50 protein-coding genes (1 of these 50 only partly in view) are annotated in these 57,671 nt (G+C 61.6%); 1 reads left to right on the top strand and 49 read right to left on the bottom strand.

Annotated features, from left to right (window positions below):
* The 49 genes from cysE to P0111_05795 form a co-directional block, all read right to left on the bottom strand.
* Positions 1-524: the 5' portion of a serine O-acetyltransferase gene (gene cysE, locus P0111_06035; GenBank protein MDF0643570.1), read on the bottom strand. The gene continues 130 nt to the left of window position 1, outside the view; the window shows 524 of its 654 coding nt (coding positions 1-524); its start codon is at positions 522-524; its stop codon lies beyond the left edge, outside the window.
* Between the two features lie 19 nt (positions 525-543).
* Positions 544-1,035: a 2-C-methyl-D-erythritol 2,4-cyclodiphosphate synthase gene (gene ispF, locus P0111_06030; GenBank protein MDF0643569.1), complete on the bottom strand. Its 492-nt coding sequence runs from the start codon at positions 1,033-1,035 to the stop codon at positions 544-546.
* A gap of 9 nt (positions 1,036-1,044) precedes the next feature.
* Positions 1,045-1,755: a 2-C-methyl-D-erythritol 4-phosphate cytidylyltransferase gene (gene ispD, locus P0111_06025; protein MDF0643568.1), complete on the bottom strand. Its 711-nt coding sequence runs from the start codon at positions 1,753-1,755 to the stop codon at positions 1,045-1,047.
* Positions 1,748-2,773, bottom strand: a complete 1,026-nt coding sequence (locus P0111_06020) for a TRAM domain-containing protein (GenBank protein MDF0643567.1) — start codon at positions 2,771-2,773, stop codon at positions 1,748-1,750. The genes ispD and P0111_06020 overlap by 8 nt, the downstream gene beginning before the upstream one ends.
* A gap of 104 nt (positions 2,774-2,877) precedes the next feature.
* A complete protein-coding gene (locus P0111_06015; protein MDF0643566.1) occupies positions 2,878-4,401 on the bottom strand; it encodes a DegQ family serine endoprotease in 1,524 nt (507 codons plus the stop codon).
* Between the two features lie 137 nt (positions 4,402-4,538).
* Entirely contained in the window at positions 4,539-5,462 is a 924-nt protein-coding gene (locus P0111_06010; protein ID MDF0643565.1) for a class I fructose-bisphosphate aldolase, read from the bottom strand.
* Between the two features lie 146 nt (positions 5,463-5,608).
* The gene (gene fbp / locus P0111_06005) at positions 5,609-6,610 is read right to left on the bottom strand and encodes a class 1 fructose-bisphosphatase (GenBank protein MDF0643564.1); all 1,002 of its coding nucleotides are present in this window, start codon (positions 6,608-6,610) and stop codon (positions 5,609-5,611) included.
* A gap of 104 nt (positions 6,611-6,714) precedes the next feature.
* On the bottom strand, positions 6,715-7,470 hold the full coding sequence (locus tag P0111_06000) for a DUF3108 domain-containing protein (protein MDF0643563.1): 756 nt from the start codon (positions 7,468-7,470) through the stop codon (positions 6,715-6,717).
* A gap of 401 nt (positions 7,471-7,871) precedes the next feature.
* The gene (locus tag P0111_05995) at positions 7,872-9,272 is read right to left on the bottom strand and encodes a phosphomannomutase/phosphoglucomutase (protein MDF0643562.1); all 1,401 of its coding nucleotides are present in this window, start codon (positions 9,270-9,272) and stop codon (positions 7,872-7,874) included.
* Between the two features lie 18 nt (positions 9,273-9,290).
* Complete coding sequence (locus tag P0111_05990) at positions 9,291-10,742, bottom strand: mannose-1-phosphate guanylyltransferase/mannose-6-phosphate isomerase (protein MDF0643561.1); 1,452 nt, start codon at positions 10,740-10,742, stop codon at positions 9,291-9,293.
* A gap of 4 nt (positions 10,743-10,746) precedes the next feature.
* Complete coding sequence (locus tag P0111_05985) at positions 10,747-11,298, bottom strand: HAD family hydrolase (protein ID MDF0643560.1); 552 nt, start codon at positions 11,296-11,298, stop codon at positions 10,747-10,749.
* A 102-nt stretch (positions 11,299-11,400) separates the two neighbouring features.
* Positions 11,401-12,255: a dTDP-4-dehydrorhamnose reductase gene (gene rfbD, locus P0111_05980; protein ID MDF0643559.1), complete on the bottom strand. Its 855-nt coding sequence runs from the start codon at positions 12,253-12,255 to the stop codon at positions 11,401-11,403.
* 67 nt (positions 12,256-12,322) lie between these two features.
* Positions 12,323-13,333, bottom strand: coding sequence for a dTDP-glucose 4,6-dehydratase (gene rfbB, locus P0111_05975; protein ID MDF0643558.1), 1,011 nt, complete (start codon positions 13,331-13,333; stop codon positions 12,323-12,325).
* The gene (locus P0111_05970) at positions 13,330-14,082 is read right to left on the bottom strand and encodes a sugar phosphate nucleotidyltransferase (GenBank protein ID MDF0643557.1); all 753 of its coding nucleotides are present in this window, start codon (positions 14,080-14,082) and stop codon (positions 13,330-13,332) included. Before P0111_05970 ends, rfbB begins: the two co-directional genes overlap by 4 nt.
* A gap of 141 nt (positions 14,083-14,223) precedes the next feature.
* Positions 14,224-16,131: a nucleoside-diphosphate sugar epimerase/dehydratase gene (locus P0111_05965; protein MDF0643556.1), complete on the bottom strand. Its 1,908-nt coding sequence runs from the start codon at positions 16,129-16,131 to the stop codon at positions 14,224-14,226.
* Between the two features lie 5 nt (positions 16,132-16,136).
* Positions 16,137-17,396 (bottom strand): O-antigen ligase family protein, encoded by a 1,260-nt coding sequence (locus P0111_05960; GenBank protein MDF0643555.1) that lies wholly within the window; start codon positions 17,394-17,396, stop codon positions 16,137-16,139.
* Positions 17,397-17,415: 19 nt separating this feature from the next.
* Positions 17,416-18,483, bottom strand: coding sequence for a glycosyltransferase family 4 protein (locus P0111_05955; GenBank protein ID MDF0643554.1), 1,068 nt, complete (start codon positions 18,481-18,483; stop codon positions 17,416-17,418).
* Positions 18,480-19,466, bottom strand: coding sequence for an NAD-dependent epimerase/dehydratase family protein (locus P0111_05950; protein MDF0643553.1), 987 nt, complete (start codon positions 19,464-19,466; stop codon positions 18,480-18,482). Before P0111_05950 ends, P0111_05955 begins: the two co-directional genes overlap by 4 nt.
* On the bottom strand, positions 19,463-20,626 hold the full coding sequence (locus tag P0111_05945; GenBank protein ID MDF0643552.1) for a glycosyltransferase family 4 protein: 1,164 nt from the start codon (positions 20,624-20,626) through the stop codon (positions 19,463-19,465). The genes P0111_05950 and P0111_05945 overlap by 4 nt, the downstream gene beginning before the upstream one ends.
* Positions 20,589-22,604 carry an asparagine synthase (glutamine-hydrolyzing) gene (gene asnB / locus P0111_05940; protein MDF0643551.1) on the bottom strand — a complete coding sequence of 672 codons (2,016 nt, stop codon included), beginning with the start codon at positions 22,602-22,604 and terminating at the stop codon, positions 20,589-20,591. The genes P0111_05945 and asnB (P0111_05940) overlap by 38 nt, the downstream gene beginning before the upstream one ends.
* Positions 22,605-22,638: 34 nt before the next feature.
* Positions 22,639-23,889 carry an SGNH/GDSL hydrolase family protein gene (locus tag P0111_05935; GenBank protein MDF0643550.1) on the bottom strand — a complete coding sequence of 417 codons (1,251 nt, stop codon included), beginning with the start codon at positions 23,887-23,889 and terminating at the stop codon, positions 22,639-22,641.
* Positions 23,890-23,956: 67 nt separating this feature from the next.
* A complete protein-coding gene (locus tag P0111_05930) occupies positions 23,957-25,099 on the bottom strand; it encodes a glycosyltransferase family 4 protein (GenBank protein ID MDF0643549.1) in 1,143 nt (380 codons plus the stop codon).
* 68 nt (positions 25,100-25,167) lie between these two features.
* The gene (gene asnB, locus P0111_05925) at positions 25,168-27,165 is read right to left on the bottom strand and encodes an asparagine synthase (glutamine-hydrolyzing) (GenBank protein ID MDF0643548.1); all 1,998 of its coding nucleotides are present in this window, start codon (positions 27,163-27,165) and stop codon (positions 25,168-25,170) included.
* Between the two features lie 14 nt (positions 27,166-27,179).
* A complete protein-coding gene (locus P0111_05920) occupies positions 27,180-28,358 on the bottom strand; it encodes a glycosyltransferase (protein ID MDF0643547.1) in 1,179 nt (392 codons plus the stop codon).
* 12 nt (positions 28,359-28,370) lie between these two features.
* Complete coding sequence (locus P0111_05915; protein ID MDF0643546.1) at positions 28,371-29,249, bottom strand: class I SAM-dependent methyltransferase; 879 nt, start codon at positions 29,247-29,249, stop codon at positions 28,371-28,373.
* A complete protein-coding gene (locus tag P0111_05910) occupies positions 29,250-30,146 on the bottom strand; it encodes an NAD(P)-dependent oxidoreductase (GenBank protein MDF0643545.1) in 897 nt (298 codons plus the stop codon).
* 11 nt (positions 30,147-30,157) lie between these two features.
* Positions 30,158-31,612 (bottom strand): flippase, encoded by a 1,455-nt coding sequence (locus tag P0111_05905; protein ID MDF0643544.1) that lies wholly within the window; start codon positions 31,610-31,612, stop codon positions 30,158-30,160.
* Entirely contained in the window at positions 31,593-32,921 is a 1,329-nt protein-coding gene (locus tag P0111_05900; protein MDF0643543.1) for a hypothetical protein, read from the bottom strand. The genes P0111_05905 and P0111_05900 overlap by 20 nt, the downstream gene beginning before the upstream one ends.
* Complete coding sequence (locus tag P0111_05895; protein MDF0643542.1) at positions 32,918-33,817, bottom strand: hypothetical protein; 900 nt, start codon at positions 33,815-33,817, stop codon at positions 32,918-32,920. The genes P0111_05900 and P0111_05895 overlap by 4 nt, the downstream gene beginning before the upstream one ends.
* Before the next feature lie 184 nt (positions 33,818-34,001).
* Positions 34,002-34,616, bottom strand: coding sequence for a class I SAM-dependent methyltransferase (locus tag P0111_05890; GenBank protein MDF0643541.1), 615 nt, complete (start codon positions 34,614-34,616; stop codon positions 34,002-34,004).
* Positions 34,613-35,275, bottom strand: coding sequence for an acetyltransferase (locus P0111_05885; GenBank protein ID MDF0643540.1), 663 nt, complete (start codon positions 35,273-35,275; stop codon positions 34,613-34,615). Before P0111_05885 ends, P0111_05890 begins: the two co-directional genes overlap by 4 nt.
* A 3-nt stretch (positions 35,276-35,278) precedes the next feature.
* Positions 35,279-36,310: a GNAT family N-acetyltransferase gene (locus P0111_05880; GenBank protein ID MDF0643539.1), complete on the bottom strand. Its 1,032-nt coding sequence runs from the start codon at positions 36,308-36,310 to the stop codon at positions 35,279-35,281.
* Positions 36,307-38,211, bottom strand: coding sequence for an asparagine synthase (glutamine-hydrolyzing) (gene asnB, locus P0111_05875; GenBank protein MDF0643538.1), 1,905 nt, complete (start codon positions 38,209-38,211; stop codon positions 36,307-36,309). Before asnB (P0111_05875) ends, P0111_05880 begins: the two co-directional genes overlap by 4 nt.
* 47 nt (positions 38,212-38,258) lie before the next feature.
* The gene (locus P0111_05870) at positions 38,259-39,404 is read right to left on the bottom strand and encodes a DegT/DnrJ/EryC1/StrS family aminotransferase (protein MDF0643537.1); all 1,146 of its coding nucleotides are present in this window, start codon (positions 39,402-39,404) and stop codon (positions 38,259-38,261) included.
* 9 nt (positions 39,405-39,413) lie between these two features.
* The gene (locus P0111_05865) at positions 39,414-40,409 is read right to left on the bottom strand and encodes an NAD-dependent epimerase/dehydratase family protein (GenBank protein MDF0643536.1); all 996 of its coding nucleotides are present in this window, start codon (positions 40,407-40,409) and stop codon (positions 39,414-39,416) included.
* A 321-nt stretch (positions 40,410-40,730) separates the two neighbouring features.
* Positions 40,731-41,126: a type II toxin-antitoxin system VapC family toxin gene (locus tag P0111_05860; GenBank protein MDF0643535.1), complete on the bottom strand. Its 396-nt coding sequence runs from the start codon at positions 41,124-41,126 to the stop codon at positions 40,731-40,733.
* Positions 41,123-41,362: a type II toxin-antitoxin system PrlF family antitoxin gene (locus tag P0111_05855; protein ID MDF0643534.1), complete on the bottom strand. Its 240-nt coding sequence runs from the start codon at positions 41,360-41,362 to the stop codon at positions 41,123-41,125. The genes P0111_05860 and P0111_05855 overlap by 4 nt, the downstream gene beginning before the upstream one ends.
* A gap of 194 nt (positions 41,363-41,556) precedes the next feature.
* The gene (locus tag P0111_05850) at positions 41,557-42,690 is read right to left on the bottom strand and encodes a glycosyltransferase (GenBank protein ID MDF0643533.1); all 1,134 of its coding nucleotides are present in this window, start codon (positions 42,688-42,690) and stop codon (positions 41,557-41,559) included.
* 158 nt (positions 42,691-42,848) lie between these two features.
* The gene (locus P0111_05845) at positions 42,849-44,006 is read right to left on the bottom strand and encodes a glycosyltransferase (protein ID MDF0643532.1); all 1,158 of its coding nucleotides are present in this window, start codon (positions 44,004-44,006) and stop codon (positions 42,849-42,851) included.
* A gap of 32 nt (positions 44,007-44,038) precedes the next feature.
* Positions 44,039-45,895 (bottom strand): asparagine synthase (glutamine-hydrolyzing), encoded by a 1,857-nt coding sequence (gene asnB / locus P0111_05840; GenBank protein MDF0643531.1) that lies wholly within the window; start codon positions 45,893-45,895, stop codon positions 44,039-44,041.
* 40 nt (positions 45,896-45,935) lie between these two features.
* Positions 45,936-47,765: a class I SAM-dependent methyltransferase gene (locus P0111_05835; GenBank protein ID MDF0643530.1), complete on the bottom strand. Its 1,830-nt coding sequence runs from the start codon at positions 47,763-47,765 to the stop codon at positions 45,936-45,938.
* Positions 47,756-48,751, bottom strand: a complete 996-nt coding sequence (locus tag P0111_05830; GenBank protein ID MDF0643529.1) for a methyltransferase domain-containing protein — start codon at positions 48,749-48,751, stop codon at positions 47,756-47,758. Before P0111_05830 ends, P0111_05835 begins: the two co-directional genes overlap by 10 nt.
* Before the next feature lie 52 nt (positions 48,752-48,803).
* On the bottom strand, positions 48,804-49,091 hold the full coding sequence (locus P0111_05825) for a hypothetical protein (protein MDF0643528.1): 288 nt from the start codon (positions 49,089-49,091) through the stop codon (positions 48,804-48,806).
* Complete coding sequence (locus tag P0111_05820) at positions 49,088-50,035, bottom strand: class I SAM-dependent methyltransferase (protein ID MDF0643527.1); 948 nt, start codon at positions 50,033-50,035, stop codon at positions 49,088-49,090. Before P0111_05820 ends, P0111_05825 begins: the two co-directional genes overlap by 4 nt.
* A 47-nt stretch (positions 50,036-50,082) precedes the next feature.
* Positions 50,083-50,598, bottom strand: a complete 516-nt coding sequence (locus P0111_05815; GenBank protein MDF0643526.1) for a hypothetical protein — start codon at positions 50,596-50,598, stop codon at positions 50,083-50,085.
* A gap of 210 nt (positions 50,599-50,808) precedes the next feature.
* A complete protein-coding gene (locus tag P0111_05810; protein ID MDF0643525.1) occupies positions 50,809-52,152 on the bottom strand; it encodes an ABC transporter ATP-binding protein in 1,344 nt (447 codons plus the stop codon).
* Positions 52,149-53,009: an ABC transporter permease gene (locus P0111_05805; protein ID MDF0643524.1), complete on the bottom strand. Its 861-nt coding sequence runs from the start codon at positions 53,007-53,009 to the stop codon at positions 52,149-52,151. Before P0111_05805 ends, P0111_05810 begins: the two co-directional genes overlap by 4 nt.
* A gap of 16 nt (positions 53,010-53,025) precedes the next feature.
* Positions 53,026-54,918 (bottom strand): radical SAM protein, encoded by a 1,893-nt coding sequence (locus tag P0111_05800; GenBank protein MDF0643523.1) that lies wholly within the window; start codon positions 54,916-54,918, stop codon positions 53,026-53,028.
* The gene (locus tag P0111_05795; protein ID MDF0643522.1) at positions 54,915-56,051 is read right to left on the bottom strand and encodes a class I SAM-dependent methyltransferase; all 1,137 of its coding nucleotides are present in this window, start codon (positions 56,049-56,051) and stop codon (positions 54,915-54,917) included. The genes P0111_05800 and P0111_05795 overlap by 4 nt, the downstream gene beginning before the upstream one ends.
* 170 nt (positions 56,052-56,221) lie before the next feature.
* Here P0111_05795 and P0111_05790 point away from each other — a divergent pair, with 170 nt between their 5' ends.
* Complete coding sequence (locus P0111_05790; GenBank protein MDF0643521.1) at positions 56,222-57,646, top strand: glycosyltransferase; 1,425 nt, start codon at positions 56,222-56,224, stop codon at positions 57,644-57,646.
* The last annotated feature ends 25 nt before the right edge of the window (positions 57,647-57,671 follow it).

The following is a 57,671-nucleotide window of genomic DNA, read 5'->3' as shown; positions in this document are numbered from 1 at the left end:
AACCGGTCTCCCTGGGTCTTGATCACGCGCGCCGGCACCCCCACGACCGTCGAATTCGGGGACACGCTCTTGAGGACGACGGAATTGGCGCCGATCTTCACGTTGTCTCCGATCGTAATCCCGCCGAGAATCTTGGCGCCGGCTCCCACCAAAACGTGATTGCCCAAGGTCGGATGACGTTTGCCGCGCTCTTTCCCGGTGCCGCCAAGCGTCACTCCCTGGAACAAGGTCACATGGTCGCCGATCTCCGCCGTCTCACCGATGACCACTCCCATACCGTGATCGATGAAGAAGCCGGTTCCGATCCTGGCTGACGGATGGATCTCGATACCGGTGGCCCAGCGAGCGACTTGAGAAATCAACCGGGGAATGAAGGGCACATTGTAGACCTTCAGCCAATGCGCGAGGCGATAGGCCACCAGAGCATGAAAACCGGCGTACGTGACGATGACCTCCATGCGGCTGGTGGCCGCCGGGTCTCGATCGAAGACCGCCTGCAGGTCCTGTCGGATGGCCTTGAACATGACGCTCAGTGTACGCCGGTCACGCGGGCTCAATCAAACAAACGGCGTGCGCCGTCATGCCCTCTTCTCTCCCGACCGCGTCGAGCCCTTCTCCGCTTTTCACCTTCACGTTGACCAGATCCGGATCAATCCCGGAGACCTCGGCCAACCTCTTCTGCATGGCCGACAAATGAGGCCCCAGGCGGGGCGCCTGCGCGACGATCACCGTGTCGATGTTGCCGATTCGATACCCCTTGCTCTTGAGCTTGGAGATGACGTCCTCCAGCAACTTGAGACTGGAAATACCCTTGTACTTCGGATCGGAACTCGGAAAGTGCCGCCCCAGATCTCCTTCTCCCATCGCACCCAGCAAGGCATCACAGACAGCGTGTACGAGCACGTCGGAATCCGAATGCCCCAACAGGCCTTTGTCGTGAGGAATCTCCACGCCCCCCAGGATGAGCTTGCGTCCGACCCCCAGCGGATGCACGTCGTAACCGTATCCCACTCGCCATCCTGATCGCTTCGACATACCGCTCCTTTACATAGTGGATGAACGCCGAGACGAGAGGATCGCCTCGCCGATGAACAAGTCTTCGGGTCTCGTCACCTTGATGTTTTCTCCGTGGCCCTCCACGACCGACACCGGCCGGCCGAACCATTCGATGAGGTAGGCGTCGTCGGTCGCTTGGACCCCTTCGAGCTGCGCCTTACGATGGGCTTCAGCGAGCCATTCCCGTCTGAACGCTTGAGGGGTTTGCGCCAACCAGAGAGGGGTCCGGTCCACGGTCCGCTCAATGACCCGGTCCGGTCCCACTTGCTTCACCGTGTCCCGCATGGGGAGTGCGACGATGGCGGCACCGCCGGCTCGTGCCGCCGTCACCACCTCATCGATCATCCGAATCGTGACGAACGGACGGACGGCATCATGGACGACCACGATTTCGGTATCGGGGCCCACCCGGTTCAGAGCCAGACGAACCGAGTCTTGGCGCTCTTTGCCACCGGCCACGACCTCGGCGACCTTCGTGAAGCCGTGCGCGCGAACGATATCCGATCGGCAGTAGTTGACGTCGGCTTCCGGCACGGCGAGCACGATGGCGTCGATCGCGGCGGCGGACTGGAAGGCGCGCAGGGAGTGAACGACCAGAGGAAATCCGCCTAGAGCCAGAAACTGTTTGGGCACCGGCCCGCCCATCCGGAGCCCACGGCCCGCGGCGGGAATCAGGGCAACGACGCGGCGACTATCCACGAGCGACCTGCAACTCCTCTCGTTCCGTCTCCTCTCTGAGCCTGGTGAAGATCATGCGGCCGGCCGTGGTCTGGAGCACGCTGGTGACGACGACGTCGACGTTCTTGCCGATGTACCGACGAGCATTGTCCACGACGATCATCGTGCCGTCGTCGAGATAGGCGACCCCTTGTCCCGCCTCCTTGCCTTCCTTCAACACAAAGACGCGGATGGTCTCCCCCGGCAGCACGACCGGGCGCAGCGCATTGCAGAGTTCGTTGATGTTGAGAACTCGAACCCCTTGCAGCTCGGCGACCTTGTTGAGGTTCAGGTCGTTGGTGATGATCTTGGCGTTCATCTTCTTGGCCAACACGACCAGCTTGGCGTCGACTTCCTTGACCTGTGGAAAGTCCTCGTCGATGATGCGCACGTCCACTTCGGGCATCTTCTGCACCTTGTTCAGGATGTCCAATCCACGCCGGCCCCTGGCCCGTTTGAGGGAGTCGGACGAGTCGGCGATATGCTGCAGCTCGTCCAGGATGAAGTGCGGCACCAGAAACGTGCCTTCGAGAAATCCGGTTTCGCAGAGATCGGCCACGCGCCCATCGATGATCACGCTGGTGTCGAGCACCTTGGGGCACACCGTGTTTCCGGACAGCTCGAAAAACTTCTGCTCGGGGCTCGGCAGCTTCTCTTTGCCGAACCGGGCGCCGATGACCAGCCCCAAATAGGGCAGCCCCAACAGAAAGACCAAGCCGCCGATGTGGAAGAGAAAGGTCTGGACGTCGAAAATCTCGCCGCCCACCCACTCCACCAACCCGGTCAACAACAACCCGACCGCCAGCCCGGCCGTCCCGCCGATGATGATGCCGAATGACAGGTTCCGCAGCGCATATTCCCCCGCGACGATCAGGCCTCCGGTGACGGTCCCGATCACGAACCCATACAGCCAATATGATGCATCAGCCCCATCAGCCTTTATGAACAGGGCCATCCCGGCCAACGCGCTGAGAAGGACAAATATGGCTCTTGGTACCATACCCTCACCTCCCCCCTTGCAGGCCGTTGAAGAAGTCCGCTGCGACCCGGTCGGACGGCCTTGTTGAACAGCCGGCTTTCATGCTCCTTCGAACGAACACTCCGCTACGGCTTGAGCGTGAGATAGATCGCCTGCCCCTTCCGCTTGAGCAGCAGCAACACCGATTGATCCTTGGCCAAACCGGACGCCGCACGCTCGTAGGACTTGATGGAGTTCACCGCCTTGCGATTGACTTCCAGGATGATGTCCCCTTCCCGCACGCCGGCTTGCTCCGCCGAGGAGTCCGGTTTCACACGGATCACCACGAGCCCCCGCTCTGAGGCCTTGAGGCCGTACCGCCCGGCCAGGTCTTCATTCAACTCCCGGACATCTATATCCGAGAGTACCCCGGACGGGGAAGAGGATTCTCCGCCGTCATCGGCCCCCGACTGGCTCATCGATTTCGGCTGTTCGACGATCGTCAGCTCGAGCAGCTTGGGCTTCTTGTCGCGGATCAACTTGACGGTGACTTTCCGCCCGATGGGGGTCTGGGCCACGGCATTCCTTAGATGTGTCGGAGAATCCATCGGCTTGCCGTCGTATTCCACAATGACGTCGGCGCGCTCGAATCCTGCTTTCTTCGCCGGACTGTCCTCCATAACGTCGCTGACCAACACGCCTTTCGTGTCGCCGATGCCGAACTGTGAAGCCAGTTCCGGCGTGAGTTCTTGGATCGCGACGCCCAGCCACCCTCGGACGACCTTCCCACTCCTCAGCAGTTGATCCATGATCGATCGAGACAGATTGCTGGGCACGGCGAACCCGATGCCCATGTTGCCGCCGCTCTGGCTGAAGATCGCCGTGTTGATGCCCACAAGCTCGCCCCGCACGTTGACCAACGCCCCGCCTGAGTTCCCGGGATTGATCGCGGCATCTGTTTGAATGAAATCTTCGTATTCGGCGATGCCCATGCTGGCCCGTCCCACCGCGCTCACGATGCCCATGGTCACGCTTTGCGTCAGTCCGAACGGGCTTCCGACCGCCAACACGAATTCGCCCACTTCAAGCTGGTCTGAATCGGCGAAAGAGACTGCGGGCAATCCGGTCGCTTCAATCTTGACCACTGCGATGTCCGTCTTGGCGTCGGTCCCGATCAGCTTGGCTTTGAACTCGCGCTTGTCCGAGAGGAACACCCGAATCTCGTCGGCCTTACTGACCACATGATTGTTCGTAATGATGACGCCGTTCGGATCCACGATGACCCCCGACCCCTGACCCCGCTCCTTACGGTCCCGCGGGGGTGTCTCCCGCTTGAAAAACTCATCGCCGAAGAACCGGCGGAAAAAGGGATCATCGAACGGCGAGCCGTGAGGTCCCTCACCGGACTTTCCGTTTCGGGTGGCCGCAATGTTGACGACCGCCGGCTTCACCATTTTGGCGATCTCGACGAAGTTCTTGGCACCGGCGCCCGGCATGACCGGTTGTGGCGCCGTGGCGATGGGACGGACGATCGGATCAGGCGCGGGTACCGGGTCCGGTCCCGCGCTTCCGCTCGGAAGCCATCCCAAATCGGACGCGACCCCGACGCCGATGACGACGCCGACCACCACCAACACGAACGACACCACCCAAGACCGACTCAATTTCATCCGTGATCCTCGGCGAAATGCGGTGACCTTTGGATTGCCGTCACGACCTCGCTCCCGAACGAGACTTCAGCTGCCGCGACCCGCGTCCGTCCCTCGGCCCGGAGCACCGCGCCGCGGTCGGTTCACTCGATCGGTTGCTATCGGATTTCGCCGGCGTAGATACCCATGATCGTGTGCAGAAACTTGACTGCGTCCGCCTTCGGCCGCTGGAACGAGTTCCGCCCGATGATGGAACCGAACCCGCCGCCTTCACGGATGGCGCGGGCCTCCTCGAAGACGTTCTGATCCTCGGCCTTCGCCCCGCCGGAGAAAATCACGATTCGGCGCCCGTCGAACGAGCTCTGGATGACGTGCTTCACCCGCTCCGCCAGCGTCTTGATGGGAATCTGCGTCGACTCATACACCTTCTTGGCCGCGGCCTGTTCGAGATGGGCGCTGGGGAGTTTCACCTTGATGACATGCGCGCCCAACTGCGCCGCGATCTGCGCCGCATAGGCCACCACGTCGATCGCCGTCTCGCCTTCCTTGCTGAGGGCGGAGCCGCGGGGATACGACCACACCACCAACGCAAGCCCGTTGTCCTTCGCTTCCTCCCCGATGGCGCGCAATTGCTCGTACATGGCGTTGCAGTGGGCCGATCCTGGATAGATCGTGAAGCCGACGGCCGCGCATCCCAGCCGAAGCGCATCACGGACGCTGCCGGTGACGGAAGGAAGCGGATCCTTGTCGTCGTGCAACACGTCGTGATTGTTCAGTTTCAAGATCAGCGGGATCTGGCCGGCGAAATGGCTCGCTCCCGCTTCCAAGAACCCCAACGGGGCCGCGTAGGCATTGCACCCGGCGTCGATGGCCAATTGGAAATGATACAGCGGATCGTACCCCGCCGCATTCGGCGCAAAGCTTCTGGCTGGGCCGTGCTCGAATCCCTGATCCACGGGAAGAATGACGAGCTTGCCTGTGCCCCCGAGCTTTCCGCTCCGCAGGAGGCGCGCGATGTTGGTCTTGGTCCCTGCGTTGTCGCTGCCGTACCAACTTAAAATCTCTTGAATCCTGTCAGCCATGTGTCCCTCCCAATCGAGCTGTTGAAACAGCCCTTCAACTCATTTCTCGTTTCGCAACGCCTCGGCCTAAGACCGCAGAATTCACGCCACGCTCTCGGCAGGTCGCGGGGGGCACGGACTCCCGCTCCAGGACCGCATGAGGCCCCTTACGACTTGGCAAAAAAGGCTTCCGCCTCCCGCACGTCGTCCCGGCTCCCGATCAGAAGCGGAACCCGCTGATGCAACCGCTCCGGTTCGACGTCGAGAATCCGCTTTGTTCCCGTGCTCGCCAGTCCGCCTGCCTGCTCGACGATCAGCGCCAGAGGGTTCGCCTCATAGAGCAGCCGGAGTTTCCCTTCCGGCTTCTTGGCCTCCGCCGGATACAGATAGATGCCTCCGTTGAGTAGAATACGATGCACGTCGGCGACCAGGCAGCCTGAATAGCGCCCGGTATAGGGCCGCCCGGTCGCCTTATCGTCCGTCTTCAACTGATCGAAATACCGCTTCGTCCCGTCGGGCCACTTCCGATAATTTCCCTCATTCACCGCGTAGATCTTGCCGCGAGTCGGGATCGTCATGTGCTCGTGCGACAGCAGATACTCGCCGAGTCCCGGATCGAGCGTAAACCCGTGCACGCCTTTTCCCGTGGCCACGACGAAGATCGTGCTGGGGCCGAAGAGGAGATAGCCGGCCGCCAGCTGATCCGTACCCTTCCGCAACAGGTCCCGCTCTCCCGGCGCCCGGTCGGCCGGCTGGTGGGTGACGATCGAAAATATGGACCCGAGCGGCATGTTGACATCGGTATTCGAGGAGCCGTCGAGGGGATCGAACAGGACCATATACGGCGCCTGCGGCCCCGGCTTCGAAACGATCACCGGCTTTTCCATTTCCTCCGAGGCGAGGGCGCACACGACGTCGCTCCGCTGGAAGACCTGCACGCAGGTTTCGTTGGCGATTTGATCCAGTTTCTTGACCGCTTCGCCCTGCACGTTCGTATCCCCGCTCGTGCCGAGCACATTGAGGAGACCGGCCAGGCGAAGGTCGCGGGACAGGAGCTTGCCCACCAATCCCACGTGCGACAGGAGGGTCGTGAAGAGGGCGCCCCCTCCCGGGACGTCCATGTGGCTTCGATTGAAGTACTGCTCAAGCGTCAGCGAATGAAGTGCCATGAATGAGCGGCGTCTGAAGGGCCCGCGAACCCTGTCCGAATGGGATGATCGCAGGCAATTATAGCCTGTCTGCGACGGGACGAGCAATGAAACATGTCACCCTTTCAAGGGTGAGACGCGCCGCCCGGCAGACCGCTCACGAGGTCGGCCACGATCGAGCCGATGATCACTCGAGCCTTCATTCTCAGCGGAATGCGCCGGGCGTCGTTGGTCAGCCACACGCGGATATTGCCCTGGTTCAAAAAGATCCCTTGAAACGGCATGATCACCAACAAGCGGATCGCCTCCGCCTTTCCCCACGAGCCGTTGATCGCTTCCATGCCCTCCACACGTACTTCGAGCTTGTAGTTCTTCTTGTCATGGTGAACATTGAGCGATTCCGTGGTGCCCGGCGTGAGCCGAGGGAGGCTGCGGACATAGTACAGACAGGAAATCGCGTCGAACGTGTCGGGAGGAATGGGCAGGGTCTCCGACGCGCCGTCCTTGACCGCGGTCACCGTCTCTTGATCGTGGTGGAAGGTGTAGTCGAAATCATTCTTGCGCTTGCCCTCCCGCCGATGGAAGGTCATGTGTTCCGAGAGAAACGTGTCGCGGCTCACCAATGATTCCACCCGATTGTCCACCGGATAGAACCGGGTGACCTTCGGGCTGGACTGCGCCGTCATCATGAGTTTGAGCGAAGCATGCGCGTTGCCGGCCTCCGCAACCTCGAGCACGGCGGTTCCGGCCAGGATGCTGAGCCAAGACAGCTCATAGGTCAGCCGTTCGCCGGCCTGCACGGCCGGCAAGAGCGGGCGGGTCTCCGCCCGGGTCCGAACCGGATCTCCGAGGAGCGAGGCGAGGAGCGAGGCGGCGAGCAACCACCGCGCCGTAGAATGGGAAACGGTTTGCAGGGAGAAGGAGGGAACCAACGAGCTAACAGTGTGTTGACAAACTACGTGATGACCTCGGACCTGGAGTCGTGTCTGAGGTCACGGACGCCATCAGCATGCCCTGCAGGCTGTTCAGAAAGGCCTCGGTTCTCACCCGCCCAACCCCGGCGCGCCAACACGCGCCATTCCACAGGCAAGGCCGCAGCTCGGGGATTGTCGCCCTTCCGATCGGCGACTGTCCCCGTTGCTGGAAACTGGGACAGGCACCCGCCTTCGCCAGGCTACGGCGGGAGCCAGTCCCCTCTGAGCCTCTGAGCGACACGACCGGCCTGCGCGAAGCGCTTCGGCGAAGGCAGGGAACGCCGCTGGCGGACTTTCTCAACAGCCTGCTACTGTCCCAATGAGTGCTTCGCATCGGCCAACTCATGCTCGACCGTGGTGCGGATCGCCTTGAGGCGGGCGGGCGAGGTCGCCTCGAAGCGCAAGACCAGCGCCGGCTGCGTATTGGAGGCGCGGATCAAGCCCCATCCGTCGTCGAAAATGGCACGTACCCCGTCGATCGTGACCAGGTCGCGAAGCGGCAGGCGGTACTGTCCGATTTCATGCCCTGTCTTGAGGTAGCCGGCGAAGCGCTCGTGGACCCGTTTGACCACGTCGAACTTGACCGTATCCGGCATGTCGACGCGGATCTCAGGCGTCACCGAAGTCTGTGGAAGGTCCGCCACGAGAGAGGAGAGAGGTCGGGATCTCTTGGACAGGATCTCGATCAGGCGGCAGGACGCGTAAATTGCGTCATCATAACCGAAATAGCGGTCGGCGAAAAACATGTGTCCCGACATCTCGCCGGCCAATACGGCATTTTCGCTTTTCATTTTGGACTTGATCAGCGAATGGCCTGTTTTCCACATGACCGGCCGACCGCCCTGTTTGGCGATATCGTCATACAGGCTCTGGGAGGCTTTCACCTCCGAGATGATCGTGCTCCCCGGCTTGGAGGCCAGGATGTCGCGCGCATAGACCACGAGCAGTCGGTCTCCCCACAACACATGCCCTTGTTCGTCGATGGCCCCGATCCGGTCGGCGTCGCCGTCGTAGCCGATGCCTACGTCCGCCTGATGCCGCTTGACGGCCTCCATCAGATCGTGGAGATTTTCCAGCACGGTCGGATCGGGATGATGATTCGGAAACCGACCGTCCAGGTCGCAGTAGAGCCCGGTCACGCGGCAACCCAACAATTCGAGCGCCTGTTTGGCCACCAGGGCCGCCGCCCCGTTGCCGCAATCGATGACGACGTGCAGCCGTTTGCCGTTGACATCAGGGAAACTGCGCTTGATGTAGGCGAGATAGTCGGGAATGATCGGGTGCTCGGACAACCGACCCTGTCCGGAGACGAACCGGCCGGCCTCCAAGATGCGGCGAAGGTCCTGAATCGCCTCTCCGTGAATGGCCTCCTTGCCGACGCAGATCTTGAACCCGTTGTATTCGGCCGCGTTGTGGCTGCCGGTGATCATGATCCCACCCTCGACCGGCAAGGTGAACAGCGAGAAATAGACCAACGGGGAGGGACAAACGCCGACGTCCACGATATTCAACCCGCCGCCGAGCAGTCCCCGCACCAGCGCCTGAAAAAGCCCGGGAGAGCTCAGCCGGCCGTCACGGCCGACGGAGATCGTCTTCACATCCCGATCCTTGACATAGGTGGCATAGGCGCGTCCTACCTGTTCGGCGATCGGGTCGGTCAGCTCCTTGCCGACGATGCCCCGCAGATCATACTCTCGAAAAAGCCCCATGCCGGCTCCTGCTCCGACTCAACCCTGCGCGGTCCGTCCGTACTCGTCCTTGAACCGGACGATATCATCCTCGCCGAGATACGGCCCGTTCTGCACTTCGATGATGTGCAGCGTGTTGCGGCCGAAATTCTCCAGGCGGTGACGCGTCTCGACCGGAATGGCCGTGCTCTGCCCGACTTGGAGATCGAAGACGTCGTCGCCCCTGGTCACCTTTGCCGTGCCGGCGATGACCACCCAATGCTCGCTCCTCCGGTGATGCAATTGCAGCGACAATCTCCCGCCCGGTTTCACCGTCACTCGCTTCACCTTGTACCCGTCCCCTTCCTCCAGCACGGTATAGGATCCCCACGGCCGATGGACGGTGACGTGTTCGAGATGCTCGGGAGCGCCCTGCTGCTTGAGGATGTCCACGACCTTCTTCACATCCTGGGCCCGGTTCTTCGGACAGACCAGCGTGGCATCGGGAGTATCGACCACCACCATGTCGGTCAACCCGATCGTCGCCACGACGCGTCGGTCTCCGTAGACGACGGACCGTCGGCTGCCGAGATCAACGACCCGGCCTCCGACGATGTTGCCGGCCTTGTCCTTGGGAGCCACCTCGTCGAGGCTGCCCCAACTCCCGACATCCGACCATTCAAAGGCGACCGGCACGACGGCCGACTTGGTGGACCGCTCCATGACCCCGGTATCGACGGACACCGGAGCCAGTTTCTTGTATTCTTTGTCGATCGCCCCTCTCATCCCTCCCGCCCGCATCAACTCGCGGATGCGTGCCATCCCCTTGAACAGCGCCGGTTGATGGCGCCGGACTTCCTCGAGGATCGTCGCGGCCCGCCAGACGAACATGCCGCTGTTCCAGTAGTATTCCTTCGCCTTCATGTACTGCACCGCCTTGGCGGCGTTGGGCTTTTCCACGAAACGGCTCACCGGATGGCCCTTGAGCTTCCCCTGTGTGCCGACGGTGACCCGTTTGTTGGGCTTGATATAGCCGTAGCCGGTTTCGGGTCTGGTCGGCTTGATGCCGAACGTCACGAGATATCCCTGCGCGGCCAGCTCCGCCGCAAGCCCGACTGCGGCGTCGAACTCCTTCTGCCCCTTGACGATATGATCCGCAGGCACGACCAGCATCACCGCGTCCGGATCGCGGCGGACCAGTTCCAGCGCGGCCAGGGCGATGGCGGGAGCCGTGTTCCTGCCTTCCGGCTCGAGCACGAAGTTGTCCTTGATCGCATCCTTCCATTCCCCGAGTTGAATCCGGATCGACTCCGCCTGAGCTGGATTGGTCGAGATCAATACCCGTTCGGCCGGCGCCGCATGAATCACCCGTCTCATCGTCTGCTGGATCAAGGTCTCATCGCCGATGATGCGAAGCAGCTGTTTGGGAAACAGATGCCGGCTCAACGGCCAGAATCTGGTGCCGCTGCCGCCCGCCATGATGACGGGATATACCGCCGTTCGATCCTTCATTCGACTAGCCCTCCCCGAAACCGCTGCGCGCATCAAGAATCATGTCGATGACTTCCCGAACGGCTCCTTCGCCGCCCTTCTTGCGACACACGTAATCGACCGCCGTGACCACCTGCCGCACCCCGTCGAACGGAGCCGCCGAAAAGCCGGCCGCCTTGAGGGTGGCGAGATCGTTGATGTCGTCGCCGATGTACGCCACCTGCTCCATCGTCAACCCGTGTCTGGCCGCCATCTCCCGGATCAGGGCCAGCTTGTCCATCACGCCCTGATGCACCTCCGGGATCGCCAGCTTTTCAGCGCGCCTGGCGACCAGCTTGGTGCGTTCCTGGGTCACGATCGCGGTCAGTAGTCCCGCGCGCTGGAGCAGTTTGATTCCCATCCCGTCGCGGGTGTTGAATTTTTTCCACTCGTCTCCGGATTCGGCATAGTACATGCCGCCGTCGGTCAGCACCCCGTCGACGTCGGTCGCAAACAACCGAATCCCCTTGAGCTTGCCAGCGAGCCCCTTGCCGGCCGCCTTCTGACCGCGACGCGTGGCGGCTCGAGATTTGGTCATTGTGATGGACGTCCCTCGGGGTCGCTCACGCCGTCATCATACCGACTCGACGCGACGGTGCAAACAAAAAACCTTCGGCGGCCCGCGCACCGAGGCGCCGCCTTACGAGCGCACCGCCGGACCGGACGAACGGCTCTGTCTCATGAACCGATGCAGCGCATCGCGCCAATCCGGCAGGGGAGGCCGCACCAGTCCCAGACGTCCATACGCCAAGACGCTGTACGGAGGACGCTTCGCCGGACGCGAGGATTCAGCGGTGGTGATCGGACGGACCACGGCTGCGCCACCGGCCAGCCGCACAATCGTGTCGGCGAATTCGTACCACGTGCTGCTTCCGCTGTTCGTCGCGTGACAGACTCCCGTGAGCCTGCTTGGGATCAGGTCGCACAGCGCGTGAACCAGATCGTCGGCGAACGTCGGACATCCCCGCTGGTCCGCCACGACCTCCAGCGTCGGCCGTTCGCCGGCGAGCCGCATGATCGTCTTGACGAAATTCTGTCCACCCTGTCCGTAAAGCCAGGCCGTGCGGACGACGAGGCAATTCTCGCACTGTTCGGCGGCCGCCGCTTCCCCTTCCTGCTTCGACCGGCCGTACACGTTGAGGGGGTTGGTAAGATCTTCTTCCGTATACGGCGCGGCCTTGACGCCGTCGAACACGTAGTCCGTCGAAATGTAGATCAACCTGCTGCCGATCCGCCCCGCCGCGCGCGCCACGGCGGTCGTCCCCGCGACGTTGACCGCCCTGGCCTGGTCCGGTTCCCGCTCCGCTCCATCAACATTGGTATAGGCGGCGGCGTGCACCACGACGTCGGGCCGGGCTTGAACGATCTGCTCCTCACACGACGGGGCCGTCACATCGAACTCGGGCAAGTCCTTCAGGATCAGGGTCTCGCTTCTAAGCGCCTGCCGCAATGCGAAACCAAGTTGGCCTTGTGCGCCGGTAATTAAGATGCGCATATTAAGAAAGGTTCAGGTTGTGGTTCAGGTCAAGTGCGCTTCAGGAGGAGTCAGCCTCAACCTCAGCCTAATCTGTGAGTCGCTTCCCGTATTGCTCCTCATAATAGCGACGGAACTCGCCCGACTTGAGGGGACGCCACCAGGATTCATGCGTCCGGTACCATTCGACGGTGGCCTTCAGCCCATCGTCGAACGAGACGGACGGCTGCCATCCAAGCCGCTGCAGCTTGGCGCAATCGACCGCATAACGCCGATCGTGTCCCGGACGGTCACGGACGAATTGGATGAGCCGGGTCGGCTTGCCGAGGCAGGCCAGCAGCCGCTCCGCAACGGTGATATTGTCCCGTTCGTTGCCGCCGCCGATATTGTAGATCTGCCCCGGCTCGCCCCGGAGCAATACATGGTCGATCGCCGCGCAATGATCCTCGACCGCCAGCCAATCACGGCGCTGACGCCCATCTCCATATAACGGAAGCGCCTGGTCGTCGATCGCGTTGGTGATGAATAAGGGAATGAACTTCTCCGGATACTGGTTGGGGCCGTAGGTGTTGCTGCCGCGCGTCACCATCACCGGAAAGCCGAACGTCGTCCAGTAACTCAACACGAGCAGTTCCCCGCCGGCCTTGCTTGCGGAATAGGGGCTGCGCGGAGCGAGCGGCGCCTCCTCCGTCGAACTTCCGGTTTCGACGCTGCCGTAGACTTCGTCGGTGCTGACCTGCAGGAACCGGGAGATGCCGGCGCGCCTGGCTTCCTCCAGCAACACGCCGGTTCCGACGACGTCCGTGTGCGCAAAGGTCCCCGGATCCATAATCGACCGATCGACATGCGTCTCCGCGGCCGCATTGACGACGGCGTCGATCCGGTGCTCGCGCAAGACCCGCTCCACCAACGGCTGATCGGCAATATCGCCGTGCACAAATCGATACCGCCGGTCTCCCTCGAGATCCTGCAGGTTGGCGAGGTTGCCGGAATATGTCAGCGCATCCAAGTTGACGACCTCGTGGCCGCCTCCCACGATCAGGCGACGGACCAGATGCGATCCGATGAATCCGGCTCCTCCGGTGACCAGAATTCTCATAAGGCTACTCCTGAACCTATCTCCTTCTTATTCGCTCCCGTCCGGCTGACCAGTTGATGCGCATGATGGAGCGATTCGATCGTGCCGGCATCCGTCCACCAGCCTTCGAGCAGGTTCCAGGTCAGCGTGCCGGCCCGAATATACGCGTTGTTCACATCCGTGATCTCCAATTCGCCACGCCCCGACGGCTTCAGCGTCTTGATGATCTCGAACACCTCGGCATCGTAGAAGTAGATGCCCGTGACGGCATAGGGCGACGGGGGATTGGCCGGCTTCTCCTCGATCCGAATGACGCGCGTGCCTTGCAACACCGGCACGCCGAATCGTTGCGGATCGTTCACTTCCTTCAACAGGATTTTGGCGCCGTTCCGCTGCTCGCGAAACGCACGCGCGGCCGCGGCGATGTTACCCTCGATAATGTTGTCCCCGAGGATCACACACACCGGCTCTCCGTCGGCGAAGTGCTCCGCCAGCCGGAGGGCATCGGCGATGCCGCCTTCGCCTTCCTGATACGTGTAGTTCAACCGTTTAAGGCCGAACTCTTTGCCGTTGCCCAGGAGTTTCAAGAAATCGCCCGCGCTGTTGCCTCCGGTCACGAGCATGATCTCGTCGATGCCGGCGTTGGCGAGCGTGTGAATGGGATAATAAATCATCGGGCAATTGAACACCGGCAGCAGATGCTTGTTCGTGACCTTGGTCAACGGCAACAATCTCGTCCCCAATCCTCCCGCCAGCACCACGCCTCTCATACGTCCTCCCCGTTAGCCATCGCATCGGCATCCCGTCCGACCGCACCGCGAGCCGATCGGTTCCCATCGCGCGGTTCCCATCGCGGAGGGCGACCGTGATCGGGTTCTTTCGGCTCTCTTGAACGACGCGCGCACACGCGCTTACAGAATGGGCTGGGGTTTCGGGGGAGCGAGGGGCCTGTAGGTCGGAACGGCCTCCTGCAGCGCCCGGATCACGGCCTCGTCGTCGCCGTGGCCGACCGCCGCTTCCAACCCCGCGACGATCCGATCGACTTCGCCTTCCCCGCGCACACGATCCTTCACGGCACGGCGGATCTTGGCGTGTGCGGTCGGTTCGACCTGCTCTCCCTCTTCGAACAACTCTTCGAACAGTTTCTCGCCGGGACGAAGCCCGACGTAGGTGATGCGGACATCTTCCTCCGGAACGAGCCCAGACAACACGATCATGTTTCTCGCGAGATCGACCACCTTGATCTGCTCGCCCATGTCGAGCACGAACACATCCCCGCCCTGGCCGAGGACGCTGGCCTGCAGGACCAACTGCACCGCTTCGGGAATCGTCATGAAGAAACGGGTAATGTCCGGATGCGTCACCGTAACCGGCCCCCCCGCGCGAATCTGTTCAGCGAACAAGGGGACCACGCTGCCGTTGCTCCCGAGGACGTTTCCGAATCGCACGACGGTGAATTTCGCCGTCGCCCTGAGATTCAACCGCTGGATCAGATCTTCCGCCACCCGTTTGGACGCTCCCATCACGCTCGTCGGGTTCACGGCCTTGTCCGTCGAAATCAGCACAAACCGTTCCACACCGGCTTGCAACGACGCTTCCGCCATGGTCCTGGTCCCCAGCACGTTGTTGCGGACGGCCTCCTTGGGATTCATTTCCATGAGAGGGACATGCTTGTGCGCCGCCGCATGAAACACCAGCTCAGGCCGGGTCTGACCCATGACGTCCGCCACCCGTTCCGGCAGAGTGACGTCGCCCACGGCGGAAACGATATTGACCCGTGGAAACCGCCTCCGGAGTTCGAGATCCAACGCGTGCAGGCTGTTCTCGTACCGTTCGAAGAGCACCAGCAACGCCGGCTGATAATGGGCGATCTGCCGGCACAGCTCCGATCCGATCGATCCACCGGCGCCGGTCACGAGCACCCGTCTCCCTTCCAGGAGGGGATGCAATTCCTCGCGCTCGGTTTGCACCGGCTCGCGCTGGAGCAGATCCTCCAGGCTCATCGGTCGAACCTGTCTGAAGGCGGCCGGGTCCGCCAACAGCTGCTTGACGCTCGGCAGGATCTTGATGGGAACTTTGCAGCCTTCGGCCGCGGCCAGAATTTTTTGCTTCAGGACGTTCGACGCCGAGGGGATCGCCACGATGATTTCATGGACCACCAGCCGCCTGGAGACCTCCGGAATGTCCGCGATCCTCCCGGCTACCGAAATCCCGTGAATCTTCATCCGTTGTTTCACCGGATCGTCGTCGATCAGTCCGACAGGACGATAGTGGTAGCGGCCGTCGCTCAACATGTCCCGCACGAGCAGCTCGCTCGCATTGCCCGCGCCGACGATGAGGACTCGTCTGGTCATCGGGCTCCAGACCTGAATCCATTCGCGGAACCACCGCACCGCCAACCGGATCCCCGCCAGATAGAGGCCGCTCAGCAACCCCGTGAGGATGAGCACCGAGCGCGGATACTCCACCCATCCGAAGAGCCCGTGCAGCACCGCATACGAACCCACGGCCCCGGCGACCGACGCCCAGAGGATGCGTCCCAGATCGTGCAACCCCACATATCGCCACAGACCATGTTGAATACCGAAGACGAACAGACCCAGCCAATACACCGCCACGATGACGGGCAAGCCGCGGAGCAACAGCGCGCCGTAGAAGGGGGAAATTTCTCCGTCGAAGCGGAGCGCGAAGGCCGTGACGTTCGCCGCGACGACGAGGCCCGCCTGGCTCAGCACGACGATCACCGATCGATAGTGGACCAGCGCGTCCCCGTAGCGACCGAGAAGACGCTGAAAGATTTTGACGACGGTCAGACGCATAGGAATCAGCTCGAAACGGCTTCGTCTTCGCGATCGTCCCGCGAAGGCAGAGCGAGGATGCTCATGCCCACCAACATCCAGAAGAAGACCGCCAGAGCCCCGACCAACATTTGATCAAATTGCAGGCGAACGAACAACCCAATCATACTCCCGACCGTGCCCGCCAGCACCAATCTCGAAAATCTGTCCGTGGCCGTTCGATAGCCGTTCATGGTCGTGCGTACCATGGACACATAGAATCCGAGAAACAGCGCCATTCCTGCCACGCCCACGTGAAGGGCCAGGTACAACAAGATGTTGTGGGCGCCTTGCGCCTTCACGGCCGCATGTCCGGGAACGACCGTTTCTGCATCGTCTCCATACAGCATCGAATACGTTTGCCCTCCGTACCCCACGCCGACGAGCCAGTGCTCGCCGATCTCCGACAAGGTGAATTTCCAGATGTCGAACCGGTGGACGATGGTCGCTAGGCCGGTCCTGACCGGAATCGAACTCTGCACTGCCTGTTGCTCCCCCACCGGCACCGGCGGCTTGAGCCAGACCGCGAGCAGCACGACGAGCACCAAGCCGAGCGTCACCACCCCCGCCGTCCATTTGGCTAAGGCCGTACGCATGACCCAGGCCATCGCCACGAACTCGGTCACCAGGGCGATCAGGCCGGCCCTGGATTGTGTGCTCAGCAGACAGGCCGCCGCCGTCACCGACAGGACCGCCCCGATCCATCGCGCATCGGAGGAATGATCGCCGTACGCAGCGGCCAGCGCATACGGAAGGGTCATGACCAGAAACGTCGTCAGCCAGACCTCGGCCGGAAACGTCGAAACGACCGCCTGTGGATTGGCGATGTTGAACTGGGTCAGGCCGTATGAGGATACGATCAACAGCGACGTGCCCGGCACGAGGAGCAGAATTTTCCGGCTCCGCGCATCCGCCAGAAACCAGACCACCGCGTAGAGCACGGTCATGCCCTGGAGCAGCTTGCCGTACTCCTTGAAACTGTACGAGGGATACGCCGCGAACGGGATCGTGAGGCCGACCCACAGCACGAACGCCAGGAGCCACAGGTCGTACGGCGTCTTCCGATAGAAGAACCGCCGCCGCGACGCACACCAAATGACCAGCAAAGCGAGCAGCACGAGAAACCCGTGTCGCTCCACGACCAGCAGCTTCTTAAAGGGCAACGTCGCCACATAAACCAACAGAACGAGCCGGATCGTCGCGTCGAAATACCACGACAACGTGACGGGCTGCGGTGACGACGACACGCAAGTCTCCCTCATCACATCATCCTCTCCCGGCGTCCGCCCGCGATTCTCGTCGGTGGACCGCCCAGGCCAGACCGGCAAACGTCGCCATCCAGACGAGCAAGATCGCCACCCGCCATCGATCGGTCGCGCTCCGATAGGCGATGGCCAACCCTCCGCACCAGACCATGAGCCCATACTCTACGAGAACCGACCGTCGATGGCTCCACCCGGAGAGAACCAGGCGTTGATAATAATGTTCCCGATGCCCCTCCCAGATGCGCGCGCCGCGCCAAGCGCGCCGCAACAGGGTGACCGTCGCGTCGAGGATGAACGGGGAAAAGATCAACAGAGGCACCCAGATGTCGAACAGCCGGTCTCGCACACCAAGCAACATGAGGGCGCCTGCGGCAAACCCTAGTGTAATACTTCCAATATCACCCATAAATATGTGAGCCGGCGGGAAATTATGAATCAGAAATCCGGTTGCGCTCGCCGCGACGACCAACGTTGCCAGCAGCATGAACGGATGCCCGGCCCTCCAGCCGAAGAAGGCGAGGAACCCGAACCCAATGACGGTCATGCCGCCGGCAAATCCATCCATGCCGTCCATGAAGTTGTAAAGGTTGGTCATCCAAAGGAGAAACAAGATGCTTATTGGTACGGCAACCCAACCCAGCGCCACGGTCCCGACGCCTGGGATCGGTACGGAGGACAGTCTGAGCCCGACACCCCACACCACGATCATCGCCGCGAGCGCCTGCGCCCCGAAGCGGACCCAGACCGGCAGACCGCCGCGATCGTCCAAAAAAGAGACGACGGTCACGAGGGCGATCGATCCGACGATCCATACACTGGCAGAGGCAAATCCCTTCGGGAGAAATCCCTTCGACTGCGGCATCAAGGCATAGCCGGCAGCGGCCAAGGCCATCCCGATCAGAATGCTGGCTAAAATGGCGATGCCTCCGGAGCGGGGAGTCGGTTCGCTGTGCAAGGACCGTTCGTTGGGATGATCCAGCGAGCGGAGAAATGAAGCTTCATGCGCCAGACGGCCGGTGATCCACCACGCCAAGGTGCCGACGACCGCGAAGACCAAGAACCCCATCATGAGCGTGACTGCCGATAATGCCGAATGAGGTCAGGCACCGCGGCCTCGAACCTGTCGGACGGCCGGTACCCCATCTCCCGCATGAGCGCGTCAGGACTATACCAGGCCTGACCGATGAGTTTCACAAGCGTCGCGGAGGTCAGCGGCAGAGGCCGCCTCGCGCACAGCTGGAGGAGATCGCCGCAGGCGCCCGCGAACGTCAGGACCGAGAGCGGGACCCGCCAGCTCGGAGGGCGCAGACCCAATCCACGCCGCAGCAGATCGTAGATCTCGGTCACGGAGTAGGGCGCTTCGTCCGTGGCCACGTAACAGGGCCGTGACGTCTCTTTCGCCTGCAGCAGTGCGCGCACCGCGAGCACGAAGTTTTTCACGCTGAGCAGGCTGCGGACGGCCTGTACCCGAGGGAGCGGAGGAAACCGGCCGCGGTCGATCGCGTCGATCATGCGATAGAGATTGCCCTTGGCAGTCTGACCATAGACGAGAGGCAGGCGCAGCGACACCGTGACCATGCGCCCCGGCACCGCGGCGGCCGCCACCACCTGCTCCGCCGCCCACTTGGAGCGCGCGTACGAAGTGTGCGGATCGGGAGGCGCCCGCTCGTCAACGCAGCCGCCCGTCGTTTCGCCGAACACCTTCACCGAGCTCGCGAAGAGAAACCGGGGGACGTCGGCGGCAACGGCCGCGTCCAACAGATACTTGGTGCCGTCCACATTGACCGATCGGTAGTCCGCTTCCGTCACGGACATGTCATCCGCCGCATGGACCAGGCCGGCCAGATGCACGATCGCGTCGCATCCGCGCGCCGCCTGTCCGGCGCAACGCGGGTCGCGAACATCGCCGACGACGGTTTCGACGTCAGGAAGCTCCCGCGCAAGCGTCGGCCGCCGCACCAGGGCCCGAACGCGCTGGCCGGATCGGAGGAGGTCCTCAGCGAGAGCGCGGCCGAGAAATCCCCCCGCCCCCGTCACAAGCACCCTGGTCACGGAACCCCCGCCGGCGCTCCCACCCCCTGCGAGGCCAACAGTTCCCGGTACAGCCGGATCATCTGCCCCGTCACTTTTTCGACTGAGAACGACCGAACGACCAGTTCGCGCGCCGCCGCACCCATCGCCGTTCGTAGCGAGGGATCATCGAGCAGCGCCTGAATCGCCGCGGCCAGCGCCGCGGAATCTTGCGGTGGAACCAGCAGACCCGTCACTCCGTGGATGAGAATGTCGCGGCAGCCCGGCACATCCGTCGCCACCAGAGGCTTCCCGCAAGCCGCGGCCTCCAGGAGACTCTTCGGAAGGCCTTCCCGATACGACGGCAACACGGCGATCGTCGCGAGGGCCAGGGTGGCAGGCATGTCTTCCTGATGTCCCCACCATTCGACCAGGCCGCCATCGACCCATCGTCGAATCATGTCAACCGGAATGGCGGCCGGATTGTGTTCATCGCAGCGCCCGACCAGCACGAAACGCGCCGAGACACCTTCCCGCTTGAGCCGGCGGGCTGCTTCGACGAATTCTGCGATTCCCTTATCCCACAGCATACGGGACGCCAGCATGACGATCGCCTCCTCGCCGGACGGCGGGCGCAGATTGAACGCCGTCACGTCCACCCCCGATCCCGGAATGATCCGGCTTTGCTTCCGCGTGACCACCCGTTTCATGACGAGCAGATCGCGATCGTCGTGATTCTGGAAGATCACGGTCGAAGCGACGGATTTCAGCGCCGCGCGCAACGCGAGACCCAACGTCTTATTCAGTAGCCCGCCCTGACGAGCCTCATCCGTGAAGAGGTAGCCGAGTCCGGCGAAGGCATTCACCACGGTCGGGACGGCGGCGACCCGGGCGGCGAGCGACCCGTACAGAATCGGCTTCAGCCCCACGTGATGGACGATGGCGGGCCGCTCGCGCCGGTAGAGCGCCAGCAACTCCACGAGGGACAGAAGCTCGGCCAGGGGATTCTTGCTGCGGCGGAACAATCGGATCGGAAACAGACGAAACCCTTCCCGCAGGATCCGCGCTTCGTGATCGGTCACGCGGGTGGCCAGGGCAACGTCGAACCCGGCCGTGACCGCCGCGCGGGCAAGGTCCAGACGGTGAGACCAGAAATACCAATCCTCAGTGATGAGGTACAACAGCCGCGGACGAGCGTTCATGCGCGCTAAGCCACGATTGAAACATCAGCACGTTCCAGAGCTGATATTGCCAGTTTCGCCGTCCCGAAAGATGCTCTCTCCAACGCTCGCGGATCGGCGCCGGATGGAGGAAGCCTTCGCGCTGGAGCCGCGCCTCGCTCAACAGCTCATCGGCCCAAGCCCGCAACGGGCCCCGCAGCCACTGATCGACCGGAATACCGAACCCCGTCTTCGGCCGGTCGATCAGCGCCTGGGGCACATACCGATAGAGCAGGTGGCGGAGCAGCCATTTTCCCTCCCCTTCCCGCTTGATCTTCATGGAGAGCGGCAGCCGCCAGGCGAATTCAATCACGCGATGATCAAGCAACGGCACCCGGGCCTCGAGGCCGTTGCCCATGCTGGCCCGGTCGACCTTCGTGAGGATGTCGTCCGGCAGGTAGGTCACCAGATCGAGATACATCATCTGTCTGGTGAAATCCGGCAGCTCCGCCCGCCGCCTGCCGTCCGACAGCAGCGTGAGGGGCTCCCGTCCCCCGACCACGAGTTCCTCGGGGCGCTTCCATTGCGATACCATGTTGCGGTACATACCGTCCGGCGAGTCGAAGCGCAGCATGTCCGCCAGCTTGTGCATCTTGTCGCCCGGCGTGTGGGGCCAGCCTTTCCACGGAATCACGGTCATGGCGATCTGTACCGTTCGATCCCACCCTTCCGCCGGCAGGGAGGTCATGAGCCGTGCGACGAGATGCCGCAGGGACTCGGGCATCCACCGGAAACGATTCCAGATCCGCCGCCACCAGAAATAGCGGTTGTAGCCGGCGAATAATTCATCGCCGCCGTCGCCGGAGAGGCTCACGGTCACGTGGCGGCGGGCCAGTTCCGATACCAGGAACGTAGGGATCTGTGACGGATCGCCGAACGGCTCGTCGTAGAGATGCGGCAGCCGGGGGATCACCGCCATCGCCTCCTCGGACGAGATGTAGAGTTCCGTATGGTCCGTCCCGAGCGTCTGGGCGACCCGCTTCGCGTATGGGGCTTCGTCGTATCGCGCGTCGTGGAATCCGATCGTGAAGGTGCGGATCGGTTTTCCGCTTTGCTTCTGCATCAGTGCGGAGACGAGCGACGAGTCGACACCGCCCGAAAGAAAGGCCCCGAGCGGGACGTCCGAGATCATCCGCAACCCGACCGCGTTCGTCAGGAGCTCGTCGAATTGAGCGAGCGCTTCCTCCTCGGTTCCCTCGAACGGCCTCATGACTCCCGCTTCCGCGACCGCCCGCGCCGACCAGTACCGAATCGGACGCCAGGACGACGTCTCATCGTCCGGGTCCGGGCTGAAATTTTGCTGAGACGACGCACGCTCTGCTGAAACGGTCAGCAGGCAGCCGGGAGAAAGCTTGTAGACGGAACGGTAGATGGATAACGGCGTCGGCACGTAGCTCAGCCGCATGAACGCGACGAGGGCGTCGCGGCTGACGGTTCCGCTGAATCCCGGCACCTGCTCGAACACCTTCAGTTCGGAGCCGAACGCGAACAGCGATCCCACCCAGCCATAGTACAGCGGTTTGATACCGACCCGATCCCGCCCCAGATGCAGTTCACGCCGCTCGCGGTCCCACAGGGCGAAGGCGAACATCCCGACGAACCGCCGGACGGCGGCCTCCAGTCCCCAGGCTTCTATCGCCGCCAACATCACTTCCGTGTCCGAGTGTCCACGGAAGGCGGCCCCGGCCCGTTCCAGCTCGGCTCTCAACTCAACGAAATTGTAGATCTCGCCGTTGTAGGACAACCGATAGCGTCCAGCGGCCGACTTCATCGGCTGATGTCCTTCCGATGACAGATCCAGAATGGAGAGCCGCGCATGGCCCAACGCGACGCCTGCGCCGGGATCCACCCAGTCTCCGGCGTCGTCCGGCCCGCGATACCGAATGGATCGGACCATCGACGCGATCACCGGTCGGAGATCCAGATTATGACCGCCCAACAGCCCCGCTATCCCACACATGGATCGGTTCTCGAACCGGCCGGATGCGACCGCGTCAGCACGTCAATTGCCGAGCCACCGGCGGCCGGCAGATCAGTCGCTCGAGCGCGGTGGCCATCTCCGCATGTCCCGCTGCGTTCGTATGGGGATCCTTGGGCCAGAGGTAGAATCGCTCGGGATCGTCCGTCTGTTCGAATATCGGCGTCATGTCGAGGAATGGAATCCCCAGTCGCCGGCAGGTATCGAACAAGATATGATTGACCTGTTGCACCTCCGAATGGCGCAACTGGGAAATGTCGGGAATCAACAGGACTACCAGCGTCGCCTGCGCGGCGTCCACGCGCTCCTTCAATCTGGCGAGATGGCGGTCCAGCAACTCAATCTGGCGCCGCTGCTCGCCCGGGTCTCCCGACCCCATCAAATAGTTGGGGCGTTTGGACCACTCCTCCCGGCGAAGATCCAAGTCGTGCAGATAGCCGACTCTCACCGACCGGTTCTTCTCCCGGACGAGATGGCTGAGCGACTTCATGAAATTGAACAGGCGGGAGCGATGGAAGATCCCGCCTTTGTATTGAAGGCCCTGCTGATACTGGAGATCCGGCGCGAGTCGTTCCGCGAGCGGTCCGTTCAGGTCGTCGACGAAATAGGCTAGCACGACCAGGTCCGGATCCAGTTGCCGTCCCATCAGGGTGAGATAGATGTAGTATTGATTGAGCCCCCATCCGGGGACGCCGGCATTGATCGTCTCGATCCTCCGGCCTGTGCGGCGAGCAAGTTGCTGCTCAAGCCGTCGAAGAAACGTCTGGTCTTCCGGCACGCCCCATCCGAAGAGGAAAGAATCACCGAGCCCCAAGATCCGAACGACGTCTGCCGGCTTTTCCGACGCATGCTCCCCGTCTCGAAAACCGAGATCGTTGATCCTGATCGGCACATTGAGCGGGCCGAATCCCTCGAAGCCCGGTACCAGTTCGTGGCCGAATCGATCGGAAGGCCGGTACCAGGCGGCATAGTCCACGTGCGGTTTCGAGAGCGGATGATCCGAAACCCTCAGGATCACCTCCGCCGCCAAGCCGGCTCCCGCAAGCGAACCAGTGACGAGGACCGCTTCGCGCCACTTCCCTGCCGACACCAATGCCGCCAGGCCGGTCAGTACCAACCCGATGGCCGGAAACTCCATGGTGGTCGAACGAAGCCGCCACCCTACGATGTCGAGCGACACCCCGGAACCGACCACCACCACGAGCAGATCGACGGCGCACAGGAGGAAGGCCGCAGTGAACGCGGTCCGGAGCAGGGTCACTCGCATCTGCGTGCCTCTCGGTCCCGACTCCACACTTCCGTTCCGATCGCCGATTTGATCTCCCTGCGTGAACCTAACGACGGGACGCTCGAACACCGAGGCAATCGGGCTTTCTGATTCCCGAGGACGCGACGACCTGACTCAGGAACGTTTCCGTTTGGGCCACACGCGCTTCCCAGGAATGTTCTCTTCGAACCAGCTCGAGACCACGGCGGCCCATCTCTTTCGCTTGAGCGGAATTCTGTGCGAGCGCTGATACGGCTTGCGCGAGCGCCCTCCCATCCTCGGCCGGAAATACCAGACCGCACCGATTCGATCGCACCAGCTCCGTCTGATACGGAAAGTCGCTGACGATCGCCGGGATGCCGCAAGCCAGCGTTTCGAACAGCTTCAGCGGAGCCAGGCCCGTTATGGATCTGCCGCCTGGATTTGTTATCGGGACAAGTCCGGCCAGCGCCCCGGCGACGATGGCGCCGACTTCCGCATAGGGTCGCCGTCCCAACAACACCAGTTTCGCGTTCTCCCGCGCCGCCTGCTCTAAGGTGCTCGTCCCACTCCCCTCGCCGACGACCACGAGAGACAGGTCGCGGGGCCAGCAGCTCTCTTGTAGAGCCGCTACCAACGTCGAAATGCCGTGCCACTGGGCCAGCCCGCCGAAAAACACGACATACCGATCGGGCAAGCCCGGGTATCGTTCCCGATCCGGGTTGAAGAGCTTCGTATTCGCGCCGTTCGGAATGACGCACGCCGGCTGGTGACCGCCTGATTCCTGTTTCAGCCATCCGGCAAGCTGCGGCGTTACCGTGATCAGGCCGGCGGCGTGACGATATTGCGTTCGCCACAGCCGCGTCACGAGATTCCGGCATCTCGCCGCCATGGGGTAGCCGACGAAAATGTCCTCGTAGGGACCGTTGACTTCATGAATCACCGGGACATCAAAGATCCGGGCGACCAGAGCGACCAGGGCGGCCATCGGATGAGACCGAATATAGATGAGCTGAAATTGTCGCACGTGACGGGCCAACCGAAGCTGGACAAGGAGATGTTCCCCTAGCCGGTTGGCCAGAGATGGTCGAACCCACCGGTCGCTGTAGGAGGGAGCGAACAACTCCACGGTGTGGCCCCTCTTCCGCAGGCCCTCGATGATCTCGATCACGTGCACATAGGAAGCTTGTCCTTCCCGGGGAGCCTCCAGCGCCAGGTAGGCGATCCTCATCGTTCGGCACCGTCTCTCATCATCATATTGAATCCCGAGATCTCTCGACCCTCTGTCCCCGTCTTCGATCATGCGCGAACGGCAAACGTTCTCATCCAGACTCCGAAGCTGATGAGGCGCCAGACGAGGAACGAGAAGGACCGTCTTCCCTCGACGATTTTCTCGAACAGGCTGCCGGCATCCGATCCGATGATGCCGGATGAAAGTTTCACCGCGTCGTGCAGGGCGCGGCGGAACAGATCGGGATTGTCTTCTCTCATCCACACTTCCTCCGGCGTCGCAAATCCGAGCTTGTCCCGCCGGTTGCGCACGCGCTCGGGAAGCGTCGTGCGCAACCCCTCCCGCAAGACACGCTTCGTCACGCCCTCGGCAATCTTGTACTCATCGGGTAATCCAAGCACGAACTCGACCAGACGGTAGTCGAGAAACGGCACACGAGCCTCGATAGAATGGGCCATGGAATTGCGATCCTCCCAATGCAGGAGCATCGGCAGGGATGTCGCGCCGATTTGTGCGCGGGACATCAGCTGAACCGTACGGGCTTTGGCGGCTCCCGCCATAGCGAACGGATCCTGAGGAGCGGCTCCGAGCCGGTTCATATCCAGCCACGATGCGGCGCTTCCCGCCTTGCCTGCCAGCAGACGCACCCGCTGACGGATAGATTCCGGCAGCACATTGTCCAGCAGCTGTTTGACACCCCAGGACATGGGGTATCCGTGGACCGTCTTCAACCCGCGGAGTTCTCTCCACAGAGTCGTCCACCGCCCTTCGCGCAAGAACCGGCCCAGGTAAGGCGCGAAATACGCATGGTAGCCTGCAAGCTGTTCATCGGCCCCCTGCCCATCCAGCATCACTGTCACGCCGTGTTCCGCGGCCAGCCGAAACACGTGCCATTGCGCATAGATACTGGTCGATCCGAACGGCTCATCCTGCATCCAGGTCACACGATCCACTGTTTCGAACAGTTCGGTCAGACTCGGATACACGTAATGCGCGTCCGCTCCCGTCTGCCGGACCACCTCATCGATGTATGGCCGCTCGTCGAATCGATCGACCTTCGAACAGGAGGAGAAGGTCTTTTGCCGAGTGGCCCCGGTGTTGCGGCGAAGCAGCTCGTTCATCACGCAGACGATCGACGAGGAATCGAGGCCGCCGGACAGACAGGAGCCGACCGGGACATCCGATCGGAGGCGAAGCCGGACGGCGTCGGTGAAGAGCGAGAGGAATTGCTCGGCCGCGGCCTTCATGTCGCCGTCGAACGGCTGCGGAGCCAGATGGTACCACTGGGTGATGGGCGGGCCGGCCAGCAACTCCTTTACGGAACAATGGAACGATTGGCCGCCCCGCAGTTGGCGGACGCCCTCGAAGATCGTTTCGTCCGTATGATCGATCAGCCCCCAGTTGAGGAAGTCGTACGCGCGCTGCCCATTGACGGTCGGCGACCAGCCCGGCAACAGGGTGAACTGCTTGATCTCCGAGGCCAGCGCCACCAGCCCCTGAGCGGAGCGCCATAGATACAGCGGCTTGACGCCGAACCGGTCGCGGGCGGCGAAGACCCGCCGGGCCTCTCGATCCACGAGCACGAACGCAAACATGCCGTTAAAACGTTGCAGACATTCCTCTCCCCACGCCCGATACGCAGCAAGGATGACTTCGGTGTCGGTCTGCGAGACGAAGGCATGTCCCAGAGATTCCAGCTCGGCACGAAGCTCGAGGTAGTTGTAGATCTCTCCGTTGTGAATGACCCAGAAGCGGCCGTCGGCCGTACACATCGGTTGATGGCCGGCCGCGCTGACGTCGAGAATCGACAGCCGCCGGTGGCCCAGAGCCGCCACGACGTCCGGATTGGACCCACTTTGCCGAACCGGCGCATAAGAGACAGCCATCTGGTATACCGCCTGCGGAGTATCGATCCCTCCGGATGCAGTTGCTGTCATCATTCCAGCCGAGAACACTACGACACCTTCATCGTCCGGACCGCGATGACGGACGGTGTCGGTCATGGCACGAACCAGCGGTTCCAGCGGAGCGGGATTTGAGGCGAAGAGCGCTGCGATGCCGCACATGTTGGTGGAACGTCCTAACGACCCGTTGAGACTTCGGCCGGCCGGCCGTTGCGGAATCGGCTGACAAGACTTTCGTAGGTGGACTTTAGATGTGAGGCGATACGAGCGGGATCGTGCCAGGCTTCGACGTACCGTCTGGAGCGCATGCCGATCTCGCCCAGCTCGTGGCGCCGGACCGTCAGCAAGTCGCGCAACACGCGGGTGATGGAATCGGGCGTGGCATTCACCACCGGCAGCTCCGCCTGCATGGCCGGCGGGATGAAACGGAGATCTTGGTCGCGGATATAGGCGACCACCGGCTTCCCGAGCGCCATCAGTTCCACCGCCAGTCCTCCGTACCAGCCGACCAACAGCTGATCGACCAGGAGATCGGCGTCCGCATACAGTTTCATCGCTTCGGCGTGTGACAGCCCCTCAACCAAGACGAATTCAAACGGCACGCCTTCGGACTTGAGCCGGTGGACGGCATCGAGTATGAACCGGGTTCCCTTGACCCCTCGGTGGCTGGGCGCATGCAGGACCTTCGGCAACGCATGAGCCGCCCCGCCGGACGGCGTGATCGACGCTACATCCAGATGCGCATAGGGCATGAACCGGGCGCCGGAGGGCAGGACGTGAAGCAGATCAGGATTCACCGCGAACACGGCATCCACGTACCGCCCAACGGTCTGGATGCGCGCTCTCTTGAGGCGATCCGACTCGGGCGTGTAATACCCCGCTTCGTCCGCCGAATGGATCGCATAGTGCGCGCGGAGGAAGTCGCCCTGGCGGGCGTCGTCCCCTTGATAGGTCATGACGATGGACTTCCCCCTCCGCTTCAGCAGCCGCAGATCCATCAACTCCAGCGGGGCGGCGTACCAGTTGAACAGGCGTCTGGCCCATGACGGAAGATCCCGCTTCGACGCGGCATCCAAGGGAAGCCGCTGCGGCATCGCAGATTGGCCGAAGTTGAAATGAACGACGTCGTAGTCCCGCAAGGCCAGGGCCAGCAGTCGCCAGCGGGCCAGCTGCAGGGCCATCTCGCCGCTCGACGAGAGAAACCGATCGGCGGGATAGCCGAAGGGATGCGGCTGCAAAGCCACGCACCGGCTGTCCAGGCCGATCGCTCGTTCGGCCTTGGCGAGTTGAAACGGTTGCCCTCCGACGAGATCCGGGCAGTGCAGCACTCGTATGGGAACCGGCGCGCTCTCCATGTGAACAGGCGACTAACCGGGCCTGCCACGCATGGTGATACCGTAGAAATCGACGTGCTCCTGGCTCACATGCAAACCAGCCCGTTGAAACCACTCCCGGATTTCTTCCACCCTGTGCCGTGAGCAGAGTTGCGGATGATACCATTCGTAATTGATGACGGCGTTGTCCCGAAAATTCAGCTCCGGGTTCCAGAAGCACTTCATGAAGAAATGATAGAGAAACCGCTGCAGGTCGTAGCGCCCGGCCGGGATCCCGAGCACATCGACGGCCGGGATGTCGACGTCCACGCGAAGCTCGGCCAGCACCTTGCCCAGCGCGGTGATCTGCTCCGCCGCCTTCATCGCGTCCTCGTAGGCCAGCCCGGAGATCCGCGTCCGCACGAAGTCATCCACGAACTCCCGTACCGGAGCCTTTTGCTTGTACACATAAATGGCGATCTCCCCTGCCGGCTCCAATAGTGTGCACAGGTTCCGGAAGGCTTCTTCAGGGTCGGAAGTATGATGCAGCACCTCCTGGCAGTAGATGAAATCGAACCGGCCCAGTCCGGAGAGATCTCCCAGCAGATCCGCGTCTCTGACCTCGATTCGCTCGTATCCGGCCAGATTGCCTCTTGCGACGTCGGCCGCGACGAGATCGAACGCCACGATCTCCGTGTGCTCGACCGATGAACAGGTCCGCAGCAGCGCCGTCACCCTCCCGTTGCCGCAACCGGCGTCCAGGATGCGGTGCTTGGTCGCCAGATACGCCGTGAACTCCGCCTTGTCCGCAAATCCATTGCGGGTCAAGATCCATCGATTGATGTCGCTGCCTTCTTCGAGCGTTTGATCAAGCGCCAGATGGGGATTCTTCTCCCACTTGTCTTTGAAGCTATGTCGCGTGTTGTCCGCCATTCAGCCCTTCGACGCCGATGAGGAATCGCCGCGGGATCCCTGCAGCATGCGCGCCAATCCGTCTGAGAAATGTACGGCCGGAGCGGCCAGCAGCCGGCACATCTTGGTGATGTCGCCGCTCAGGTGACGAGGAGAGGCGCCGTGATCGACGTGAAAGACCGGATCCCGTCCGACCGCCTTCCCGATCTTGCTCGCGATGTCCCGCATGTGCATCACCTCAGGTCCCGCCACGTTGATGATGTGGCTGCCCGTTAATTCGAGCGCCCGAGACACGGCCAGAGCGGCATCGTCGACGAAGATCGGATTGAGCCTAATCCCTTCCTGTCCCTGAAGGGAAACCGGCTTCCCCTGCGCCACGGAATCGATCAGCCTTGGAATGAGCATCGACTTCTTCTGTCCGGGACCGAAGACAAAAAAGAACCGAAGGATCACCACCGCAAAGCATTCGGAATAGCCGGCCGCCACCAGTTCCGAACATTGCTTCGAGGCCAAGTAAAAGCCGAGCGGTCCCCCCGGCCCCATGATATCGTCCTCCCGAAACGAGTTCTCTCCGTGGCCGTAGACTCCGCCCGAAGAGGCGAGGATGAAGCGTGTGACGCCGGACCCCCGTGCCCAGTCCAGCATCCGCTGGACATTGGCGACATTGACTTCAAAAATATCCCGAGCCTGCTCTGGAAATTCCCGAAAGTGCTCCGATTGCGCGAGATAGATGACGTCCGAGACGTCCTTGGGCAACATCGGCAGCGTGGACTCGGACAGATCGTGCGCGATCCACTGTACATCAGATACTTCCGGATGGTGACGTCCGACCGCCACCAACTCGGCATGGCCCGACAGTCTTGCGAGCAGGCTTCTTCCGATCAAGCCGGAACCGCCGGTCACGAGTATCCGAGACATCCGCTTCCGACCTACTCCTCCGCCGGCGCCCCGGTCGGCGGAATGATGGCGGCCAGGGTCTCTCTGAACATACCCCATCGCCAGATCATTACTATGGGAAGAGACAAGACGAGGATCTTGACCAGAACCGTCCGAAGCCCCGTGTCGAAGCCGTTCAGCGTCCAGGCGGCGGGAACCGACAGCACCCCGACGACAAAGACGGACAGCAACTGATTCCAGTTCAGCGGCAACGGATGAACCCGCTGCGTCCAGTAGAGGTAGGCTCCGCTGAGACTGAAGTACGTCACGGTCGTGGCCAGAGCCGCACCGAGAGCGCCCAATCTCGGAATCAACACCATGTTGAGCACGACGTTGAGGATTGCCCCGATCCAAGCCGAGACGGCGAAGATACGGGTCCGCTTTTCCAGCGAAATACCCACGGCGGTAATCTGCGTCGTCCCGAGAAATACGACTCCCAACACCGCGACGATCAGAATGTTCGCCGCCGGCCAATACCGTTCCGGGGTCGTGAGGACCAGCAACTCCTTGGCGAACATCGACAGGACGCAGCCGGCAAGAGTCAGCATCAGAAACCATACGGAGAACACTTCGCTGTAGACCTTTCGATAGTCGGAACGTTCGGCTCGAACCTTCATCGCCCACGGACTCCAGGCCTGTCCGAACGCCGTATTGAGGAACATGACGATCGCGGCGAATTTGAATGCGATCCCATACAGCCCCACTTCATCCATATTGCTCAATTGGGCGATCATCCAGCGATCGATCGAGCCCAACACCCAATAGGCCAGCCCGCTGAAAATGAACGGGTATCCGAATTGAAACAAGGTCTGGGCGACGCCGGAGTTGAAACCGACTTCCAGATCCTTGCCGATCATCCAAAGTCCGAGCGGAACCGCCAGCAATCCGGCGACGGCGGACCCCATGAAGATTCCCGTCACGCCGAACCCGAATGCCAGGATGAGCAGCAACCCCACCGCCACTCCGACGGCGTTCTTCAGGAAGGCGACGCAGGCATACCGCCATGGAGCGAACTGGAGACGGAGCACATCAAGCACGTACTGGAGCGCCACGGAGGGAATGAGCCCGGCGAGTGCAAACAGGATGAGCGGCCAAGACACCCCATAGTGCTCTTCGACCGGCCGCCTGATCGCATAGAGTCCGGCGGCCGCCGCCGCGACCAGGACGATCGTCGAGCCGGACTGAAAGAGCAGTCCCGTGGATACAAGTCGCCGCTTGCCTTCCTCGGTCATACCGGGCTCCCAATAATACCGCTGCACGGCGTTGTTCAGTCCGAGACTGCCGCACATCGTCAAGAGCATCGAAAAGGCCGTCACCAGTTCAATCACCCCGAAGTCGCGGACCGAGAACGTATAGGCATAGATTGGAAACACCGAGAAGGCCAGCACCTTGAACAACAGATCGCTGGCCCCGTAGAGAAGGACGTCTTTACCGAGACTCGTAAGCACTTGCAACGTAGCGAGGTGGGATTCGGCTGTTCACGAGGGGATGTTTCACCACCGCTTTCTCGCGGCAGTAGGCCGATTTGAGCGGATGGTACAGATTCATCAAGTCCACATCCTCGCCCGCGAACTTTCTGTAAATGGAGCCGAACAGATATTGTGCTGTGGCGTAGGAATGATATTTTTCGGCATAGGCCCTGCCGGCCGCGCCCAATTCCAATCGCAGCGACGGATTCGCGACCAGGACGCGCAGGACTTCGACGATGGTGTCGGGGCCGGCCGAAACGATAGGGCATTCGTCGAGGAACGAATAGCGTCGGAATACCTCCGTTGCGGCACGATCTTCGAGGTTGGCAATGACGGCTAAACCGCTGGCCATGCCTTCGATCGCATTGAGCCCGTATCCGGGAAGGATCAACTGGTCGGCGAGCAGATCAACCTCCTGCATGAGGCGCCTGACTTGATCGTTCGAAATACGCTCCGCGAGCACCAATTCGACGGACAACCCTTCCGCCTTCAATTGATCAACCGCCGCCAGAATATATTCGGTTCCCTTGACCCCGCGATGATTCGGCGCGTGCAGGATACGGACCGGGCCGTCGGCAGGTCTCTCCAATCCCCGCCGCGTCCGGCTCCAGGTATCGGTGTCGATACACACCATGTTTCCACTGGGAATGTCCCACCGCCCTATGCCGTCCATTGTAAAACCCATGACGATGACATCCGCATGTCTAGTCCAGTATCGAACCGACTGTTCGACCTCTGGTTCTCGCCTTGCTGCCTCCGGATAAGATAGCAACAATGCATTGCGAACGGTGGGATCGCCTACCCTCGAATACCTGTAAATGTCTGTGCCGTAAGGCACCACCACCGTCCGAACACCGGCCAGCCGATACAGCCAGGCCTCACACCGCCATAACAGCGCGGTCCTTCCAAGAGGTCCTCCCGAAAACGGAATATGTACGACCTTGGCCTTTCGAACGATATATAAATGGGCAACGTAAGGACCGAACAATCGCGTCAGAATTCCGAATGAACGGATCCCGATTAGGTCCTCATAGTAGATGTCATAGTCGCTGCGTTGATTAATGGCGGAGTAGTAGGTCGACATCAGCGTGCGGGACTCCCAACCGGCACGCCGCATGGCTTCCGACCAATACTTGTTGTTGATGATGGGGACGGGCCCCCAGATCAGGAGCTGCTGGCCTGCTCTCGCTGCGAGGCTCGCGAGGGCCAGCCACGGAAGACAAGCCAGATCGAAAACAAATGCCACGGCTCTGACAAGCCCGCGGAACACCGGCGACACATCCCTCATGATGGCGTTATTGACGCTGAAGCTTCGGAGTTCTCGGCGACGGCGAGGCCGATGCCGTCGCGGCCGAATCCATTGCCGTTGTAGAACATGTACAGTCGGTTTTCGTACTGAATGACATGGGGATAACAGATCATTGCGCTGTCGAATCCTTCCGGAGCGACATCGAAACCGACCGCGTCGTCCATCCTTGTCCAGCTCTTGCCGTCGTCCGATTCGGCATATCCGATGCGATAGGGACGGACCGGCAACCGAGCCGTCGAATACCACATACGATAGGTATCACCTGATTTGAGCACGCTTGAGCGGGCGATGTTGGTTTCATCCCTTGAAGCAAAATCAATCGCGACGGTTCCGTCCCGAGTCCAGGCAATCCCGTCGGCAGACTCCGCATATTTGATGTGATACACGGACTTCAGCCCCCCGTCCGCAGACTCTTCCCAGCGAATGCCTGATACGTAGGTCATTCTCCATAGACCGTTATCGATGAACACGTTCGGCGAGGTCACCAGGCATGGATCGTATTCGCTTCGCGCCATGATCGGCGATCGAAACAATCTTCCAAACGACCGTCCTCCGTCCTCGCTGACCGCCAGTCCGATTGAGGCATAGAAGAGAGGTTGACGGTATCCTCGGTTCCATCCGATAAAGTAGAGGTATTTCTTGTCTCCGACCGTCACGATTGACGACGGATAGACGCCGTGCTCATCAAAGTGTCCCGCCGGGCCCGGGGACAAGAGCGGCTGCTCGGCGGAGCTGACAACTTGTGTGGGATGATTGAGATCGATTTCGATGCAGCCGATGTGAGAGCGCTGCGACTCGTCACGGCTTGCAAAATAGACCCGGTAGAGTGCCCCGCCAAGTTGATCGGCAACCGGCAATTGGCAATGAGACTTCATCCAGGCCCTTCGCGTGTCCGGTCGATAGATCAGCCCTTTTCTTTCCCATCGGAGGCGGGGAAATCTCATGTTCAAGATGCCGCACGCGCCCGGGTGCACGCACAGGGGCCGATGTCGTCACGGTGATCCGCGCCGCAACCGATCACTGACGTCGCATGTTTCAGGGAAGAGTCGATCTGCGAGACTACTTTCGTACCGTGATCGTCCATTCAAATAACGGATAATCGTGCAATAACGACACCCGACGGGAGTACCGCCGTTTGCAATAGTCGAAAAAGTACAACGGATCACCATAGTAGAGATGGGATTCTCGATAATCGACATACGTGGAGAGCAGATTAAATGCAAATCCCTGCGAGGAGTATTGGAAGAGGTTATCAAGCGTCCGCTCGATGTGGCCGAGCCATTTTGTTTCGTCCTCCTGCAGCCGGACGTTAAAAATGCCGCTGGCGAACGAATAGTCCGCCGTTTCATCCAAGACGCTGCTTCTTCGGAAGTCACCGTGGGGCACCAAGACCTTGGCCTGCGCGAGCATTTTCTCGCTGATGTCGTAGCCGCGAAACAGGGGGACCGTGATACCCCTTGAGATCAGATAGCTATACAGGGCGCCGTAGCCGCACCCGAGATCGTTGATGCTTGCCCGACCACTCGCATCGATGACCGAAGCGAGCTTGTCGAATCTGAGCTGGTGCGAATCCTCATCGCGCCAGCCGACTCCCAAGGGCTTCAGCCCGTGCTGTTCCAGGCTTTCTTCGTAGAGTCTCGCAATCGACTGCAGATCGGTCTTATCGTCGGTCATCGGAGGAAGTTGCTGCTGTCCTTGGGGAGTTTCTTGGCGCGTTCGGCGACATGAACTTCGCCGTCGGCCGTGGGCTTTTGAATGAGCGCGCCCGGCCCGATGATGTTATCGTTGCCGATGACGACACTGTCCGCAATGGTTGCATTGACGCCGAGGAAGCATCGATCGCCGACCGTGCAATGACCGGAAACGACCACATGGCTCGAGATAAAGCAATTCGCCCCAATCGAGCTATGGTGACCGATGTGGTTTCCGCTCCACAAGATCGTTCCGTTCCCGATTTTGACAAAAGGTTGAATGGTATTATCTTCGAACACAAAGACATTGTCTCCCAATTTGGTGTCACCCCAATGCGTCGCCTTTGATGACAGATAGGTCAGCAACTTGTATCCCTTTGCTCGCGCCTCGAAACAGTATTGTTCCCGTAACCGGTTCAGGTGCCTATAGCCGACAGCCACGAACATCTCGTGCGAGTCCGGGGGGAATTGGATCGCCACCGCCTCGAAGGCAACAAGCGGACGGCCGAGGAACTGCGATTGACCGACAAAGTCCCCCGTAGCGGTGAATGCGACCACGCGGTACGAGCTATCGTGGGCAAGATAAAAGTCGATAACCTCCGCAAGACTGCCGGTGCCGAAGATGACGGCTTGTTTCGTCATGACCTATGTCGTAGAGGTGAGACTGTGAAACGGAACGACAAAGAAATCCGGATAGGCCGAGAGAATCTCCGATTTCCCCCGTCTCAAAATGTCCGGCTCGTTGAGCTGCGTGAAATACCGGTAGGACTCGTCCTTCGCGCCCCATTTGCGCTTGAACCGCAGCACGCCGTCCTGACTGAGCCAGGTCCCACCCCAGTTCCAGCGGAGAAAGCCTTGACGCGCGGCATCGACCATGGCTCTCGTTAAAATGAGCGCCATGGGCTGGCTCTCACGGTTCTTCGAAACCGTGACGGGGGTGAAGTATTCCACGGTCTTGTGGAAATAGAACAGCAACAGTCCCGAAATCAACGTTCCGTTCTGCTCGGCCACATAAATACGATAGTCAGTCCCGGCCTTGAAGTGCGTCCGCACCTTAGCGAAGAAGTCGGGACTCTTCGCCTTGCCTCCAATTTCCGCCATGTTGTCAGAATGCACGGCCTGGATGAACGGAAGCTGAGCGTTGTCGATCCGCACCGTGACGCCGCTGGACTCGGCCTTCCGGATGTTGCGTCTCGCCGAACCGTCTATGGCGCTGAGCAGACCCGACTCGGGATCACGGTCTCCCCACGACAACGGGGTACACTGCGCGATCCGCTCGTCGATCATGGTATGCGCGGGAGTCGCCGCAGACGCACGAAACGGATGACAGACCCACGTTGCCGCCGCGACACCGGATTCCGAGGCCAGCTCGTTGTACTTTGCCGTGAGTGCCGATGCGGCATCATGGCCGATCGCCAGAACACCGCCGTTGCTGCCGTAGTACGGAAGCGAGTTGATGACCCGGCCGTACGGCCCATCACGCTGCATGATCGGCAGCACGCCGGTGATCAGCTTCTCATCCCAGGCAAGCCAGTACTGGGATTCGCACTGCAGCAAGTCCTGAAGAAATAATTTGTACCGTATTGAATAATACAGGAGGGAATCCTCGATACCGAGTAGGAAGGCTTCATACGCGGCTTCGTCGCTCGGCCCCAGGACCGAGAGCCTGGATGTCAACGCACCTGCTCCTGTTTCCGCGCGCCGCCGTCGAGAAAGGTTCGGCACCATTCCTCGAAATAGACCAGCGACCAGATCAAGAGCCGGCGGTTCTGACGTCCGTCCAGATGTTCGTCGACCAAGCGCTGAATGGCCTCTCGATCGAAAAATGCGTAGATCCGTGGAGCCCCCTTGAACAGGAGCTTGCGGACATAGTCGATGCTCTCCCCTCGAAACCAGCTGGCATCAGGGGCCGCGAATCCCTGCTTCTCCGCTTGAGTGATCGCGTCCGGTATGTAGTTCTGCATCGCTTTGCGGAGAAGCAGCTTCCCGTCGCGGGTGCGCTCAAAGTACTTGCGTGTCTTGGCGCCAGGCTCGTTTTCATTGAGCTTCACCACTTCGTCCAGGTTGCCGAGTTTGAATCGGACAGGAAGACGCTGAGCAAAGTCGGCCAGGTCGTTGTCCAGAAACGGCACTCGGGTTTCGAGGCTGTGCGCCATGGACAACTTGTCCTCCACGACCAGCAGTCCGTGGAGGAAGGTCCGCGCTTCGAAATAGAGCGAATGACTGACATAGTCCTCCGGCCTGGTAAACGTCTCCGCATGCTTTTGGAACACATCACGGAAAATATCCCGGGTCCACACCTTCGAGACGTCCTTCCAGATCGGCCTGAATACCTGCTGAATCGCCTTGTTGGGAATGAGTCGTTGCCAGAAGAGATAGTACTTGTCGATATAGTGTTCAAAATCATCGTTCACGACCGCTCGGTAATACCGCCAGGGATATCCGCCGAACAACTCGTCTCCGCCGGCTCCGGACAGCACGACCGTCACGAACTTGCTGGCAAGTTGAGCCGTGTAAAAGTTCGGATAACTCTGTCCCACTCGCGGTTCTTCCAGCTGGTAGACGAGGCGAGACATGATGCGCTCCATGTCGCCGGCCTTGAGCACCATTTCATAGTGCTCGGTCTTGAATAAGTAGGACATATGCTCGGCTCTGGCCCGCTCGTCGTAGCCGAGTTCGACGCCGGACACCGAGCTCAGATCGAATCCGGTCGTGAACGTCTTGATATAGGGCAGCTGCGATGCGGCGACTGCGGTAATGGACCCGGAATCAATCCCGCCGCTCAGGTACGAACCGACGTCCACGTCGCTGATTAATTGGCGGTTGACGGCCTGCCGGAACAGCCGACTGAGTTCTTCGGCATATTCCTTCTCGTCGCCCGCGGTTTCCGGTTCGACGAAGCGATAGTCCCAGTACCGTGTGCTCGTCAGGTCGCCTCTTCCTGGACGAATGGTCGCGTAGGTGCCGGCCGGCAGCAGCTTGACGCCTTTGAAGAGAGTTCGGTCGGTGAAGAAGTTCTGAAAGGTGAAGTATTCGAGCAGTGCCTCACGGTCGAGTACGGTTTCATACGCCGGATGCGCAAGGATCGCCTTGATCTCGGAGCCGAAGAGCAGCGTGTTTCCCGCCGCCACGTAGTACAGCGGCTTGACGCCATAGCGATCCCGGGCCAGGACCAGCGTCTGCTCCTTCTCGTCCCAAAGCGCAAAGGCGAACATCCCGTTGAACCGCTCGAGCGCCTTGACTCCCCATTCGGCAAGAGCATAGAGGAGCACTTCGGAATCGGTCCTGGATCGGAACCGGTAACGAAGGCTCTCCAACTCAGCGCGGATTTCCTGGAAATTGTAAATCTCCCCGTTGTAGGTGAGGACATACCGCCCATCCGGCGTCACCATCGGTTGATGCCCGGCCGGAGACAGATCGATGATGGCCAGGCGCCTGTGGCCAAGCGCCACATGGCTTCTGACCCATTGACCTTCCCCATCGGGACCCCGGTGGGTGATGGCGTCGGTCATGCGCTTCAGCAACACCGGCGAGGCCGGAGCCCCGTCAAGATGCACGATGCCTGCGATGCCGCACATACCCGGATCGTGTCCTTTCGCTTCGACGGCGGATCAGGGACTGAATTTCACAGACCGCGGAGTGCTTGAACGATATAGGAGACGTCGCCGTCGGTCATTCGGTTATGGAGTGGGATCGCCATGGTGTTCCGATCGCAATCACGAGCGCCGGGAAAATCATCAGGCTTCAAACCGAAACGTTGCCGATAGTACGCGAGCATATGCACCGCGTGGGTTCCCGGCCTGGTCGAGATGCCCCGCTGCTGCAAGGTTTCCATGATCTCGTTGCGCGAACGAGGAGCCGTATTGGGATTCACATAGGTCACGAAGGCCTGCCAGGCATGACGGCCCTTCGGAGGTTCTTCCGGCATGCGGAGCCACGGCACATTCGCCAATTCCTTTCGGTATCGCGCAGCCAAAGCGGCCCTCTCGTCGATGAACCGGTCCAGCTTCTTCAACTGCACCAGCCCCACCGCCCCTTGCAGATCCGTCATCCGGTAATTGAACCCCAGCAGCTCGAACTCCGGAAGGAGATAGGGCCGAGGCCCATGATGCCGCTCCTCTTCCGACACCGACGCCCCGTGATTGCGCAACTTTCTGACCCGGTCGGCCAGTTCGTTGTCGTCGGTCGTCACCATGCCACCCTCGCCGGTCGTGATGGACTTGCGCGGATGAAAGGAAAACACCCCGAGATCACCCAATGCACCGGCAGAACGGCCCTGCCAACTTGCCCCTGCGGCGCAGGCCGCGTCCTCCACGATTTTCACGTCAGGCCGAACCACGTTGCGCAGTGCGGTCATGTCGGCGCAGAGGCCGAAGAGATGCACCGGGATAACGACCTTGGTCTTGGGGGTCATTCGGCAGGCCACGTCCTGCGGATCGATGTTATAGGTGACACGGTCGACGTCGGCGAAGACCGGCGTGGCGCCGCAGTAGAGCACGACGTTGGCCGTCGCCACCCATGTAAACGCAGGAACGATCACTTCATCCCCTGGTCCGATTCCCAGCGCAGCAAGCGCCAGGTGAAGCCCCGTAGTCGCGGACGTCACGGCCACGGCATGCTTAACCCCATGCCGGGCGGCAAAGGCCTGCTCGAACGCGGCGACTTTCGGTCCCTGGGTCAACCACCCGGTTTCGATCGGCTCGCGCAACGCCTGCCATTCCTCTTCTCCGAGGCTCGGCGTGGCGATCTGAATCTGACGATGTTCGGTCATGAGCGCCTTTTACACCCCGGCCGCAGCACGTCGCGCCGCCACTTCTTCCTTATGCGCCGCTCTCCACGCGATCAATCGGGCGAGTCCTTCCTTCAGTTCTACCTTGGCCGTAAATCCGATTTCGTCGCTCGCGCGCTTCGCGGACCCGATCCGGTTTCGCACCAAGGTGGCCTGACTGCGCGGCGCGTATTTGATCGGCGCTTTGCATCCGGTCAGATCGATCACCATCTCGGCCAACTGCTTGAGCGACGTCCGCTTGCCCGTCCCGACGTTGTAGAAGCGATCCGTCGTCTCGGCCTTCATCGCGCACAGGTTCGCCCGTCCGCAGTCGGCGACCGCGACGAAGTCGAACGCCTCGCTGCCGTCTCCGAGGATCGTCGGTCCCTCCCCACGGTCGATCGCGTCGAGCATCTTCATGATCACCGCGATATAGGCCCCCCGGTAGTCCTGCCGCGGACCATACACATTCATGTATCGCAATCCCACGAAATCGAGCCCATAACGATAATGAAAGGAGCGGGCCATCGCTTCGCCGCAAATTTTCGTCGCCCCGTAGAAATTCTTGTTGTTGAACGGATGGTTTTCCGTCATGGGTTCTTCGACGGCGTCCCCGTATACCGACGCCGACGAGGAGTAGACGAGCCGCGTAATCTTGTTGGCCACGCAGGCCTCCAGCACGTTGAACGTGCCTCGTACATTGACATCGAACGCCGAGCGCGGATATTCGTGGCATTGAAGCAGCCAGAGCGCCGCGAAATGGAAGACCGCGTCCATGTCCTTCATCGCGGCGTCGAGAATATCGGTCTGGCAGATATCTCCGCCGACCTCGTAGATCTTGACGCGCGGATCCTTCAACGCCTCGTGGAGATTCTCCTGTCTGCCCCGCACGAAGTTGTCATAAATCCGAATCTCCGCGACATCTTCCTTGACCAGTTCGTCCACCGCGTGCGACCCGATGAGGCCGGCTCCGCCGATGACGATCACTTTCTTTCCCTTCAGATCCACGTGATGGCTCCTCTCGTCAGACAGTACGAACCTTTGCGGCGGCCTTCGCCAATCCGTCGCACTCTTGACCCTGGTCGGAAATCCCTTCCTTATAGCCCACTTATCGGAGTAAATCCCAGAAGAAGGCCGGCTTAGCCTGCATACAGCTCCGCCCTCTCACTTACAACCGGGAGGTGCCGGTCGCCCACCAGCCCGACCCAGGGCGCAGTGTACACGGCTGCGAGGGATGTTGGAAGTGACTGTGATGGCAGGGATCTTCCGGCCGGAGCGAACGCTCGAAGGGGTCAGGCACCAGTCGGAAGGGTGCCTGACCCCACGGCGCTACAGTAGTTGGAAATCTTCCAGCTTGCCTGCGGCCTGATCGAAGGTGACGGTCTCATCGCATCCCCCAAACCGATTGGTGGTTCCCAGTAGACAATCCGCGAAGTCCGCCTTCCCTTTTTGGTATGCGCGAAAGGCGGTCCACGCAGACTGCGTATCCTCAATCTTCAGCTGGCTGGTCCTCAACAGCTTTTCCAATACAGGTACGATCATGTCTTTTGAATACCCGTAGGCGCTTTCCAACACCCACACCAGTTCACACAGGACGATACGATTGATAAACCCTGGGTCATCACGCGTACATCGCTTTGCGATCACGTGAGCGGCTCTCCGCGATTGTCCTGGGTCGTCCTGAACCAAGTATCTGACCAGAACGTTCGTGTCGAGACCGATCATCGCCGGCCTCCTCGTTTGCGAATCGCGCGGTTCATGTCCTGGACACTGACCGACCGAGCCGGGGGCTTGAGCATCCCCGCCAACTCTGACACATCAATGCTTGCCGATAACATCAGCACACGGCCATCCTCATCGATCACAAATTCCAGACGGTCCCCAGGCCGAAGATTGAGTCGTTTGCGAACATCCTTGGGAATGGTTGTTTGACCCTTGCTGGTCAGGGTTGAGGTGGACATCCTTCATCCTTACTAGAGATGCAGATCCTTACAATATAGTAAGCCTCCATTAAAAACAAGCCATCGCGCGCCTCGCCCTTCACGCACACAGATCCGCTCTTTCTACTTACAGGGGAGGAATCCGACCGCCCACTCTCCCCGACTCAGAGCGCGTTGGAAGTGACTGTGATGGCAGGGATCTTCCGGCCGTCCTCTCAGGCCACGGCCGGGTCGTTACAGATCTCGGCGTAGAACGCCTGGTAGGCATTGATCACGCTGGTGAGGGAATAGCGGGACTGGATCCGCGCGCGGGCGGCGGTTCCCAAGGCAACGCGGGCGGCCGCGTCCCGGTCGATCAGATTGATGACGGCGGAAGCCAGCGCTCCCGGATCCCTGGGCGGCACCACGAGGCCGGTATTGTCGACGATCATTCTGGCGTCGCCGACATCCGTCGTGACGCAGGGGACCCCGCAGGCCATGGCCTCGCCCAGCACGTTGGAGAACCCTTCGCCGAACGCGGACGTAAGACAGGCGACGTCGGCTCCGGCGAACAGCCGGTCGATGTCGTGCCGCAACCCAAGGACATGGACATGGTCATCCAACCCGGCCCGCGCCACCTCCGGACCCAGCATATGCGTCTGTTTACCGGCCAGCAGAAAGTGCACCGTGGGACGGAGCCTGACGATCCGCTTGGCGGCCTCGAGGAAGGTGGCGTGATCCTTCATCGGATCGCAGCGCGCAATCAGCGCCACGATTCTGGCGTCGTCCGGCAGGGCCAGTTCGTCGCGCAGTTTGCGGGCCGCCACCGGGTCTGGACGGAACCGGTTCGTGTCGAATCCGTTCGGGATATAGGCCCAACGCCGCGGCCGGTAGCCGAACCTCTCGTGGATCCGTTTGCCCGCCTCGCTGTTCGTGACGATGGCCACCGGTATGCGCGAGCACCAGCAGAGCATCTGCCGCACACAACGGGTTTGGAACGGATAGTACTTGAGCTGCATGTCCGAGCAGCGGATGTTCCACACAAGTCTGGTCGACTTAATGAAGCGGGCGGCGAGGAGACTGATCAAATCGGCATGGTAGAGCCAGCTCTGCATGATGGTGGGCTGCGCCGCCCGCAGCGACCGGATCAGCTTGGGCAGCGAGGCCATGTCGGGACGGCCGCGCTTCATTCCGAGCGAATGAACCACGATGCCGGAGGACTCGATCCGATCCGCCAACTGTCCCCGGTCTGTCAGCGAGATGACGGTGTTGTGGAATCGACCTCGATCCATCCCTGTGACCAGCTGGGCGAGCATCAGCTCGGCCCCGCCGACCTCGAGATTAGAAATGATATGGACGATGCGAATCATGCGAAATTGACCATAACGGTTGTGAGCATTGGGCATCACTGGGGAAACCCCTTGCTTCGTTGATTTTCATCCCAGCGCGGCGCGGCCGGCTCTTCGTCGCATCAGCTGAGAATCGTGAAGCTTGCGCGAAGGCCTGGTGGATTCCCTTGTGAGGGATTTCACTTGAGCGAGCCGGCGAGCGTGAGGGCGCTGACCGAGGCGTCGACCAGTCGATCCAATCCAAATTGCCGGACGATCCGCTCCCGGGCCGCACCGCCCAGACTCGCGCGCTCCGAACGGTCCGCGGATAAGAGCCTCCGCCATGCGGACACCAGTTCGTCACTGCGGTCCGGCGGCACGATCAGGCCTGTGTCTCCGACGATCCGCCTGGAGTCGCCCACGTCGGTCACCACGCAGGCGCGCCCGCACGCCATCGCCTCGGCGACCGCATTGGAGAACCCCTCACCATAGGACGAGCTGGACGTCAGGAGATCGAGCCCATTGTAGACGTCTTCGATCGGATCATGCTCATCCAGCCAGCTGACCAGGCCGGCGAGTCCGAGCCGGTCGGCCTGCGCGCGCAGATCCTTCTTCAATCGCGCATTCCCGTCCCCGACACAGACGAAACGAGCGTTCCCGCCGGCGGCGATCAACGAGGCGGCGGCCGTCAGGAAGGTCCGGTGGCCCTTCATCGGATCGATGCGCCCGATCAAGCCGATCAGAGGCACGTCATCTTCTATGCCCTGGCTGCGACGGAACCGGCGGCCGGCCGCGGCATCCGGCTTGAACCGTTCCGTATCGATGCCGTTCGGGATGCACAGCATCTTCTCCGCAGGAAATCCCTGCGCCACGGCATACTTCACCCCACTCTCGGAATTCACGATGATGAGGTCGCAGAAGCGGGAGAGTCGCGACTCGAGCCGATAGAGCACGCGATCGAGCCATCCGTAGCGCCCCAAGTCCATGTTGCTCGCGCGAATCCCCCACACGACCGTCACGGAAGGAACCGCCAGCTTGGCCAGCAACGCCAGAATGTTGGCCGTGCCGAGATAGCCGTGCACCACGGTGGGACGAATTCGGCGAACCAGCTTCACCAGTCGGGTGAGGCACGACAGGAGGTCCCACCGCGTCTGTTTATCGAGCGAAAACACGGGCGTGGCGGTCCGTTCCAGCTCGGCGCGCCAGGGCCCGCCCTCGTAGAGCGTGGCCACCGCGACGGAGACGTTCCGTTTCGCCAGGCTCCTCACCAACTCGACGAGCTGGCGCTGACTGCCGCCGCAATTGAGCGATCTCGTGAGGAAGAGCCACCGCACCGGTCGCTCTGCGGTCTTCCTCATGCGCGCTCGCCCGGATCGCCGATCCGCCGGCGCTAGACCGCCGAAAGGGCTCGATCTCGACTCTTGCGAAGCCATAATTCCAGAATGAGCAGAGGCCAGACCCGATAGATGGAAAAACAACCGGGGAACCGTTGCCGTTCGACCAATCGACGCAAGGCTGCCCGATCCGTGAGTCCCGCGAGCTGACCCGACGGCGCAAGGATGAGGTCGCCGGCCAGGCTCAACATTTCGTCCCGGGACCAGGCGCTCGCGGGCAGGCCGAATCCCATCTTCTTTCTCTTCACCCAGGGCTCGGGCAGATAGCGCGAGGCCAGCCGCTTCAGAATCCGCTTGGTGTCCTGCGGGGCGCGCCAGCAATCGGCGGCCGACAGCGATTGGGCGAACTGCGCCACTTGGCGGTCGAGCAACGGGCACCGGACCTCCAGCGACACCTGCATACTCATCCGGTCGACTTTTCCCAAGACCGCGCCCGGCAGATAGGTCGCCACATCCAGATTCCGCATGCGATGAATCAGAGGCCGCCGTGGATCGTTCAGCTGATCCCGCCACTCTTGGATCTGCTGCTCGAGCATCGGCGAGAGCCCGCCGAGCAGCTCCGCCACCTGCTCCGGCTGGAACATGAGCCATCGGGGCGACAGATAGGCATCGGCCGAACTGCTCCAGCGTCGCTCGCGGACGCTGCGGCGGAGCCGGCCGAGCCAGTCTCCCGCTTCCAGCAACGTGTCGCGATACCGTCCGTAGCCGCCGAACATTTCATCGCCTCCGTCTCCGGACACGGCGGCCGTCACGAATTGCCTCGTGTAGCGGCAGAGGAGGTATGTCGGCAGGCAACTCGTATCGCCGTTCGGCTCGTCCAGCATGGCGGCGACATCCTCCACCAGCGCGACCGCATCGGGAGTCACGAGCTGCTCGTGATGATCGGTCCCAAGATGGGCTGCAACCTGTCTGGCAAAGACATGTTCCGTGTCCTCGGTGCCTTCGAAGCCGATGGAGAAGGTCTGGATCGGGCGTCCGAGTTCTCGGGTGATCATCGCGACGACCAGCGAGGAATCGACGCCGCCCGACAGAAAGGCCCCCAAGGGCACATCGCTGATCAGCCGTTTTTCCACCGCCTCCAGCACCAGACGCCGCAATGCCGCCTCGCGGTCCTCGGACGACCTCGGCAGCGAGACCGGCGCCTCGCATGCGTCGAACGTCGTATACCGCCGCACGAGGGGCTCGGGGACGGAGCGGCCTGAAAAATCCGCCGACAGATAGGAGCCGGGCGGCAGTTTTCTGGCGCTCCGGAAGATGGTCCAGGGCGCGGGAATGTATTGCAGAAGCAGATACAGAGCCAGCGCATCCTCGTCGATGCCGTCGTCGAATCCCGGCACGCAGCGCAGCGCCTGCAGTTCCGACGCGAATGCAAACCAGCCGGCTCCCGCCGCGTAGTACAGCGGCTTCTTGCCGAACGGATCCCGTGCCAACAAGAGCCGGCGCTGCGCGCGGTGCCAGCAGCCGAACGCGAACATCCCGTCCAGCTCGGCGAGCCGCCGCGGATCCAGCCCATCGAACAGATGGGGCAGCACCTCCGTATCGGTCCTGGAATGGAACCGGCGGCCCTGCCGCTCGAGCACCGCGCGGATCGACTGGAAGTTATAGATCTCGCCGTTGAACGTGACGACCACCGAACCGTCCGGGTCGGCCATCGGCTGCCGCCCCTCCGCGGTCAGGTCCAGAATCGAGAGCCGCCGATGCGCCAGGGCGCAGGAGCCGTCCGGCTCGATCCAAAGGCCGGCATCGTCCGGTCCCCGATGTACCATGGTATCCCGCATCGCGGTGACGATCTCCCGCAGCCGCTGCGGTCCGAATCCTGCTCCGTGATCGATTACGCCGGCTATGCCGCACATGAAACATCTCCATCTGTCATGAATGTGCTCTCCATGGCTCCTACTGCCGGCGAAAGAGAGCGCGCCAACATCGCACGGCCAACCGCAGGAGCCTGGGGTACCGGCCCAGGCGCAACGCCACGCGGTACTCCAGGCTCTGCTCGATCCCGTCGATGACGCGCCCCTGCTCGGCGATGACTCGCCCCTGCTCCGCGATCTGCCGTTCGCACTCGGCCGTCTCCTGCCGCTCTTGTGCGATCACCCTTTCCTGTTCCTGCACCAACGCGCTGGAACGGGCCAGCATCCCCTCCAGCACGCGTACCGACGCCTCGCCTTGCCTGACCAGTTCCTGGCGATCGGCGATCGTCTGTTCCTGCGCCAGCAACCGGCGATCTCTCTCCGCGATCCATTGCTGCGCCGCGTGGGATTCCTCCAACGCGTGCCGGAGGGCGACGTCGCTGAACAGGCCCTGGAGGGTGAGGTCTTCGATGCGCCGCTCCTTTTCCACCAGCACAACCTCCACCGCCTCGTCGGACCAGGGCCGCGGCGAGGGGTCGCGGCGGACCAGATAGAGGTTCGCCAGCTCCGTCGAGCGCACGTCGTAGACCGGCGCAGGGGAATTTCCGAACCGCAGCGGCTCGAAACTCGGGCGGACGACGTCGTGGAAGCGATAGCCGTGCTTCCAGAACTCGCGCACCCAACTTTCGATCGGCAAGGCGTCATGCCCGGCGGTCACCGCTTCACCCGGCGGGGTCGAACAGAACAGGACCGTGTCGCTGGTGACCGCGCAGGATGCAACCAGATCCCGGTAGGACGTCGCGCGGAGATCGTGCTCGTCCGTGACACACAGGCACAGGTCCACGCGCGCACGAGGCCGATAGACCGATCGGTAATCGAACGCCTCCCAACGAAGCGACCCGGCATGCTGTTTGATCGGGGGAGTCTCTTTCCCGACGCCGATCAGATGCTCCACCCCACAGCGACCCAACTGCGCCAGCAGCCCTCCTTTGTCGGGACCGAGACAGATCACGCTCGCGGGCCGGCAGAGGTTGTAGACGACGGCCGCAAGGTGCTCGGCGAATCCCGGTTGCTCGAAGAGACCGGAGCCGGCCGGCTGTTCGGTCGCCGCCGGAACGGATGCGCCCGGACGATCGGTGGCCTGTTCGATCACCCCGATCGCCTCGTAGAGGTCGGCGTAGCGTGCGTGCCGAAAGGTCAATCCCGGCGTTTCGGCCAGGAACTGGTAAACGGCCCGACGCACGTTTGACCCCCAGCAACCGATCACATCATGCAGGACGATCCGGCCGCCGGGCCGCAGATGAGGCCTCGCCAGCCGCAGATCCTCCAGGACCGCGTCGCTGTAGTGCAGGCCGTCGATGAAGATGAGATCGAAGGGGCCGTGCGACCGGCAAACATCCGGCCCGACGACCGGGGTCGTATGGGCCGGATCGGTCTTGGTCGAGGCGAAGGTCGCGGGAGTGGAAAATCCTCCGGCGTGGAATACGATCTTATGGGCCAGCCCCAAGCGTTCGGCCGCTTCGCGCGCGAGCGCTTGGGACCGGACCGTGAGGTCGGCCTCCCGGCTCTGGGTCTGCATCGCCTGAAGCTCGACCTGCAGGGGAAAGTTGGGATCCACGGTGTGGATCACCGCGCTCTCTCCCGTCTTGAACGCCATCGCCAGCGTCGACAATCCCACGAACGTGCCCACTTCGAGGAGCCGCAGCGGAGCCGCTTCCTCGATCTCCGCCAGGAGTCGACGGAAGTCACGGCCGGGAAGCGCCCAATGGCTGACCAATTCACGCTGGTAGCCCAGGTCGGCGTAGGTCGTCAGAAGCTGTTCATACAGCTCATCAAGCGTCATCGACGGCCGCATGATGTTCATCAGGTCCATTGTGAGAGAGCGCTCCCCACTCCGCCCGGCACGGAGGCCGCGCCGTGAGGACCAACCAGGCCCTGTTCCTCGTTTGGTCGTTTGAGAAAAATCCGCCCCCCCACGACCCGCAACTCCTCGACGGAGAGAGACGCGTACCGAGGCAGCAGGCCCGGACGAACGGCCTCGACGTAGGCGCCGTCGGCGAAACAGTTGGGCTCGAAGCGGATCACGTCGAATCCCGCTTCCCTGAATGCGGCACGGAATTCCGAGGGCCGGACGCGGTTGCCGCCGCCGCCCTGCCCGCCGACGAACGTGCGCGCATACCGGTCGTCCGACACGGCGAGGAAATCCAATGGACGCCGGTCATTCGAATGGTCGCGAAAATCGATCTGGTGAATGCCCACCCCGCCCGGGCGGGTGACGCGCCACAACTCGGCGCAAAGCTTCGGCACGTCCGCGACGTGTTCCAGCGCGGCGTTTGAGACGATCGCGTCGAAGGAGCCGGTCGCGAGGTCGAGCCGGCCGGAGCCGAGATCCCCGCGTCCGGCCTCGATCACCCCGGCCGGATGGCGGCATTCCGTGATGACCCGGTCGAGAAGGCGCAGGTCGAACGGCCGCTCGGCTGCCTCCAACTCCGCCCGCAGCAGCCGGTAGAACCGCGGGTGGTAGGCCTCGTGCCATTCCACGAGATATTTGTCGAAGACGGTCACCCGCGCGCCCAACATGGCGCAAACCAGCGAGGCGCCGAAGTTGATTCCGGGGCCCAATTCGAGCACCGACAGCGACGAAAGATCCGGCGCCGGCCCGATTCGGCGCCCCAACTCACGGACGATGTTCTCCGCATATTCTCCACCGCAGGCCGCGGCGAACCGCACCTCTTGCCGCAATTGGGCCTCACTGTCCGGTCGCCTCGCGTAGTATTCGTGGATACACTCCCGCGCCGCCGCACCGCCGCGGAAACGCCGGTACACTCGTGAGGGAATGGACAACCAGGACGACAACATGGTCAACGGTCTCCTCGGTCGAATCGGTGAAGGTCGGTACGCCCCTGCCGCATCATCCCGTTTTTCGCCCCAGCATGTGATAGGCGCACTTGTGCGGCTCGTCCTGATTCAGCATCACGACACCCCAACAGAGGGTAAAATCGGTGTGCCGGCAAAAGCCCACCCGACGCTCCAGGGATAGCCGCCACTGATCGTCGAACCGGCTACTGTATTCGATCGGCTGATATTGCCCGCTGTAGTCATCGTCCCGGATCACGCGATGGTGATCGAAATGCAGGCTGACTGGTTTCCCGGTATCGATTCGAAGCATCTTGTTCCGGCAAAGATCAAGTGTCGTCATACAGGTATTGCCCTGACAGTCATGATAAACCCGAGTCCCAGTCGGTCCAGTACAGCATCGAGGTATGGAGTAAGAAACTGATCCCACAAGTCAATTCTTCCGATAAACGGGCTTTCTTTCCCTCTCAATTGTCTTGAGAACTCATGCCAACGCTCGGGACGCCGATTTTGAGCCACAATCTCCTCTACGCTTTCGCCTCCACAACATTTGACCATATAGTTGAGAACGCCACGCACTGATCCGCTGTAGACACCTTGGTCGCACATACAACTGAGCGCCTTATAACCCGATACTCTCAACATCGAATAGAGCGTTTCTCTTGTGAACATGGTCGTATGACGCGGCACATCGTCATGCCGCATGAAGCGCGCCGGGATGCTGTTGAAGTTCGGCACGAGAATGATCAACTCACCAGTCGGCTTCAACAATTGTCGGACTTGAGCCAGGAGGCGCTTGGGATCGTAGACATGCTCTAAGACGGCCCACATCGTAACGAGATCGAGTGAACTCGGCTCAAACGAGGCACTGTCGATTTCTCCATAATGAATATTCAGACCGAACAGATTCGGAGGCCTCGAGTAGAACTCCAGGCCGCTCACCGTCCAGCCCTTGTTCTTCATGAAATAGAGAAACTCGCCCTTGTAGCAGCCGATATCGAGAAGGCGGCCCGCCGGGAGATGTTGAACATGGCGGTACATGGCCTCGATTCGTCCACGATTGCCTTCCAAGGCCTGTTCTGGTGACAACTCTGCTTGATAAAATTCATCGGTGTAGTACTTTCGAATTTCTTTTTCTTCGGGCCGTGGGTTCACATACACCAGTGAGCACGCGAGGCACTTGACGACTGCGAAGGCCTCATCGGAGACGAGAAACCTCGTGTCACTGCGACGAAACATCAGTGCGGTGCGATCGCTTCCGCACAAATTGCACGATATGTATTCCATGCCGTCGGTTCTCACGACTGCTCCGAATCAAGACGTCTCTCGATCGATCATGTGGTCACATCGTAGGGAACATTGAAATCCTCTTCACTGATCTTTCGCATGGCGATCATGTACAGAATATTGGAAGGCAGGGAGGGCGCGCTCAAGACTGCGGAAACCCGTTCGGTCATCGTGTCGGGTCTATTTCCTTTCGTCGCCAGATAACGGCGGCAATCCTCCTCGGCATGTGCGGTGGACGGAATTTGGAAATCTTCAACGAGGATCTCATAGCGATTCACGTCGGCGATTGACTGGAACATCCTCGGATTGAAGTTCACAAACGCGTGGTTGATCCAAGTCACCGGAGCCAAGTGAATCATCGCGCCTCCGGGACGGACCAACTCATGGATGTTGGACATGGCCTGACGCACATCGAACACATGTTCAATGGTTCCTCCATTCAGTACCGTGCCGAATCTTCCCTTCCAGCCGGAGTCCAACGGCTTGCCGATGTCGAGATTCAGATCGGCTAGACCGTTTACATCACAATCCTGGTATGCCGTGATCCCGTAGCGATCTCGCATCAGGGCACGCACTGAGGGATCGCCCGCCAGATGAGAGTAGGAATGGCGCGCAGCTAGAACTGCGATGGTTTCTGGCAACTCATGAATGCTGAGGGATCCCAAAGCGAGAACAGGACTCCGCAGAGCCCCTTGCTCGAAGCAGGCATCAAAAAACGGCAAGAATGAAAACGCGATACCCATGTACGCTGAAACCCGCGATCTCCGATTACTTCACGCCGTCCCTAATCCGCGGACAGAAAACTTGGCGTCGAGATTGACCTTTGAATCGGTATAGATGTTGAGAGCGCCCTCAACTTCAAAAGCCAAGGCGTCGTAGCGCAGATCATATTGAATGCCGTTGGCACGTGCGATACCGGCGGTGAGAAAATAGCTGCCGGGCGCTATCCACATCGTTACTTCTAACCGCACTTCAAATAACTCGGTGCGCAGGCGAGGAGCCACTCGAATCCCTTGCAGGAGCGTGTCTGTGCCGAACATGTCGAGTCCTCGGTGATCACGCACCAGAAATCCCACTTCGAGGTCATCAAGATCCTCGTGGGCCAGTCCCCGCAAGACAAAAGCATATGAATTGCCGGATGATAACCGGACAAGGGGCTTCTCTTCATGATTCCGTATACTCAACTCCATGATCTCGGCCTTTCGGTCGCCGTAGCGCATTTCACCACGGTGCTGCGCTTCCGACGGCCCCTCGGCACCCCCTTTAACCGATCGGTCCGTCGAGTCGTGAGCACCGTGGACAGCGGTGGATGCCGCAACCAGGCTCTCACCCGCGAGTCGTCGATCTTGATCGACAGCCTCGCCCTCTTCACTCAGTCCCCCGAACAACATCCGATGATAGAACTTGGTCACGTAGCATGGTTCCGCATCGGCCGCGACGGTCCCGTTCTCGAGCAGAATCGCCCGATCGCACATCGACGTGATGGCATCGGCGCTGTGTGACACCAGGAGAATGGTCTTTCCGGCCTCGCGAAACGATCGGAACTTATCGCAGCACTTCTTCTGGAACCGGGCGTCGCCCACCGACAGGGCCTCATCCACGATCAGGATGTCGGGATCGGCGCTCACCACCGTGCTGAAGGTCAGCCGGGCCTGCATCCCGGTCGAATAGGTCTTGAACGGCTGATCGATGACCTCGCCCAGTTCGCTGAACGCGATGATGCCCTCGATCCGCTCATCGATCTCATCGTTGGTGAGGCCCAGGCAGAGCCCTCCCATGTAGACATTTTCGCGACCCGTATATTCGGGGTGAAACCCGGTGCCCAGTTCCAAGATCGACGTCACCTTACCCTCCACCTCGACGTCGCCGCCCGTCCGCTCCAGTGTCCCCGTCAGAATCTTCAGGAGCGTGCTCTTTCCCGCGCCGTTGCGCCCCATGATTCCCACCACCTCGCCTCGGCGCAGCTCGAAGCTCACGTCGCGGAGCGCCCATCGTTCCTCGTGCCTCGGCCGCCTGGTGATCAGCTCACGGAGCATATCGGCCGGCCGCCGATAGATTTCGAACCGCTTCGAAAGATGTCGCACCCGGATCGCGGGCGCCTCGGCCTCGACCGTCATAGCACCTCGCCGAACATGAGTTTGAGCTTCCGAAAGATCCGATGACCCAGGAACAGCGCGGCCGGGCTCACGACGAGCAGCAGCAGCCAGGAGACGGGATGAACCGGCCGGCCGTAGTACAGCGCGTCCTGGTAACACCAGATCAGATGGCTGAACGGATTCAACGACAGCAGCATGGCGAACCCCGGCACTATCCGCTCGACCGCGCCTTCCGAGTACAGAATGGGCGCGAGAAAGATGCCGGCGCTCACAAAGACCTGGACCACCTCACGCAAGTCCCGGACATAGGCCCCGACGGACGACAGTACGTAGACCACGCCGGTCATCACCATCAGCTGCAGAAAAAAGAGAACCGGCAGCGACGCGGCGAGAACCGGCACATGCCGATCGACGATCGCCATATAGACGAGAAGAACCAACGTCGCGATGCCTTGCGGAAGCGCGGCGGCCAGCACCGACTTGACCGGGAGGATCTCGACCGGAAAGACCACCTGCTTGACCAGACCGGCTTCGTTCACGATCGCCCCGGTGCCGCGCGCCATGGCATCCGCGAACGTCATCCAGGGAATCAAGCCGGCCAGAATGTACGTGACCGCGCCGCCCTGACCGCCGCCGAAGGGCATGCGGGACGGAAACACAAAGGTGAACAGGAACAGGTACAGTCCCATCAGGAGGATGGGATGGGCCACGGCCCACACGGTGCCCAGCGCTTGCCCCGCATAGCGGTCGCGCACCTCCCGCTTCGCCATCTGCCAAACCAGACGGCGGCGGCCGATGAGCGTCTCGATCAGGCCGCCGGTCCCGCGCGGCGCGCGCGCCGAGCCGGTGATCGACCACGGCACAGTCGTTTGCGCCATCAGTCAGCCCTCCCCATCACCGTCGCTCCGGTTCCGAGCCGACCTGAGCCGCATAGGCCAGCCGGTCCCCATCTTGTTGTTTCGACCGCTTCAACCGATAGGTCCGTCCGTTCTCCTTCGGATCGGAATCGTCGGAGGAGCTGAAATACAGTTGTGCGCCCCAGATCGAATACCGCCCCTGTCCGCATTTCCGAATGTCGTCATGAAGGGAAGCCTTGGGGCCGAGCCTGGTGTCGTCCTCCCAAAGTTCGTACTGCTCATCGCCGATGCCCGGCGGCAAGCTCGCGATGGCGCAGAGGCCGATTTCTCTGTGAATGAACTTCAACGGCACCTCGTGACGGGGTTCCTCCTCGGCAGGTGGAACGACATCCGGCGGCGCCGGCTCCTGCCGGCGCTTCTTCAAGCGATAGACGCGCCCGTTCCGTCTGGCATCCGAGTTGTCCGACGTGCTGAAATAGAGCTTGCGGTCTCCGATGTAATAGGATCCCCCGCCGTATTCTCTGACCTCGGCATGCAACACCTGTCGGGGTCCGAGGAGCGTCTCGTTCTCCCATAACTCATAGTGTTCGGCGCCGACGCCGGGCGGCAGGACGGCAAGATGGCAATGGCCTGCTTCCTGCTGGATGAATTCGATCTTGACGGCGTGATGATCCGGCCAGACGAGCGTCTCCGGCGACTCCGCCCCCGCATCAGTGGCATGAGACGCCCGGCGGCCGTCGTAGAGACCTGGCACGTGGAAGCGGATGCAGTCTTCGCAATTGGGCAACGGGAGCAATCCCGAGGCGTCCCGGCGGAGCGAGGCCCGGATGCCGGCGTAGTTGCGGCCGAACCACGCGTCGGCAAAGTCTGTCACCGACGTCGCGTACCCCAATACCACATCCTGCGCGCGGCAGCAGGCGCTCATCTGGCCGTCGAGCCCGATCTCGACATAGTAGCTGGGGGCCGCGCAAATGCGGAGCGGATCAGCTCGGTAGTCGTCGGGACCGCGTGGAAACAGCATCCGGTGTTGACCGATCGCCAGCAGCCGCTTGAGATTCCAGTGCAAGCGGGTTCGCGCCGAATCCATCCAGACGCCGCCCGCGTTCAGAGGATCGCCGTCGAGGCTCACTCTGATAAAGTCGCCGTTGCGCGCCAACCAGTCCCGGAGTCGACCGGCCGTCGCGGCCAGTTCATCCGGACTCGGCGCCTCCTCGAACGAATTCTGAATGGGACTGTATCGGTGAAATGCCACCTCTTCGATGCCGTGGTTCAGCGACCACTGCACGACCCGCAACGCATCGGCGAGTGTCCGCCGGGTCAGTGTCGGGTAGACGCCGACCCGAAGCCGTCCCCGGTCGCGCCGGAGCAGAAACTTCACCAACTGCGGCGCGGCCTTGGCCCATTCGCCGCCCCGCCGCACTTCATCGAAGCGGGGACCGACGGCATCCAACGACAACATGACCTTGCCCCGCTGGCGAAGCAGTACGTCGATGACCCGATCCGTGAACAGGGTCCCATTGGTCTGTACCTTCACGTCGCAGCCGTAGACGCCGATCGTCCCCAATATCGCCTCGATCTGCGGATGCAGGAGAGGATCGCCTTGGCTGTTTAATTCGACCTCCACCATGAACGGGAAGAGCGTTTCGGCGACGGCGTAGAACACGTCCAACTGCATGTGGCTGCGAATCACGCCGGTCTCATCGAGATACTTCTGACTGCCGCAGATTTCACAGCGGAGATTGCACTTGTTCGTAAGGGCTAGATTGCAGAAGACCGGGGGCGGGACGTCCGCCCCGCCGCGCGCCAGCAAGTAGGCGGACGCCGGATGGCGTCGCCAGAGCAGCGCCGCGACCTTGTCGCTGTAACCCTTCGCGATGAACCGGTTCAGCAGGACTTCGGTCGAATCCGCCACCCTCTTGGCGAGACTCATGACTCGGAACCGCTCCCCACGTCGAGATAGATCGAATATCGTCGGCCGTTCGTGTTGGGATTGCTGTGGTCGGTCGACGAAAACACCAGACGGTCGCCCCAATGGGAATACCGGCTTCCGCCGTAGGCCTCGATCTGGGCATGCGGCGCATGCGCAAAGCCCAGCGGCAATCCGTCTTCACACAGCATCATTCGGGATCGTCGAGGCGCCTCAACTCGATCGGCTTCCGCCTGATACTGCGGGAGATGAGCGACCCAGGCGTGTCCCGCTTCATGAGCGAACGGAGCGTGGAGGGCGACCTCCGTACGGCGCCCGGCGACGGCGTCCCAATAGTTGGCGGCGCCCTTCCTCCGGAACAAATATTCGCTGTTCGCTTCGCCCGCCGTGATATTCAGCAGTTCCAGGCCGAGTTGATCCGCGCAGAAGGCTTTCGTCTCCGCGATGCCCGCAAACTCCATCGGCCAGCCGCCCAGCCAATCCTTCACGTCCGTCCAATACGACATGCCGCGCGACCGCCCGTATTCGCGGATGTGCGTGAACGGGTTCCGGCCCGCCCGCAACTCGGGCAGAATGGTCGCCCACAACGCATAGCGCCATTCCATGCAACGACGGGTGAACGCTCCGGCGCGGTTGTAGCGTTGTTTCAGGGAGAGCCAGAACTCCGGTGTGGGATCGATGAAGATGTCGGTCGTGTAGAGGGCGATACAGAAGACGGAGTCCGGCTTCATCAGCGAGGAGGCGTTCGCGACCGCTTCCCACATGCTCCCCGTATGGTGCAGGACACCCCAGCTGTAGACGATGTCCGCCCGATCCAGCTTGTCCAAGAAGGGACGGTCGAGGACCGAACCCTGCAAAATTTCCCAGTTGTCCGGCGATCCGGCCTGCTCGCGGACCATGCGACTGGTCTGCACCGAATCGGGATCGTAGTCGAATCCGACGACCCGGCTCGCGCCGGCCCGGTAGGCCGCGAGCGAATGGATTCCGCTTCCGCAGCCGACATCCAGGAAGGTCTTGCCTCGCAGATCGTCCAGCTTCAGGAAGTCGAGCAGGCACCGGCGGGCCGTCTCGATCCGCTCGTCCGTGACATGCCGGCGCGCGAACTCCGACCAGTTCTTTCCGAATTCGTAACGCATCTAGTGAACCCCCTTGCGTGCCTTCCACGTTCACACAACGACCACGATCGATGTACTAGGGTTACCCCTAGCTCCGTCCGGTGAAGACTTCTTGCTACAAAACGCGTTGATCGGTCCATCGCCGACACCGTTCGGGGCTCATCTTCATCGTCGGATCACTTCGGATCACTATGGGCAGCTATGCAGCGTGGGTGGCGGGGCAAGCGGGGTCGCCGCCGGTTCCTCGGCTGAAACGCCTGGCCTGGATGCTCCAGCGCCGCGCCCCATGGCTCCATGGACTTGCCCGCCGGTGGCATTACGACTCCATTAACCCGTCGATCCCCTCCCCGATGGCGGCGCTCCTCCGGCGCATCCCGCCGAACGAGCGTCCCGCGCCCGACTTCAGCAAGTTGCGCGTGCTGCACTGCATCGGAGGTTTGATTCCGGGAGGGGCCGAACGGCAGCTCTGCAACTTCGTCGTCGGCGCAAGCCGGCGGGGCCTGGAACTCCGGGTGCTGACGTTGCGCGAATCCGTCGACGACGATGCGCACTATGCCGATCTGCTCCAGCGGGCCGGTATCCGGGCCTTTGCCGCGGGCGCCGACTTCAACGCCGATTTCATCCGCAAGCTCAAAGCGAGGCCCGGTGCGCTTGAGTTCCTCAATCAGCTGCCGGTCTTCTTCCTCCCCTATACGGTCGACATCCTGGGAGAATTGCTGATCGATCCGCCCGATCTCGTTCATGCCTGGCTCGACCACAACAACATCTGGGCCGGCGTCGCCGCGCTGCTCGCGGGGATTCCGCATATTGTGTTATCCACGCGCAATGTGAATCCGAATCACTTTCCGTATCTGGCCCATCCGCTCTTCAAGCCGTGGTACCGACTCCTGGCCTCCTTCCCGCAGGTGCGCTTCATCAACAATTCGCATCCGGGCGCCGAGGACTATGCGACGTGGCTGGGCGTGGAGGTCGATCGCTTCCGGGTGGTGCACAACGGCGTGGACTTCGACACGGTGGTGCGCCCGAATCCCGATCGAGTCCGATCGTTTCGAGACGAGGTGCGGCTGCCGTCCGGCGCCCCGCTCGTCGCCGGCGTATTCCGGCTGAGCGAGGAGAAGCAACCGATGGTCTTCTTCGAGGTCGTGCGACGGGCGATGAGCCGCATCCGCAACCTCCACGCCGTGGTGGCCGGCGTAGGTCCCTGCGAAAGCGAATTGCGCGAGGCCGTCGCGCGGCACGGCCTCTCCGATCGATTCCGATTGCTGGGCAGGAGAAAAGACGTGGAAGTCGTCATGGCCGCCGCCACGGCCCTGCTCCTGGCGTCGCGGCAGGAGGGCACGCCCAACGTCTTGCTGGAAGCGCAATGGCTCGGCTGTCCCGTCGTCGCCACGAAGGCCGGCGGCGCGACGGATGCCGTCAGTCACGACCGGACCGGCTTGTTGTTGGAGGTGGGGGATATCGACGGCTTGACCGAGGCCCTGCTGTCGTTGTTGCTCGACCGGGCCAGACGCGAACGTCTGAGCGAGGCGGCGCCGACCTTCATTGCCGGACGCTTCGGTTTGGACCGCATGGTGGAAGAAACGCTGACCGTCTACCGACAGGCCCTGCAGCCGTAAGGCCACGGCTCGGAGGCTGACACCC

This window comes from Nitrospira sp. (assembly GCA_029194535.1).
Taxonomy (GTDB): Bacteria; Nitrospirota; Nitrospiria; order Nitrospirales; family Nitrospiraceae; genus Nitrospira_C.
The sequence above is the reverse complement of the archived record's forward strand: the minus strand, read 5'-3'. Positions and strand labels throughout refer to the sequence as shown.

Coding starts and splice junctions, on each gene's coding strand:
- ispF (MDF0643569.1), bottom strand. CDS start 1,035: ATGTCGAAGCGATCAGGATGGCGAGTGGGATACGGTTACGACGTGCAT.
- P0111_06020 (MDF0643567.1), bottom strand. CDS start 2,773: ATGGTACCAAGAGCCATATTTGTCCTTCTCAGCGCGTTGGCCGGGATG.
- P0111_06015 (MDF0643566.1), bottom strand. CDS start 4,401: ATGAAATTGAGTCGGTCTTGGGTGGTGTCGTTCGTGTTGGTGGTGGTC.
- P0111_06010 (MDF0643565.1), bottom strand. CDS start 5,462: ATGGCTGACAGGATTCAAGAGATTTTAAGTTGGTACGGCAGCGACAAC.
- fbp (MDF0643564.1), bottom strand. CDS start 6,610: ATGGCACTTCATTCGCTGACGCTTGAGCAGTACTTCAATCGAAGCCAC.
- P0111_05995 (MDF0643562.1), bottom strand. CDS start 9,272: ATGGGGCTTTTTCGAGAGTATGATCTGCGGGGCATCGTCGGCAAGGAG.
- P0111_05990 (MDF0643561.1), bottom strand. CDS start 10,742: ATGAAGGATCGAACGGCGGTATATCCCGTCATCATGGCGGGCGGCAGC.
- P0111_05985 (MDF0643560.1), bottom strand. CDS start 11,298: ATGACCAAATCTCGAGCCGCCACGCGTCGCGGTCAGAAGGCGGCCGGC.
- rfbD (MDF0643559.1), bottom strand. CDS start 12,255: ATGCGCATCTTAATTACCGGCGCACAAGGCCAACTTGGTTTCGCATTG.
- rfbB (MDF0643558.1), bottom strand. CDS start 13,333: ATGAGAATTCTGGTCACCGGAGGAGCCGGATTCATCGGATCGCATCTG.
- P0111_05970 (MDF0643557.1), bottom strand. CDS start 14,082: ATGAGAGGCGTGGTGCTGGCGGGAGGATTGGGGACGAGATTGTTGCCG.
- P0111_05965 (MDF0643556.1), bottom strand. CDS start 16,131: ATGCGTCTGACCGTCGTCAAAATCTTTCAGCGTCTTCTCGGTCGCTAC.
- P0111_05955 (MDF0643554.1), bottom strand. CDS start 18,483: ATGATGGGGTTCTTGGTCTTCGCGGTCGTCGGCACCTTGGCGTGGTGG.
- P0111_05945 (MDF0643552.1), bottom strand. CDS start 20,626: ATGAACGCTCGTCCGCGGCTGTTGTACCTCATCACTGAGGATTGGTAT.
- asnB (MDF0643551.1), bottom strand. CDS start 22,604: ATGTGTGGGATAGCGGGGCTGTTGGGCGGTCATAATCTGGATCTCCGA.
- P0111_05935 (MDF0643550.1), bottom strand. CDS start 23,889: ATGCGAGTGACCCTGCTCCGGACCGCGTTCACTGCGGCCTTCCTCCTG.
- P0111_05930 (MDF0643549.1), bottom strand. CDS start 25,099: ATGAGGATCGCCTACCTGGCGCTGGAGGCTCCCCGGGAAGGACAAGCT.
- asnB (MDF0643548.1), bottom strand. CDS start 27,165: ATGTGCGGCATCGCAGCGCTCTTCGCCTCAAATCCCGCTCCGCTGGAA.
- P0111_05920 (MDF0643547.1), bottom strand. CDS start 28,358: ATGGAGAGCGCGCCGGTTCCCATACGAGTGCTGCACTGCCCGGATCTC.
- P0111_05915 (MDF0643546.1), bottom strand. CDS start 29,249: ATGGCGGACAACACGCGACATAGCTTCAAAGACAAGTGGGAGAAGAAT.
- P0111_05910 (MDF0643545.1), bottom strand. CDS start 30,146: ATGTCTCGGATACTCGTGACCGGCGGTTCCGGCTTGATCGGAAGAAGC.
- P0111_05900 (MDF0643543.1), bottom strand. CDS start 32,921: ATGAGGGATGTGTCGCCGGTGTTCCGCGGGCTTGTCAGAGCCGTGGCA.
- P0111_05895 (MDF0643542.1), bottom strand. CDS start 33,817: ATGAAGTCTCATTGCCAATTGCCGGTTGCCGATCAACTTGGCGGGGCA.
- P0111_05890 (MDF0643541.1), bottom strand. CDS start 34,616: ATGACCGACGATAAGACCGATCTGCAGTCGATTGCGAGACTCTACGAA.
- P0111_05885 (MDF0643540.1), bottom strand. CDS start 35,275: ATGACGAAACAAGCCGTCATCTTCGGCACCGGCAGTCTTGCGGAGGTT.
- asnB (MDF0643538.1), bottom strand. CDS start 38,211: ATGTGCGGCATCGCAGGCATCGTGCATCTTGACGGGGCTCCGGCCTCG.
- P0111_05870 (MDF0643537.1), bottom strand. CDS start 39,404: ATGACCGAACATCGTCAGATTCAGATCGCCACGCCGAGCCTCGGAGAA.
- P0111_05860 (MDF0643535.1), bottom strand. CDS start 41,126: ATGATCGGTCTCGACACGAACGTTCTGGTCAGATACTTGGTTCAGGAC.
- P0111_05855 (MDF0643534.1), bottom strand. CDS start 41,362: ATGTCCACCTCAACCCTGACCAGCAAGGGTCAAACAACCATTCCCAAG.
- P0111_05850 (MDF0643533.1), bottom strand. CDS start 42,690: ATGATTCGCATCGTCCATATCATTTCTAATCTCGAGGTCGGCGGGGCC.
- P0111_05845 (MDF0643532.1), bottom strand. CDS start 44,006: ATGAGGAAGACCGCAGAGCGACCGGTGCGGTGGCTCTTCCTCACGAGA.
- asnB (MDF0643531.1), bottom strand. CDS start 45,895: ATGTGCGGCATAGCCGGCGTAATCGATCACGGAGCAGGATTCGGACCG.
- P0111_05835 (MDF0643530.1), bottom strand. CDS start 47,765: ATGGACCTGATGAACATCATGCGGCCGTCGATGACGCTTGATGAGCTG.
- P0111_05830 (MDF0643529.1), bottom strand. CDS start 48,751: ATGTTGTCGTCCTGGTTGTCCATTCCCTCACGAGTGTACCGGCGTTTC.
- P0111_05825 (MDF0643528.1), bottom strand. CDS start 49,091: ATGACGACACTTGATCTTTGCCGGAACAAGATGCTTCGAATCGATACC.
- P0111_05820 (MDF0643527.1), bottom strand. CDS start 50,035: ATGGAATACATATCGTGCAATTTGTGCGGAAGCGATCGCACCGCACTG.
- P0111_05815 (MDF0643526.1), bottom strand. CDS start 50,598: ATGCGAGATCGCTACGGGATCACGGCATACCAGGATTGTGATGTAAAC.
- P0111_05810 (MDF0643525.1), bottom strand. CDS start 52,152: ATGACGGTCGAGGCCGAGGCGCCCGCGATCCGGGTGCGACATCTTTCG.
- P0111_05805 (MDF0643524.1), bottom strand. CDS start 53,009: ATGGCGCAAACGACTGTGCCGTGGTCGATCACCGGCTCGGCGCGCGCG.
- P0111_05800 (MDF0643523.1), bottom strand. CDS start 54,918: ATGAGTCTCGCCAAGAGGGTGGCGGATTCGACCGAAGTCCTGCTGAAC.
- P0111_05795 (MDF0643522.1), bottom strand. CDS start 56,051: ATGCGTTACGAATTCGGAAAGAACTGGTCGGAGTTCGCGCGCCGGCAT.
- P0111_05790 (MDF0643521.1), top strand. CDS start 56,222: ATGGGCAGCTATGCAGCGTGGGTGGCGGGGCAAGCGGGGTCGCCGCCG.